44 protein-coding genes (1 of these 44 running past the window's edge) are annotated in these 57,671 nt (G+C 38.9%); 22 read left to right on the forward strand and 22 right to left on the reverse strand.

The genetic code is table 11. The features are described from left to right. Positions 1-130 precede the first annotated feature (130 nt). Positions 131-1,477, reverse strand: a complete 1,347-nt coding sequence (locus tag CLW00_RS19110; protein ID WP_106135318.1) for a M28 family metallopeptidase — start codon at positions 1,475-1,477, stop codon at positions 131-133. Positions 1,478-1,546: 69 nt separating this feature from the next. Between CLW00_RS19110 and CLW00_RS19115 the strand changes: the two genes are divergently transcribed. From CLW00_RS19115 to CLW00_RS19135, 5 genes are all read left to right on the forward strand, one after another. Next, positions 1,547-2,065 (forward strand): DinB family protein, encoded by a 519-nt coding sequence (locus CLW00_RS19115; protein ID WP_106135319.1) that lies wholly within the window; start codon positions 1,547-1,549, stop codon positions 2,063-2,065. Between the two features lie 100 nt (positions 2,066-2,165). After that, the gene (locus CLW00_RS19120) at positions 2,166-3,836 is read left to right on the forward strand and encodes a DUF6909 family protein (RefSeq protein ID WP_106135320.1); all 1,671 of its coding nucleotides are present in this window, start codon (positions 2,166-2,168) and stop codon (positions 3,834-3,836) included. 186 nt (positions 3,837-4,022) lie between these two features. Then, a complete protein-coding gene (locus CLW00_RS19125; protein WP_245917400.1) occupies positions 4,023-4,598 on the forward strand; it encodes a YceI family protein in 576 nt (191 codons plus the stop codon). Between the two features lie 18 nt (positions 4,599-4,616). Then, complete coding sequence (locus CLW00_RS19130) at positions 4,617-5,912, forward strand: hypothetical protein (RefSeq protein WP_106135321.1); 1,296 nt, start codon at positions 4,617-4,619, stop codon at positions 5,910-5,912. A gap of 19 nt (positions 5,913-5,931) precedes the next feature. Then, complete coding sequence (locus CLW00_RS19135) at positions 5,932-6,453, forward strand: hypothetical protein (RefSeq protein ID WP_106135322.1); 522 nt, start codon at positions 5,932-5,934, stop codon at positions 6,451-6,453. A 55-nt stretch (positions 6,454-6,508) separates the two neighbouring features. On the opposite strand, the gene argH is transcribed toward CLW00_RS19135, so the two are convergent. The 9 genes from argH to CLW00_RS19180 all read right to left on the reverse strand — a co-directional run bounded on the left by argH (position 6,509) and on the right by CLW00_RS19180 (position 16,489). Then, a complete protein-coding gene (gene argH, locus CLW00_RS19140) occupies positions 6,509-7,846 on the reverse strand; it encodes an argininosuccinate lyase (protein ID WP_106135323.1) in 1,338 nt (445 codons plus the stop codon). A gap of 30 nt (positions 7,847-7,876) precedes the next feature. Next, complete coding sequence (locus tag CLW00_RS19145; protein WP_106135324.1) at positions 7,877-8,956, reverse strand: M20 family metallo-hydrolase; 1,080 nt, start codon at positions 8,954-8,956, stop codon at positions 7,877-7,879. Between the two features lie 25 nt (positions 8,957-8,981). Continuing rightward, the gene (gene argB / locus CLW00_RS19150) at positions 8,982-9,782 is read right to left on the reverse strand and encodes an acetylglutamate kinase (protein ID WP_106135373.1); all 801 of its coding nucleotides are present in this window, start codon (positions 9,780-9,782) and stop codon (positions 8,982-8,984) included. Positions 9,783-9,826: 44 nt separating this feature from the next. Continuing rightward, positions 9,827-10,771 carry a Rossmann-fold NAD(P)-binding domain-containing protein gene (locus CLW00_RS19155; RefSeq protein WP_106135325.1) on the reverse strand — a complete coding sequence of 315 codons (945 nt, stop codon included), beginning with the start codon at positions 10,769-10,771 and terminating at the stop codon, positions 9,827-9,829. A gap of 34 nt (positions 10,772-10,805) precedes the next feature. Next, positions 10,806-11,936, reverse strand: coding sequence for an aspartate aminotransferase family protein (locus CLW00_RS19160; RefSeq protein ID WP_106135326.1), 1,131 nt, complete (start codon positions 11,934-11,936; stop codon positions 10,806-10,808). An 11-nt stretch (positions 11,937-11,947) separates the two neighbouring features. Continuing rightward, on the reverse strand, positions 11,948-12,916 hold the full coding sequence (argC, locus tag CLW00_RS19165) for an N-acetyl-gamma-glutamyl-phosphate reductase (protein ID WP_106135327.1): 969 nt from the start codon (positions 12,914-12,916) through the stop codon (positions 11,948-11,950). After that, positions 12,903-14,099, reverse strand: coding sequence for an argininosuccinate synthase (gene argG / locus CLW00_RS19170; RefSeq protein WP_106135374.1), 1,197 nt, complete (start codon positions 14,097-14,099; stop codon positions 12,903-12,905). The genes argC and argG overlap by 14 nt, the downstream gene beginning before the upstream one ends. Positions 14,100-14,133: 34 nt before the next feature. Next, positions 14,134-14,811: a GNAT family N-acetyltransferase gene (locus CLW00_RS19175; RefSeq protein WP_106135328.1), complete on the reverse strand. Its 678-nt coding sequence runs from the start codon at positions 14,809-14,811 to the stop codon at positions 14,134-14,136. A 418-nt stretch (positions 14,812-15,229) separates the two neighbouring features. Continuing rightward, complete coding sequence (locus CLW00_RS19180) at positions 15,230-16,489, reverse strand: aminotransferase class V-fold PLP-dependent enzyme (protein ID WP_106135329.1); 1,260 nt, start codon at positions 16,487-16,489, stop codon at positions 15,230-15,232. A gap of 97 nt (positions 16,490-16,586) precedes the next feature. Here CLW00_RS19180 and CLW00_RS19185 point away from each other — a divergent pair, with 97 nt between their 5' ends. Both CLW00_RS19185 and CLW00_RS19190 read left to right on the forward strand, forming a co-directional pair. Continuing rightward, complete coding sequence (locus tag CLW00_RS19185; RefSeq protein WP_106135330.1) at positions 16,587-17,657, forward strand: Fic family protein; 1,071 nt, start codon at positions 16,587-16,589, stop codon at positions 17,655-17,657. A gap of 260 nt (positions 17,658-17,917) precedes the next feature. Beyond that, positions 17,918-18,631: a DsbA family oxidoreductase gene (locus CLW00_RS19190; RefSeq protein ID WP_106135331.1), complete on the forward strand. Its 714-nt coding sequence runs from the start codon at positions 17,918-17,920 to the stop codon at positions 18,629-18,631. Between the two features lie 230 nt (positions 18,632-18,861). Here the strand turns inward: CLW00_RS19190 and CLW00_RS19195 are convergent, their stop codons facing one another. After that, a complete protein-coding gene (locus CLW00_RS19195) occupies positions 18,862-19,773 on the reverse strand; it encodes an SMP-30/gluconolactonase/LRE family protein (RefSeq protein ID WP_106135332.1) in 912 nt (303 codons plus the stop codon). 14 nt (positions 19,774-19,787) lie between these two features. Then, the gene (locus tag CLW00_RS19200) at positions 19,788-20,744 is read right to left on the reverse strand and encodes an endonuclease/exonuclease/phosphatase family protein (RefSeq protein ID WP_106135333.1); all 957 of its coding nucleotides are present in this window, start codon (positions 20,742-20,744) and stop codon (positions 19,788-19,790) included. An 81-nt stretch (positions 20,745-20,825) separates the two neighbouring features. On the opposite strand from CLW00_RS19200, the gene CLW00_RS19205 reads away from it, so the two are divergent. Then, positions 20,826-22,382, forward strand: a complete 1,557-nt coding sequence (locus CLW00_RS19205) for an AbgT family transporter (RefSeq protein WP_106135334.1) — start codon at positions 20,826-20,828, stop codon at positions 22,380-22,382. A gap of 332 nt (positions 22,383-22,714) precedes the next feature. On the opposite strand, the gene CLW00_RS19210 is transcribed toward CLW00_RS19205, so the two are convergent. Continuing rightward, positions 22,715-23,608 (reverse strand): hypothetical protein, encoded by an 894-nt coding sequence (locus CLW00_RS19210; protein ID WP_106135335.1) that lies wholly within the window; start codon positions 23,606-23,608, stop codon positions 22,715-22,717. A 51-nt stretch (positions 23,609-23,659) separates the two neighbouring features. Here CLW00_RS19210 and CLW00_RS19215 point away from each other — a divergent pair, with 51 nt between their 5' ends. From CLW00_RS19215 to CLW00_RS19230, 4 genes are all read left to right on the forward strand, one after another. Further along, positions 23,660-24,745 (forward strand): oxygenase MpaB family protein, encoded by a 1,086-nt coding sequence (locus CLW00_RS19215; protein WP_106135336.1) that lies wholly within the window; start codon positions 23,660-23,662, stop codon positions 24,743-24,745. Between the two features lie 109 nt (positions 24,746-24,854). Continuing rightward, positions 24,855-25,160, forward strand: coding sequence for a DUF2752 domain-containing protein (locus tag CLW00_RS19220; RefSeq protein ID WP_106135375.1), 306 nt, complete (start codon positions 24,855-24,857; stop codon positions 25,158-25,160). Then, a complete protein-coding gene (locus tag CLW00_RS19225; protein ID WP_106135337.1) occupies positions 25,153-25,539 on the forward strand; it encodes a TM2 domain-containing protein in 387 nt (128 codons plus the stop codon). Before CLW00_RS19220 ends, CLW00_RS19225 begins: the two co-directional genes overlap by 8 nt. Further along, entirely contained in the window at positions 25,532-26,479 is a 948-nt protein-coding gene (locus CLW00_RS19230) for a DUF4097 family beta strand repeat-containing protein (protein WP_106135338.1), read from the forward strand. Before CLW00_RS19225 ends, CLW00_RS19230 begins: the two co-directional genes overlap by 8 nt. Before the next feature lie 369 nt (positions 26,480-26,848). Here the strand turns inward: CLW00_RS19230 and CLW00_RS19235 are convergent, their stop codons facing one another. After that, the gene (locus CLW00_RS19235) at positions 26,849-27,049 is read right to left on the reverse strand and encodes a hypothetical protein (RefSeq protein ID WP_106135339.1); all 201 of its coding nucleotides are present in this window, start codon (positions 27,047-27,049) and stop codon (positions 26,849-26,851) included. A gap of 299 nt (positions 27,050-27,348) precedes the next feature. Here CLW00_RS19235 and CLW00_RS19245 point away from each other — a divergent pair, with 299 nt between their 5' ends. After that, on the forward strand, positions 27,349-28,128 hold the full coding sequence (locus CLW00_RS19245; protein WP_146131461.1) for a hypothetical protein: 780 nt from the start codon (positions 27,349-27,351) through the stop codon (positions 28,126-28,128). A gap of 49 nt (positions 28,129-28,177) precedes the next feature. On the opposite strand, the gene CLW00_RS19250 is transcribed toward CLW00_RS19245, so the two are convergent. Beyond that, positions 28,178-28,459, reverse strand: a complete 282-nt coding sequence (locus CLW00_RS19250; RefSeq protein WP_106135342.1) for a hypothetical protein — start codon at positions 28,457-28,459, stop codon at positions 28,178-28,180. A gap of 908 nt (positions 28,460-29,367) precedes the next feature. Between CLW00_RS19250 and CLW00_RS21730 the strand changes: the two genes are divergently transcribed. Further along, a complete protein-coding gene (locus CLW00_RS21730) occupies positions 29,368-30,984 on the forward strand; it encodes an McrB family protein (protein ID WP_245917401.1) in 1,617 nt (538 codons plus the stop codon). Between the two features lies 1 nt (position 30,985). Next, positions 30,986-32,254, forward strand: a complete 1,269-nt coding sequence (locus CLW00_RS19260) for an McrC family protein (RefSeq protein ID WP_106135343.1) — start codon at positions 30,986-30,988, stop codon at positions 32,252-32,254. Between the two features lie 77 nt (positions 32,255-32,331). Here CLW00_RS19260 and CLW00_RS19265 read toward each other — a convergent pair whose 3' ends face one another. The 3 genes from CLW00_RS19265 to CLW00_RS19275 form a co-directional block, all read right to left on the reverse strand. Further along, positions 32,332-34,953, reverse strand: coding sequence for a hypothetical protein (locus CLW00_RS19265; RefSeq protein ID WP_106135344.1), 2,622 nt, complete (start codon positions 34,951-34,953; stop codon positions 32,332-32,334). A 201-nt stretch (positions 34,954-35,154) separates the two neighbouring features. Next, positions 35,155-35,997: an aldo-keto reductase family protein gene (locus tag CLW00_RS19270; RefSeq protein WP_106135345.1), complete on the reverse strand. Its 843-nt coding sequence runs from the start codon at positions 35,995-35,997 to the stop codon at positions 35,155-35,157. Between the two features lie 102 nt (positions 35,998-36,099). Next, positions 36,100-36,555, reverse strand: a complete 456-nt coding sequence (locus CLW00_RS19275; RefSeq protein WP_106135346.1) for a response regulator transcription factor — start codon at positions 36,553-36,555, stop codon at positions 36,100-36,102. Between the two features lie 398 nt (positions 36,556-36,953). Here CLW00_RS19275 and CLW00_RS19285 point away from each other — a divergent pair, with 398 nt between their 5' ends. Next, positions 36,954-37,457 carry a CHY zinc finger protein gene (locus CLW00_RS19285; protein WP_106135348.1) on the forward strand — a complete coding sequence of 168 codons (504 nt, stop codon included), beginning with the start codon at positions 36,954-36,956 and terminating at the stop codon, positions 37,455-37,457. Positions 37,458-37,776: 319 nt separating this feature from the next. On the opposite strand, the gene CLW00_RS19290 is transcribed toward CLW00_RS19285, so the two are convergent. After that, the gene (locus CLW00_RS19290) at positions 37,777-40,707 is read right to left on the reverse strand and encodes a M16 family metallopeptidase (RefSeq protein ID WP_106135349.1); all 2,931 of its coding nucleotides are present in this window, start codon (positions 40,705-40,707) and stop codon (positions 37,777-37,779) included. 258 nt (positions 40,708-40,965) lie between these two features. Here CLW00_RS19290 and CLW00_RS19295 point away from each other — a divergent pair, with 258 nt between their 5' ends. Then, the gene (locus tag CLW00_RS19295; RefSeq protein WP_106135350.1) at positions 40,966-44,373 is read left to right on the forward strand and encodes a HEAT repeat domain-containing protein; all 3,408 of its coding nucleotides are present in this window, start codon (positions 40,966-40,968) and stop codon (positions 44,371-44,373) included. Between the two features lie 328 nt (positions 44,374-44,701). On the opposite strand, the gene CLW00_RS19300 is transcribed toward CLW00_RS19295, so the two are convergent. The 3 genes from CLW00_RS19300 to gldC form a co-directional block, all read right to left on the reverse strand. Further along, positions 44,702-46,165, reverse strand: a complete 1,464-nt coding sequence (locus tag CLW00_RS19300; RefSeq protein ID WP_106135351.1) for a hypothetical protein — start codon at positions 46,163-46,165, stop codon at positions 44,702-44,704. Positions 46,166-46,179: 14 nt separating this feature from the next. Next, complete coding sequence (locus CLW00_RS19305; RefSeq protein WP_106135352.1) at positions 46,180-49,053, reverse strand: TonB-dependent receptor; 2,874 nt, start codon at positions 49,051-49,053, stop codon at positions 46,180-46,182. A gap of 370 nt (positions 49,054-49,423) precedes the next feature. Next, entirely contained in the window at positions 49,424-49,765 is a 342-nt protein-coding gene (gldC, locus tag CLW00_RS19310; protein ID WP_106135376.1) for a gliding motility protein GldC, read from the reverse strand. 93 nt (positions 49,766-49,858) lie between these two features. Between gldC and CLW00_RS19315 the strand changes: the two genes are divergently transcribed. The 5 genes from CLW00_RS19315 to hisD all read left to right on the forward strand — a co-directional run. Beyond that, positions 49,859-50,845 (forward strand): GSCFA domain-containing protein, encoded by a 987-nt coding sequence (locus tag CLW00_RS19315; protein WP_106135353.1) that lies wholly within the window; start codon positions 49,859-49,861, stop codon positions 50,843-50,845. 92 nt (positions 50,846-50,937) lie between these two features. Continuing rightward, on the forward strand, positions 50,938-52,962 hold the full coding sequence (locus tag CLW00_RS19320; RefSeq protein ID WP_106135354.1) for a thioredoxin domain-containing protein: 2,025 nt from the start codon (positions 50,938-50,940) through the stop codon (positions 52,960-52,962). A gap of 7 nt (positions 52,963-52,969) precedes the next feature. After that, positions 52,970-55,489, forward strand: coding sequence for a replication restart helicase PriA (priA, locus tag CLW00_RS19325; protein ID WP_106135355.1), 2,520 nt, complete (start codon positions 52,970-52,972; stop codon positions 55,487-55,489). Between the two features lie 308 nt (positions 55,490-55,797). Next, complete coding sequence (hisG, locus tag CLW00_RS19330; protein ID WP_106135356.1) at positions 55,798-56,658, forward strand: ATP phosphoribosyltransferase; 861 nt, start codon at positions 55,798-55,800, stop codon at positions 56,656-56,658. An 82-nt stretch (positions 56,659-56,740) separates the two neighbouring features. Continuing rightward, positions 56,741-57,671, forward strand: the 5' portion of a protein-coding gene (hisD, locus tag CLW00_RS19335; protein WP_106135357.1) for a histidinol dehydrogenase. 359 nt of this gene lie beyond the right edge of the window; only the first 931 of its 1,290 coding nucleotides appear in the window; it begins with the start codon at positions 56,741-56,743; its stop codon lies off the right edge, out of view.

Here is a 57,671-nt window from a genome sequence, read left to right on the forward strand (position 1 = left end):
CAGCCGATAATTTCCAGACTGTTTCAATTTGTGAATTCAGAATGGGTTGAGGAAAAGTATTTACAAAATAGACAAATAAAAAAAGCAGGTTTTTTAAGCCTGCTTTTATTTTGCAATCGAGGTGGTAATATTATCGTGTAATAGGTTGTGGAAATACAGCCATACTTTCATGACCTCCTTCGCCTACTGCCTGCACTGCAAAGAAGTAATTGTCTTTTGAGTAAGGTATTGTCAATTCCATTTCTTCAGTGTAGAATTTTTTCTGCCACATGGAGGCATCAGTTTCCCTCATTAAGACATAGTAGCCTTTTGCCTTGCCAGTCTTTGGTGCATCCCATCTCAATGTACTCGTGTTGCTTAGTCTTCTTACGTCAATGCCTACCATTTGAGGTTCTGATGGTGCTGAAGCCAAAGAGGCCAAAGAGGCTAAGTTTAAGGCTGTATTTTTTCTGATATATTCAAAATCGACAAATTCAGGGAGATCTCCATATTGTTGGCCATCTTCAATCCTGACGTTTTCATGTTGGTAAAAATAGTTTTCATTCATTTCCGTGACACGGATAGCTGTAAAACCCTCTCTAGCAAATGGTGTATGATCACCACCACGTAGGTACCTGTCATTTCTGTAAATAAGTTTTACCTCTAACTGGTCCACATATCTTTCTCCCAACTCTTTCATATACCGGGCAAGTTGTCTTGATTTCGAATCATTTTCAGCATTGGTATACCTTCTTATGGCTGCCATTTGTTCTGTTTCAGCCATTGGTATGCCTTCAGAAAAAATACGGACTCTGGTATTGTCATTGATATTGGTTTGGGATGAATTGCTATTGCCAAGCATATCATTGTTCAACATGGCTACCAGGTTCCATTCTTCTTTTTTTGCTTTTTCAGCCAAATAAGCTGCACCTTTAAGTCCCTGCTCTTCACCTGATACAATTACAAAAATGATAGTTGCAGGAAAGGACCGCTTTGACATTATCCTCGCCAACTCGATGACTGCAGCAACTCCTGACCCATCATCATTGGCACCTGGGGCATCTATTTCAGTATTCATCACATCCAATGGGCGGCTATCAATATGCGCAGAAACAAGAAAAATCCTATCGTCATTCGGATCAGTACCTTTCAGAGTTGCCATGATATTTCCTAATTCAGAATCGCTCGGTATTCTGCGTCCATCTGCCTCAATTGTAAATCGGTCTATTTCTGAACTTAGTCGCCCTCCAGCTTCTGCCTCATATGACTTAAAAAGGCTCAGAACATATTTTTGCGAAGCCAAGATTCCTTTATCCTCAGCGTCTGCCGACAAGGTGTGGCGCGTTTGGAATGCAGCTAACTGTCTCACATATTGCTCCAAGTTGTCCGCGGAGACTTCTGAGACCATTTCTTCAATTAAAGCATCCCGGTGGATCAGGGTTTGAGCGTCCAGGTATTGAAAGCTCAATAGGGTAATTAAGAGTAAAATTCTTTTCATTTTTAACTTTATACTATGGTGAATCTTTTAAATTTACCTGTAGATATATCGGTTTAAAACTATTATTACATGAGCGAAAAAATGATTCCTCAAGAAGGAGAATTTGCACCTTATTACAAGAAGTATATTGATCAAGTCAAAAGTGAGGATATTTTCAAAGTACTCATGGATCAAATCGAAAGTGTAAGGTTTTTCTATGAAAAGATGGGAGAGGAGAAAAGTAACCAAGCCTATGCAGCCGGGAAGTGGTCTGCCAAGGAAGTCTTAGGACACATTTCAGATACTGACAGAGTGATGGCATATAGGGCGATGTGTATTGCTCGGGGAGAAGCTCAGTCCTTGCCCGGTTTTGATCAGGATGAATACGTAGCCAAAGGAAAGTTCAATGATATTTCTATGACTAGGTTGTTGGAAGAGTTTGAGATGACCCGGTATGCTATTGTTGCTATGTGTAAAAATTTCCCTGATTCCGCTTATCAATCTATAGGCAATGCCAATGAAACAGCAGTTTCTGTACGTGGTTTGATCTATATTATTGCGGGCCATACACTGCACCACCTGAGTATTTTACAAGAAAGGTATATTTAATATTTGCCGGGGAAGATAAATTCAAATTGAAATCCAAATATTATTTGGTATTTATTTAGTATATTTGCTGAATTTATCTAATACAAAAATTTTAAAAATTATGAACAGAACTAGAGCACAGGAGTCCAGAGCTGCGATCGAGAAACTTTACATAACAATGAGGCATCTCTTTATGAGAGGTTCTTATAAGCCTATGGGAGTTTCGGGAGAGTCGCTGGTGGAGTCACTTTTGGTGTTAAGTCCAGAGATCTACGGATTATTGGCACAGGATGAAAAAATAGAACTTGAAGGCTTGCTTTATGTAATGGAGCGACTGCCCAGGGGTATAGAAGAGTGTCGATATATCCGCTTGATAAGTAGGGAAGGCTATGAAAATTCCACTTTTCAACCCATCATTCCTGCAAAAAGAAGAAGAAGCTGCTATAGAGTAGACCAAGATCAGATGTATGTAGAAATGACTCGTGGCAGATCAGATATTTATGATATTTTGACTCACCTGACATTTTTATATGTGGAATCTGAGAAAATCAAAAAGAATGGTGCTGATGCAAAAGGGAGAATAGGTCTCAACTGGGAAATGTTGGGAAAAATAGTGGAGAAAGAAGAAAATGGGGAAGAGTTTGATAGAGAGGTGGCATGTTCTTACTTAAGTCATGTCATCGGAAGGACTTTTGATGAAACACATGATGCAGTAATGAAATTTGAAGCATCTCCGCATGCAAATAGCCTGTTCAGGATCGTATATCACCTGGGAAATCTTGCCATGAATGAAGGGACAGAAGGAAAAGACAGAGAGATTTCTTTTTCGGCTACTTTAAGGATGAGAGTAGGACACCATGTATATGGAGAGATGTGGGCCAATAAAATCAAAGCCGTTCTTTTCCAGCACAAACTTATAGGTAGGCCAATTCATATTGTATCAGCCAATCTTCACAGTTTTGTCAATACAATTTATGGCCATCAGGCATTAGGCCTAAAAAATTTCGAAGAAATTGAGAAAGTGGCAATGGACATCAGCATCAATGCCAAAAACAATAAGGCCAAAGAAATACTGGCCTATGCGAAGGCCAATGGGTTTATTGAAGTCAATGATGAATCAGGTACTAATATTCATGTTCAGTTGATAGATACAGCTGGTATGTCGGAGGAAACGATTCTGGAAGGAGTCAGTATTCCAAAGGACGAGAAAAAGAAGCCTGTGATACTTGTGATGGACTACGCATTTGGAGAACAAGCTTATGAGTGTTTTGATGAATTATTGAAACCATATGAAGGAGCGGATGGGAAAATATATCCTCTTGATGTTGTCTCTTGTTCCATTATGGGTAAAGCAGGAATCCTTACCGGGAAGAAAGGTGATATCATGATTCCTGACAGCCATGTTTTTGAAGGTACTGCGGATAATTACCCCTTCAAGAATGAATTGACCAAGAAAGATTTTGAAGGGTTTGATTTAGGAGTATGTCAGGGAACCATGTTTACTGTCCTAGGCACAAGCCTCCAAAATAAAGATGTGTTGAAGTACTTGATGGAATCCTCTTGGCAGGCAATCGGATTGGAGATGGAAGGTGCACATTACCAAAAGGCAATTCAATCAGAAAGTCTTATTCGTCAGAGTATTCGGAAGAATGTGAAAGTCCTTTATGCTTACTATGCCTCAGATAATCCACTTGAAACTGGAAGTACTTTGGCATCTGGAGCACTTGGGATGGATGGTGTGAAACCAACATATTTGATAACTTATAAAATACTTGAAAAGATATTTAAATAGAATATTTTGAAATATCACTAATTGACCAAATCCTCAACTGATGTTGAGGATTTTTTTATTTTGTTATTTTGGGTTTTAACGTAAAATTTGGTTTGTGTTTAGAGTCATGGTTATATATGATTTTGATCATGTTTTGGGGAGGGATATAGTTGCAATTTTGAATCATCAAATCAAACATAAATCACCATGAAGCAATTTAACATCACCCAAATTTCGATAATGGCAGCTTTCGTTTTTATGCTGCTGATTCACCCGGTAATTGCCCAAAGCAAATATATATTGACATCTTCTCCTACCTTGACTATACAAGGCGGATCCACCTTGCATGACTGGGATATGACATCCAATGAAGCAAAGGGGGAGGGGATGTTTGTGGTTGAAGGCAATCAGCTCAAAAGTATTCAAAACCTTACAGTCAGCATGAAAGCTGAAACCCTAAAGAGCGGTACAAGAGGTTTGGATAACAATGCATATAAAGCATTGGACACCAAAAAGCATCCAGAAATCAAATTCAGCTTGAAGGAGCTTACAGGTAGCGGAACCAATTACACTGCGAAAGGAGACTTCACCATAGCTGGAGTCACAAAATCTGCATCATTTCCTGTCAAAGTTAGCCAATCAGGCAATTCTTTCACTTTTGAAGGAAAGCATGAAACAAAATTGACTGCCTTTTCAATTGACCCACCAACAGCTTTGCTGGGCACGGTCAAAACTGCCGATGATATTACTATTTCATTCAAATCAACATTTCAAAAACAATAACATCAATCTATAGAAATCATGAGAAAGTTCACATTTGCCCTTATCGCCCTGGTAGGATTTGCAATATCCGCCATCGGGCAAGGTATCCAAAGAGACATGCAATTTTGGAGACCATATGACCAAAGAGGTCTGAATATTTTCGAGACCGGAAAAGAAGATACAACTGCCTTTGATGGCATGAGAGTGAGAGTAGGGGGACATTTTGCACAACAATTCCAAAATCTCCGTCACTCAAATACAGCATCTGCTAACATAAACGACAATAATGTTAACCTCAATCAATTGGTTGATATTGGTTTCGGTAGCAATCTTGCAACTGCCAACTTGAACATTGATGTAGCTTTGGCTGACGGTGTGAGGTTGAACTTGGTAACTTATCTTTCTTCAAGACACCATCCTGAATCTTGGGTAAAAGGCGGATTTATTCAAGTGGATAAATTGAATTTCCTTGGTCTTGGCGACATTGATTGGTTCAACAAATACTTGACATTGAGAGTAGGGCACATGGAAATCAACTATGGTGATGCTCACTACAGAAGATCAGATAATGGTAATGCAATGTACAATCCATTCATAGGCAACTATATCATGGATGCTTTTACAACTGAAGTAGGTGGTGAGTTATTCTTCCAAAACAATGGATGGTTGGCAATGGCTGCTATCACAGGAGGAGAAATCCAAGGTGGTGTCACTAACCCAGATAACAGAAAAGCAAGTTTCATAGGAAAGTTTGGTTATGACAAATACCTAAACGACGATTTGAGAGTAAGATTAACCGGTAGTGTGTATACTACTTCAGGTTCTCAGAGAAATACACTTTGGGGTGGTGATAGAGCAGGATCTAGGTATTACTTAGTAATGGAAAATACACTCGCAACTACAGCTGGTAACTTTACCTCAGGTAGATTCAACCCAAATCAAACAGACAATATCACTGCGTTTGTATTCAACCCATTCATCAAATACAAAGGATTGGAATTCTTCGGTAACTTTGAGCAATCTAAAGGTGCTGCAAGAAATGAAGCTACAGAAAGAACATGGACTCAAATCGGTACAGACTTGGTCTACAGGTTCGGAACTTATGAGAAATTCTATGTTGCCGGTAGATATAACAAAGTTAGCGGTACCCTATTTGGTTCAGGTCTTGAAGTAGATATGGATAGAGTTCAAGTTGGCGGTGGCTGGTTTGTAACCAAAAACATCCTGGCTAAATTGGAGTATGTAAACCAAAACTACAATGGCTTTGCAGCGTCTGACATCAGAAATGGCGGTAGATTCAACGGCCTGATGATAGAAGGTGTGATAGGCTTCTAATCTAAAAACTGAAACAATCATGCGTGTCCTTTTGGTCCTGATATTGTTAATGCTAAATCCCCTCTTTGAAGAAAGGGAGGTTGTTATCACCAAGAAAATGATCACGGTAACGGGTCAAACTTCTTTAGGAGGATTTAGCTGTGACTATAGCAGAAATGGCCTAAGGGACACGCTTTTTTTTGACTACAATACAAAAGTTAAAGAGCTGGTTTTTACAGTTCCTGTTAATGATTTTTCTTGTGGCAATTTTCTGCTGAACAAAGATTTTAAAAAAACCATCAAATCAGAGGAGTTCCCCACAGCTTTGGTTAAGGTCAAAAATCTCAAATCTAAGCATGGATATTATACCTGCGATATGAATGTGGAGATAGTAGGTAAAAAACTTCACTATAAGGATTTAAAACTTCAAAGCATACCAAATGGCTTGTCCGCTGATATGGTTTTGAGCTTTGAAGAATTAAACCTCAGTGCCCCCAAAAAATTCGGGGGATTGATTTCAGTAAATGAAGAACTCCATTTAGAATTCCAATTGGGATATTAATGCCTACTTTAAACTTTTGCAGCGTTTCAAACTTTGGAAAAGTCATGAACAAAGTCTAACCCTGAATCAGCTTAATCAGCTTTGCGGTAGTGTTGTCAAAATCAAAGTCTTGAACAGCTTTTTCCATTTTTGCTTTTATTTCATTAGTACAGAGATTACCGATACTTCCTTCATGGGTATGCTTGACTGTAGACTGGTCAGGAGTGAAGTTGTCTTTTTCAATATCTAAGCCGACTTTCTTATACGCATCTCTAAAAGGAATCCCTTGCAAGACCAAGTCATTGACTACTTCAACAGAGAATAAGTGTTTATAGAATGGATCTTGGAGAATGTTTTCTTTTACCCTCACTTCTTTGAGCATAAAAACACTCATATCCAAGCAATCCAGCAATGATGCTATTCCTGGGAAAATGGACTCCTTGAGCAATTGTAAATCCCTGTGATAACCAGTAGTAAGATTGGTCAATAGTAGGGTGATTTCTTGTGGAACTCCCTGTAATTGATTGGTTTTGGCCCTGATCAATTCAAATACGTCTGGGTTTTTTTTGTGGGGCATGATACTGCTACCTGTGGTCAATTCATCAGGAAATGAAATAAAGCCAAAATGCTGGTTCATAAAGACACAAGTGTCAGCAGACAATTTATTCAAAGTGCCAGCAAGTCCTGAAATGGCAAATGCTAAGAACTTTTCAGTTTTACCCCTACTGTTCTGAGCATTAATGACATTGTGGTGCAAGTCTTCAAATCCCAATAATTCTGTAGTCAGCGTCCTGTTTAAAGGGAAGGAGGACCCGTAACCTGCGGCTGAACCAAGGGGGTTTTTATTGGTCAGTTTATAAGCAGCCTTCAACAACTCCATGTCTTCAGCCAAACTTTCTGCAAATGATCCAAACCAAAGTCCAAAAGAGGAAGGCATCGCCAGTTGGGTATGTGTATAGCCTGGCATTAGGTCATGTTTGTGTTTTTCGGATAGTTCGATAAGTAAGTCAAAAAGCTCCTGAGAAGCCTCTACGAGATCTCTTATAGCCGATCTGTAATACAACTTTAGATCCACCAATACTTGATCATTTCTTGAACGGCCGCTGTGAAGTTTTTTACCGACCTCTCCATACCTTTCTGTCAACAAGAACTCCACCTGGGAATGCACATCTTCCACACCTTCAGCTATTGTGAATTCTCCTTTCTCGATTTCATAGTAGATTTCGCGAAGTCCTTTGAGAAGAAGTTGAAGCTCGTCTTCTGTCAATAAACCGATTTCCTTGAGCATTGTGGCATGTGCCATGGAGCCCAAAACGTCGAAGGGGGCCAGAATAATGTCAAACTCAGGATCTCTTCCAATTGTAAATCTTTCTACCTCTTTAAGTGATCCTTTATCTTTTTGCCAAAGTTTCATGTATTTCTATGCTTAGGGGAAATGGTAAATTTAAAGTTGTGCGTATGTGTTGATCAATTGGATGTAGCCAAGAATACCTTCTTTGATTTCTTTCAAATAGATAAACTCATCAGCTGTATGGGACCTTGCTGAATCACCCGGCCCAATTTTAACAGAAGGGTATGGGATCAATGCCTGATCGGAAAGGGTGGGGCTTCCATATTGACTGATTTGGAGTTTTTCCGCCACCTTCAGGATTTTGTGGCCTTCAGGAACTTTTGAAGAGTTGAGTCGAAGTGATCTCGGTGTCAGTTCTGCCTGTAATGTTTCACTCAGTTCGTGCAGTGCTTCTTCCAATGTATAACTATCGGTAACTCTTACATCTAGAGTGAAATGACAAAGATCAGGCACTACATTGTGCTGAGTTCCAGATTGAATAACAGTGGCCGATACTTTGCTTTTTCCTAGAAAAGGAGATACTTTTTTAAATTGGAACTCTCTGATTTTCAGTAAGTCATCTAGCGCCAGGTAAAGTGCGTTTTCACCTTCTTCTCTGGCAGCATGTCCCGCTTTTCCCCTGACTTTTGCATCTATGACCATCAGCCCTTTTTCGGCAACGGCCATTTGCATCAAAGTAGGTTCGCCTACTATGGCCAGCTCAAATTCAGGGAGTTCTTCCAAAATACTTTCAATGCCATTTTTCCCTGAAATCTCTTCTTCTGCGGAAGCTGCCAAGATCAAATTGAAGGGTAGGGCTTTGCTATAAAAATGAATGAAAGTAGCTATAAGACTTACAAGACAGCCACCAGCATCATTGGAACCAAGACCGTAAAGTTTACCATCTTCAATGATAGGCGTAAAAGGATCTTTGGTGTAACCCTCATTCGGTTTTACGGTATCATGGTGTGAATTAAGCAATATTGAGGGTTTGTCAGGATTAAATTCCTTCGGATAGGCCCATACATTATTCCCATTTCTACTGAACTCAATTCCCTTGGAGGAGAGAAAATCTTCTATCAAATCAGCTGTTTCTTCCTCTCCCTTGCTAAAAGAGGGGGTTGAAATCAGTCTACTTAGTAAATCCTGGGATTGATTAAAGAGGTGTTGTAATTCCTCACTGTGGTTTTCCATTACTGGCCTTAGATCTTTTTGTTACTCAATAAAGGTCGTACTTGTGTGTCTCGATGTTTGTGCCAGATACCTTACCTTTTGCAGCAAAAAGGAGATTCTCTGCTTTACCTATCCATACATGGTTGACTCCTTTGTTTAGCGCTGCAAAAGCATTGTCTAATTTGGGGATCATGCCAGAATGAATTACGTTTTCCTTTTTTAGCTCGGCGTAAATATCCTCATTGATCAGTGGAATGATAGAAGAGTCGTTTTTTTCGTCAATCAATACACCTGCTTTATTGAAACAAAAATAGAGGTTTACTGTCATTTTCTTGGATAAAGAAGTCGCTATTTCAGAAGCAATGCTGTCAGCGTTGGTATTGAGTAATTGGCCCTTTTTATCATGCGTAATTGCACATACTACTGGGACAATATCTTCATCAAGTAGGTTTTGCAAAAAATCGATATTGACATTTTCTATATCTCCCACATAGCCATAGTCAATTGATTTGACAGGTCTTTTTCTAGATTGAATCAAATTCGCATCTGCACCGGTCATACCAAGGGCATTTTGATCAAGTCCCTGTAATTTGGCGACGATTTGTTTGTTGATCAATCCAGCATATACCATTGTGACTATCTCCAAGGTATCTTTGTCTGTTATCCTTCGTCCATCAATCATCTGTGGCATCACACCCATACTCTCACCAAATTTGGAAGCCATTACTCCACCTCCATGTACGAGTATTTTTTTGCCGGGAAATTGGGCAAACAGTTCTAAAAATTCATCGAGTTTTTCTGGGAAATCAATGACATTACCTCCTATTTTTATAATACTTACATTCATGGTAGGTTGGTTTTCTGATTTGAGATTCAGGAGTTTTATGTTTTTCAACTCAAAATGTGTGATATTACAGATTGAGCAGCATATATTCTGTTTTTTGCCTGTTCTTGGACCAAGCTTCTTTTGCTATCTAGGATTTCATCTGACAGTTCAACGTTTCTTCTTACCGGGAGGCAGTGCATTACTTTTGCATCATTTGCATTGATAAAGTGCTTTTCAGTCAACATCCAAGAATCGTCTGTTGATACGATCTTCCCATAGTCATTAAATGCAGACCAGTTTTTGACATATACAAAGTCTGCATTTTCTAATGCTTTCTTTTGGTCAAGTTCTATTGTCGCCCCTTTGGTAAAGCTTTGATCCAATTCGTAGCCTGCAGGGTGAGTGATGGTCAAATCATGGCCACAGCCAATAGTCCATTCTGTAAAAGAATTGGCTACTGCATGAGGAATTGCTTTGATATGAGGTGCCCAAGTGAGTACAACTTTTGGTTTTTCTTTTTTGGACCAATTTTCTTGGATTGTCATCATGTCGGCTAAACTCTGAAGAGGGTGACGTATTGCACTCTCTAAACTGATAACCGGCACTCCTGAAAATTTCACGAATTGATTGAAAGTGAAATCAGCCAAATCTTCATTCTTATTGGTAAGGCTTGGGAAAGCCCTTATGGCTAAGATGTCAAAATAAGAACCTAGTACAGCTGCGGCATCTTTTACATGTTCTACAGTTCCTTTGTTCATGATGGCCCCTTCATTCATTTCTAAAGCCCAGCCTTCCTTGTCCATATTCATGACAATGGGCTCCATACCAAGGTTAATTGCAGCAATCTGCGTGCTCGCCCTTGTTCTCAATGATGGATTGAGAAAAATACAGCCTATTCTCTTGCCTTCGCCAAGTGCTTTATCTACCCTCGGGTTGGCTTTATAGAATAATGCTTTTTCTATTAATGTATCTGCTAAAGATTTGGATTCAAATTTTGTAAAATGCTTCATTAAGAATTGGTGGGTTTTGTTATTGAATAATTGCTCAATTCAATATTTTCTCTAAACTATCCAAAAACGAAGATAGTTCATTCATTTTAATATTTAAAGGAGGGAGCAAACGAATGGTGTGCTTTCCAGCTGAACTGCCTGTGAAAATTCTGTATTTGCTTACTAATTCAGAACGCACTGGTCCGGCTTCTCTGTCAAGATCAATTCCTATCATGAGGCCTTTACCTCTGATTTCTTCAATACCTTTGATTTTGGAAAGGGCTTCCATTAAGTAGTTACCCATTTTGTCTGCATGCTGCATTAGTTTTTCTTCTTCCAGCACTTCGAGGACCGCTAATCCAGCTGCACATGCCAAATGATTTCCTCCAAATGTGGTGCCCAATAGTCCATAAGATGCTTTGATATCAGGATGGATAAGTACACCTCCAATGGGGAAACCATTCCCCATTCCTTTGGCAGTAGTGATCATATCAGGCACCAAGCCGTCTACCCATTGGTGTGCAAAAAACCTGCCTGTACGGCCATATCCGGACTGAACTTCATCCAGAATCAGTTTAGCACCATAGGTTTTGCAAAGTTTAGAAAGTTCAAGAAGAAACTCAGGGCTTGGTACGTGTATACCACCCACACCTTGGATTCCTTCTACAATAATTCCTGCAATGTTGCCTTCTTTTAATTTCTCCTCTACTGCACCTATATCTCCAAAAGGCAAAATATAGGCATCATCCCTTTGGTTGCACGGAGCAATTATTTTGGGGTTATCAGTCAAGACAACTGCACCGGAAGTCCGACCATGAAAAGCACCGGAAAAACTTATAAATCCTGATTTTCCAGTAGCGAAAGAAGCAAGCTTAAGTGCATTTTCGTTTGCTTCTGCACCAGAATTGCATAGAAAAAGCTGGTAGTCATGTAGACAGGATAAATCTCCTAACTTAGATGCTAACTGTTTCTGTATCGGGATGTGTACCGAGTTGGAGTAAAAGGCCAGGTTGTCAAGTTGGTCTTTGATTCTTTTATTGAAATGTGGGTGACTATGTCCTATAGAAATCACAGCATGTCCCCCATAGAGGTCAAGGTACTGATTCCCCTTTTCATCCCACAGATTTGCTCCAAGTGCTTTTTTAGGACTGACGTCAATCAGTGGATATACATCAAATATGTTCATGTCGCGGTGGATTAAAAGGCTATACTTTTGAGATTCAAACCGGTCTTTTCATCCAATCCGAAAGCAAGGTTGAAATTCTGCACTGCCTGTCCTGAAGCACCTTTTAAAAGATTGTCAATGGCAGAGTAAATAACCAATTGACCGTTTTCCTTTTGAATGTGCAAAAAGCATTTGTTGGTATTGACTACTTGCTTGAGGTCAATGTCATTTTCTGATACATGTGTGAAGGGATCATTTTTGTAAAATTCACTGTAAATTTCTAGCGCCTCTTCCAACTCCCCTTCAAAAGGGAAATATGCGGTAATCCAGATCCCTCTGGCAAAATTCCCTCTGTAAGGAACGAATAGCAAATCACTGTTAAAATCCTTATTTAGCTGTGAAAATGTTTGTTTGATCTCTTTAAGGTGTTGGTGGGTAAAGAGCTTGTAAACGGACATATTGGAAAGCCTGTAGCTAAAGTGGCTGGTTTCTGAAAGACTTTTTCCAGCTCCTGTACTTCCGGTAATCCCAGAGACATGTACGTTATCATTTACCAAACCTTTTGCTATTGCCGGAGCAAGTGCAAGCTGAATACCTGTGGCAAAACATCCAGGATTAGCAATTTTTTTAGCGTTTTTTATTTTCGCCTTATTGATTTCAGGTAAGCCATAGGTAAAACCATTGCTTTCGTCTCTGAAATCAGTACTTAAATCAATGATAACAGTGTCAGAACCGAAACTGTGATTTTCAAGAAAACCTTTCGTCTGACCATGAGGAAGTCCCAAAAAGACCGCTTCTATTCCCTCAGTGCTTACCTCATCTGTAAATACAAGTTCGGTATCTCCCAAAAGATCAGGGTGACTGTTTGTAACTTTTTTTCCTTTTTGACTATTGCTATGGGCGTACATCAAATCAACGTTAGGGTGATGCACCAGTAACCTGAGCAACTCACCCCCCGTGTATCCTGCAGCACCAATTACTGCTGTTTTAATCCTCTTCATGATGGTTGACTTGATGGAATATTGCTGTCTGATTTCCTAAGATTCTTGTAAAGCCTTTAACATCTTCTGCCGTATAACCTTTGTTCATTTCACCATAGCTGCCAAATTTAGAAGCCATCAGGTCATGGGGAGATGTGATACCTACCAATTGGAATCTGTAAGGCTGTAGAATAACTTTTACTGTCCCGGTGACAAACTCTTGGGTACTTTCTAAAAAAGCTTCAAGATTCCTCATCACTGGGTCAAGGTAATGGCCTTCATGTAAGTGGTTTCCGTAAAATTCAGACATTTGGTTTTTCCAGAAAGTCTGCCACTTGGTCAAAGTGTGTTTTTCCAACAATTGATGGGCCTTAATGATGATAAGAGGGGATGCTGCCTCGAATCCGACCCGTCCTTTGATGCCGATAATGGTGTCTCCGACGTGAATGTCTCTGCCTATGCCAAATGGAGCAGCCAATTCTTGAATTTTTAGAATGGCATCTACTGCATTTTTGTAATTTTCACCATTCACACTTTTAACTTCTCCAGCCTCGAACCCTATAGTGATTTCTTCGATTTCGCTCTTACTGACCTGAGTAGGCCAAGCTTCTTCAGGAAGTGTCAGATCAGAAGTAAGTGTCTCTTTTCCTCCCACAGAAGTACCCCAGATACCTTTATTGATAGAATACTTGGCTTTTTCGAAGTTCATTGAAACTCCATGTTTTTTCAGGTATTCTATTTCTTCCTCGCGGCTGAGTTTAAGGTCTCTGATTGGTGTGATAATTTCGATATCAGGAACTATTGTCTGAAAAATCATGTCAAATCGAACTTGATCGTTTCCCGCACCCGTGCTTCCATGTGCGACAGATTTTGCTCCGATTTTCTTGGCGTATTCAGCCAGAGTTTTGGCTTGTAAAATACGTTCTGCACTTACAGAAAGAGGGTATGTTTGATTTTTCAACACATTGCCATAAACCAAGTATTTTATTACCTCATCATAATAAGTATTGGTGACATCCAAAATTGTAAATGAGGCAATTCCCAGAGCGGTAGCTCTATTTTCCACTTCTGACAATTCTTCACTGGAAAAACCTCCTGTATTGATCAGTACGGCATGAACTTCATAGCCAAGGTCTTTTGATAAATGGAGGGCACAAAAAGTGGTGTCCAATCCCCCGCTATATGCTAATACTACTTTTTTCATTTTTTTGGTTTTATGTGCAGGATCTAAATCCAAACTAGAATAGGTTTAAGGTTTTATTCTTTGTCTTTTTGAGGTTCAATAGAATATATCTCTTAAGGTTGGTCCACCTTTCGAAAAGTTTGATATTCTTCCTGAAATCCTTTCGAAGAGCCATGTCGTCTTTTTTTACTTTTTTTTGAGGATCATAAAGCATGGCTGTGCAAAGGCAATTTTGCCTTACTTTGCTTTTCAATATTTCAACATTGATGCAACTGTTGCAGCCCTTCCAGAATTCTTCATCATCTGTAAGGTCTGAATAAGATACAGGGATGTAACCCAATTCGGAATTGATTTTCATTACAGCCGGACCGGTGGTCAATCCAAATATTTTGGAATCAGGAAATTTGGTTCTGCTGAGCTTGAAGATTTCATTTTTGATTTGCGTAGCCAAACCGAATTTTCTGAATTTGGGAGCTACGATTAGACCTGAGTTTGCGACAAATTTACCATGTCCCCATGCTTCAATATAACAGAAACCAGCCCATTCGCCATCTTTAGTGAGGGCTATCACGGCTTTGCCTTCCTGCATTTTGGCTTTGATGTATTCAGGAGACCTTTTTGCAATACCAGTACCACGAGCTTTGGCAGATTCTGCCATTTCATCAGTAATGGTTTCAGCATACATAAGATGCTTTTCAGTTGCTGGTTTTATGATGAAGGAATAATTTTCCATTTTTTCCAATCAGAATAATTGATTCAAGGCAGTGAGCCTTAGTTGAGGTTGTGAAGAAATGTATGTGAAAATGAGCTATTGTAGATTTCCCGCATAGGGTATCTTGAAATATATAGGGACTATGCCCTGAAGCTGTTCCTAAACCTCCTAAGTGGAGACAAAAAAGACATAGCAAAAGCAGGAGCTGCTTTCATCGTAAATGGTGCTATGTTGAATACCTTGTTCATCTATTTGTTACTAAACGAATACAATATTTGTAAGGATTGTAATAAAATGCAAACATTCATTGCGTTTATTCTAAAGAAATTCGTTGAGTGGTAAAGAAATGACAGGATTTTATCCAAATTTAACGGTTTTCAGCAATTTGCTCGATGTTTTCTGTCAAATACCAAAATCAAAAGAATGTAATCCCCTTAAATCAAGCAAGTGTCTTCAGTGCTTGTACAAACTTATCTAACTCTCGAGGTGTAGTATAAATATTTGGAGTGATTCTACACCCATGAACCCCATTTTCGTCAATCCCCACAGTGTAGATTCCAAATCGATCTATAAGCGCTTTGGCCATATCAATCGGCTTTAAACTGTCTAAGCCGACATTGGCGATACCGCATGAACGTGCAGGGTCTTTTGGAGTATTGACATTGATTCCAGCAATATCTCTTACTTGATCTGTCCAATAATTCTGTAAGTACCTCAAGCGTTCTTCTTTCCTTTTTGCACCCACCATATCGTAATAATCCAAGGCGTCATTGATCGCTAGGGTAGTGGCCACAGGTTCAGTTCCTATATGGCTGATGTTTTTGACCGTGATTTGATCCAATTGATATGGTGCCAGTAAGGGCCATATTTTGGAAATTTTATCTTTTTTGACATACAGCAATCCAGCTCCCAAAGGCACACTCAACCACTTATGCAGGCTGCAAGCATAATAATCGCAACCTGTTTCTTCGATTTTAAACTCAAAATGTGCAACGCAATGAGCCCCATCCAGCATCACCTCTACACCATGAGAATGGGCCATATCAATAATTTTCTTGACAGGTAAGATCTGACCTGTCACGTTGATCATATGAGAAACCATGATCAATTTGGTGTTAGGGGTGATTGCATCTTCATAGATTTTTACAATCTCTTCATCTGATTCAGGGTGATTTGGAATATTTACCACTTTGTTTGTGGTGCCATGACGTCTCGATACCAGTTCAAACATGTTTTTAATACTTCCATAGTCTTGTGCCGCGTAAATGGCCTCGTCTCCCTTTTCCCATGGAAAACCTGAAATGATGATGTCCAATGATTCTGTGGCGTTTCTGGTAATAGCGACCTCCTCAGTGGAGCCGCCAAAATGTTGGGCTAATTTTGCTACCACTTTGTCTTTGTTTTCCCACTGAACTGTTCTGAAATACCAAGATCCTTGGTAATTGATTTCTCTGATATGGGTGATGTAATTTTCTAAAGTCTGTTGGGGGACAAAACAATAATAACCATTCTCAAGATTGATGTAGTCAGGTTTCAATCTATAATCTTCCCTGATTTTCATCCAAAAATCTTCATTTGAAGCCAAAGATTCAGGAGAAATATGACTGTAAGCACTTACTGTTTTAGACAAAGCTTTGAATGAAACAGAGGACGCAATGCCGCTGAGGGCAAGATTTTTTAAAAAGGTACGCTTGTTCATGATGAAGAAGTTTTCTTAAAGTTGTCGAAAAAAAATTAAAAATGAAAAAAAACCAAAAATGTTGATTAAATTTGTCAACAAATAAAAAGTCAACAAAATGAACACCTTAGCTCAAGTTCTTCAAAAAGCAAGAAATGCCCAAGAAATGGTAGTCAGAGAACTCGCCCAAAAATGTGGTATAGATGCAGCTATGATTTCAAGATTTGAAAAAGGACAAAGAATTCCAACCGAAGACAATTTGAAGGCATTGTCAGAAGTATTACACCTTTCATTTGATCATCTTCGTAAAGTTTGGCTTGCCGAAAAAGTTTACAGGATTCTCGAAAATGAGGATGAAGCAATCGAAGTGCTAAGCCTAGCCGAATCCAGGGTAGCATATCTGAGTAGCAAGCAGGCTTTGGTGATGCAGGGTTTGAGTGAAGAGATCAAAATCAAGCTACAAGAAATTGACCGCCTAAAGGCAGAGTGGCAATCTCAAAAGCCACTAAATACCCTACAGCTTCAAAAGATGAAGGAGTATTTTCATGTGGCATACACCTTTGAAAGCAATAGGATTGAGGGCAATACCCTTACCCTTCAGGAGACTCATTTGGTAGTAAATGAAGGGATCACAATTGGTGGTAAGTCCATGAGTGAGCACCTAGAGGCAGTCAACCACGCTGAGGCTATTTCTTATATGGAAGCTCTAGTGAAAGATGAGTTGGATTACAGCCCCAGGGTGTTGTCTGAGTTGAACTATCTTATCCTCAAAGGTTTAGATAGAGAAAATGCCGGCAAATACAGGTCAGTACCGGTGAGGATTTCTGGGAGTGCGCATGTGCCACCACAGCCCTACCTATTGGATAAATTGATGGAAGACTATTTTCACCATTATGACACCCAAAAAAGAATCCTTCATCCTGTTATTCTAGCGGCTGAAATGCACGAAAGATTGGTTAGTATCCACCCCTTTATTGATGGAAATGGTAGAAGTAGCCGTCTTGTGATGAACCTGATCCTTTTGAAGCATGGCTACACTATTGCCAATCTCAAAGGAGATTTAGATTCCAGGTTGGCTTATTACAAAGCTTTGGAAGCAGTGCAAGTGGACAACAATCCAGATGTATTTTATCACTTGGTAGCTGACACTGTCAAAGAATCACTACTTAGCCACTTGGAATTGACCTAATACTTGACTAGACAGTTTTTGCCTTGATGAGCAAAGACTGTCTTTTTTTATAAAATGAAAATAAGTAAAAATAATAGAGCCATAAATATGGCCATCCATTGGTAAATTGGGTTTCGTTTAGGGAACTCATACTTGCAAATCGGACATTCTTCCGCTTTTTTATTGATTTCCATCGCACAGGATGGACATTCTTTTAGCTTCATATTTTGAACCAAGTCGTGTGATTTTTCATTGATACATCTAAAGTAAACAATAAGATTATGAAAATAGAAATATGGTCTGATATCATGTGTCCTTTTTGTTATATAGGCAAAAGGAGGTTAGAGTCTGCTTTGGCTGATTTTGAATATGCAGACAAGATTGAGATTGAATGGAAGAGTTTTTTACTGAATCCGGATATGGTCACAGACCCCAGTAAAAGTACCCTTGAGTACCTTTCTGAAACAAAGGGTTGGTCAATCGAACAGACCAAAGAAATTACCAAACAGGTAGTCGACATGGCTGAGGAAGAAGGATTGGAATACAAAATGGATCAGACAGTTGTAGCCAATGCCAAGAATGCCCACAGACTTTTACAGTTAGCTAAAAGTTTGGGTAAAGGCGGAGAACTGAAAGAAAGGCTTTTAAAAGCGTATTTCACTGAAGGAGCAAATATTGATGACGAAAGGACTTTGGTAGGCTTTGCAGCAGAAGTAGGTATAGCAGAACAAAGGGCTTTGGCTTGTCTTAATTCCAATGAATTTGAAGATAAAGTGGATGAAGATATTTATGAGTCACGTCAATTGGGTGTAAGAGGTGTTCCATTCTTTGTCTTGGATCGGAAGTTTGGCATATCTGGGGCTCAACCCAAAGAAGCTTTTGTGGAGACCATTAAAAAGGCTTGGGAGGATTTTGTACAGCGCAATCCCATCTTACAATTTTCGGAATCATCTCAAGATGGTAATTCTTGTGATGTGGATGGAAACTGTGACTGAAAAATCTGATATATAAATTGCCACTAAGGCTCGAAGGCACTAAGGAAATGTGTAGAAAAAATTGATAAAAATCTTAGTGTATTTTTGTCTATAAGGCAATTTAAAATAGAAAAGGAGCAGCATATATTGCAGCTCCTTTTGGATTATTTACAGTGCTATTTATTGAGATACTACTTTTAAGGTTTGTGTTTTTTTACATAAAAATTAGTAGATGTTAAAGCTGACAAGAATTACCAAACACCCCTAACTTTCATCTGAAGGGTATACACAGAACCCATTGCAGTAATGAAAAGCGTTTTTCTATCTGTACCTCCAAATACTACATTGGCTGTCCAATTTTCCTCTATTGGAATATGTCCAATCTGATTGCCGCGTGAGTTGAATACAGTAACTCCTTTTCCAGTCAAATAAACATTCCCTCTATTGTCAATTGTCATACCATCGGAGCCCATTTCTGCAAAAAGCTTTCTATTGGTCAGGTAGCCATCTTCGGTAATTTCATACACATAAGTTTTGTTGTCTCCAATATCCGCTACATAAAGCTTTTTGCCATCAGGTGTTCCTACGACACCGTTTGGCTTGACAAGACTTTCATCCACACGGATAAACTGCATCTTATCAGGGCTGAGAAAATAGAGATGCTCTCCGTCTTGTTGCATTTCGGGATCACGTTCCCAATATTCCCTTTTGTACAAGGGATCAGTGATGTACATGCCTCCATAAGGCGATATCCAAAGGTCATTTGGGCCATTTAGCAGGTTTCCCCTATGATTTTCTATCAAGACTTTTACTTCTTTCTTGTCGTTGATTGACCAAAGTTGGTTGTTTTCATCCGCACAGGTGATCAAGTTGCTGTCCCGATCGAAGTACATGCCATTCGAACGTCCTGCATCTTCCATATAGACACTGAGTTCATTTCTGGTAGCAGACCAGCGGATTATCCTGTTATTGGGTTGATCCGTAAAATAAACATCTCCATTACGGTGGACTGCAGGTCCTTCCGTAAATGAATATTCATCACTCAACTTAACCAATTCAGCATTCTTGGCGGTAAGTTTACTGATGTTGTTTTTTTGTGCAAAACTTTGGCCTGCGGTCAGGAATGATGCAAAAGCCAGTAAGAATAAGGATTTTTTCAACATATAAGGTTACTAGGTTAAACTGTTAGGAACTCAGCCCAAAGTGGAAAGTGATCTGATATCCTAAAAGAAAGTTGGCTTAAGGTATAAGGACGTTTTACCAAAACCAAATTTCTGAAATCAAACACACCTCCTTGGGCGTAATTCAGACAAATATTATCATCAAACCAAGCTATTTGATCATAAAAGGAGTATGTTTTTTTGAAAACAGTCCTATCTATGTCTTGAAGGTCCTCAGGTACATGAAGACCTGTTGACACAAAGGCATCATAAGTAGGATCACCTTTTCTCACTATATTGAAATCTCCCAAAGTGATCAAACTATGGTTCCAAGAATTTAGCTCGGTAGACCAATTTTTGATCCAATTGGCGATTTCTTTTATTTCCGCCACACGATCCGCTGGTTTTGACCCAAATAAAACATGTAGTGTCAACAAAACAAAGGTATTTTTGGAGACTTGAAAACTTACTCCATAAGGGGTACGGGCAAATTGCCTTTGGAGGGCATCAGGATTTATAGCCCTGTTTTTTTCCAGAACATCGTCAGGAATGACAATTTCACAAGCCAAACCAGACAACTTTACTTTTCTATTGTCAAAAATAAAGCCCAGTCTCTCATTATTTCCTTGAGATCCAGCTGTGACATCAGTCATCAAAAAGCTCCAGTCAGGTCCTAACAATCTCATTGTTTCCCTTAATGCTTTGAAATTACCTCGGATTTCCTGCACAGCGATGATGTCAAACCTTCTGATGATTTCGACAATACAGAGCAGAGAGTGTCCATCACGTTTTGGCGATTGATTGTCGGCAGCTTCCCAATCCATAGTGAGGTTTCCGAAAACCCGGATATTCCAAGTGCAGATCAAGACATTTCTATCTAATTTCTTTGGAGGGATCTCTTGATCTAAAGCATCCTGGAGCAGTTTCAGCTCATCGAGGATTTCCTTTGGCGGTTCTTGTAAGTTAAAGCTCATATAAAAATAAGTTTAGCATGAAGGAATAGTATGATATTTGGAAAGCATGGTTATTTTTGAGGAAACTGAATATGACCCATAATGAGCAAATCCACCTCCTCGCAGAAGACGTTTTTAGACAGGTTTTTAGATTTCATAGAGAAAGCAGGCAATAAGCTTCCTGATCCGGCAATGTTGTTTTTAATGTTGATGTTGATCACTTGGGTCATGTCAGCCTTATTATCTCCAATAGATTTTGGAGCTATTGACCCTAGGACAGGTGCAGATCTGAGGGTGCAGAATCTACTTACTGGTACCCAATTTGCCAATTTTTTGGGAAATATGACAGGGGTATTTATTAATTTCCCTCCCTTGGGTGTAGTATTATTGGCCATGCTTGGTGTGGGAGTGGCAGAACATTCCGGATTTATCAATGCAGGGTTAAAGTTTTTACTTGGAATTACACCAAAAATGCTTTTGACCCCCATCTTGACTTTGGTCGCAATAGTCAGCCACACGGCCGCAGATGCCGGGTATGTATTGGTTATTCCTTTGGGTGGGGTGATTTTCTATGCTGCCGGAAGACATCCCTTGGCGGGGATAGCGGCAGCTTTTGCTGGTGTTTCCGGAGGGTTTAGCGCCAATTTTATACCGTCAAGTATAGATCCTTTGATCCAAAGCTTTACCCAGTCAGCAGCACAGATCATCGATGCTGACATTACCCTAAATCCACTGAATAATATCTATTTTACCGGACTTTCCAGTATTGTGGTAGTTGCGGCTGTTTGGTATCTAACAGATAGGGTGATAGAGCCAAGGTTGAATAAAAATGTGGCCATTGATGGCAATATAGAAGATATTCCAAAAATGGAAACGCTCAATATGCGTGAAAAAAGAGCCTTTTGGATTGCTTTCGCAACAATGGTTGTCTGCGTAATTTTATTGGTGCTTTGGGCTATCCCAAATGATTCGGCATTAAGAGATCCGGAAGGCGAAATCACTTCTTTTGGTGCCCCCTTGATGAAGTCCATTGTGCCATTGATTTTTATTTTGTTTTGGATACCTGGAGTTGTCTATGGTTTTCTGAGTGGTACTTACAAAAGTGCCCAAGATATGGTACAGTCCATGAGCAAAGCCATGGGCAGTATGGCTTACTATATCGTAATGGCCTTTTTCTGTGCCTTGTTTATCGATGCTTTTGGAAAGTCAAATATAGGAGCTCTTACGGCTTTGAAAGGTGCTGATGTCTTGCAGGCCATGCAATTGCCCGCGCAGGTTACTATTGTTGGAATTGTGATTTTGACGGCTTTTGTAAACCTATTGGTAGGTTCAGCTTCTGCAAAATGGGCGCTGATCAGCCCTATCTTTGTGCCTATGTTGATGCAATTGGGTATATCTCCTGATTTGACACAGGCAGCATATAGGGTGGGAGATTCTGTTTCCAACATCATTACACCACTACTTCCATATTTCCCATTGATTGTGGTTTTCTGTCAGCGCTATGTCAAGTCGACCGGCATAGGGACTTTGGTGTCTATCATGTTGCCTTATTCATTGGTTTTGTTGGTGGTTTGGTCACTGTTTTTGTTGTTGTATTGGACTTTGGGTATTCCGCTGGGATTGCAGGCGACTTATGAATATGTGATGGTGAAACCTTAGGAGAGGCGAGAAGCGAGAGAGAAAGGATGAAGGAGAGGAAGCGAGAGACGAGAATCGAGAGTTTAGAAAAATCAAGACAGGACCAAATGCCATAGGCATGACAGATATAATAGCCCGGTAATTTATTGCCGGGTTTAAATATTAAGTGTGAGTATTCAAAGTACCGTAGGTACGGACGATATTCAAAACAAATATAAAAGTGTCAAGTAATTTTAGGACGTGACAAATCTTCGGCTGACGTATCGTCATGAAAAACGATTAAATCATAAATGAGTTTGTTTCTGTTCGTGGGGATATGAACCGAGGCCGGCAGACTGGCAAGAGCGTCAAGTCTATTTCCTCTCCATCACGACCACAAGCTTTTTAAGTTTGGGAGAATAGGCCATTCGGCTTATGTTTTCGTATCCATCCTGCTTGATAGTGCCGACTGAAATCCATTCCTTTTTATTGGCTTTTCGGATAAATAATTCATCTCCCTTTGCCATCAATAATAAGTTTTTGTTTAGCCAAATAAAATCTTCTGATGCAGGAAGGGCATACCCAAATGTGTGAGATTCCTTTTTCTCCAAATCAAAACCTTTGATTGCAAAAACTTTTTCGCCATCTATTTCTTGACTGTCATTCTTATCGATGTAAGTGATTACAGAGGTTTTAGGACGTTTTTTGATGGAACGGCCTACTTGTTGACTGATAGTCAAAATATCCTCTTTGGCATATGGATAAACCAATGTATTGGGTTGTCCAAGGACAAACATTGCGGCTTTGTTGTCATACCAATCATAATACCCTATTGGCTCAATGTCATCATAGAGCAATTCCGGTTCGCCGAAATTGGTAGGGTAAAGCCAAAGCCTTTGTTTACCGTCCTCCTCTACTGTGACAGCTGAAACGTACAACCCACAATCGGTGATGGCTGGAGAAAACTCATTCAGGTCCGGCGTTTTGGTCAAATTGACGAACTTATTGGAAGTAAATGTGTAAATAATGATGTCATGGTTGCCTTTGTCGTCAGCCGCAGAAAAAGCCAATTGCTCCTCATTGATAAAATTTGGCTGATTGTCATAAAGGTTTCTGTCCGTGATTTTTTTTTCAGTTCCGCTTTCTAGTTTAAGTTTGCTTCCTGTCGCCTTGGCATCTATTACTATTAAATCAGTTGCTGTTTGGGCTTGAGTTGCTGAAAATGTATTGAATAGAATGAAAATGCAGAGGGTGAGTGTTTTGTACATATAACTGTATATATTTCTAAAACCTATTTGCTTGAATAAGGTTAGCTAGCTGTGGATAAATTGAAATTATACCAATCTGAAAACCTGGACGCCCTTCGTAATGAGGGTGACCCCTTGGCTGATGCGGCAGTCTTGGATCTATATAGCAACCCTGCCTTCGCAGAGCGGATCAATACTTTTACCAAGATGCCTACAAGAGATGAATTGGTAGAATTTCCTGCTTCAGTGCAAAAATACTTCCAAAGCTTTACGGTACAAGTCGATTTTTTGGAATTGGGAAAAATAAAGCTTGCGCAGGAATATTTCGACCAAAATGGGCAGTATTACTTATCCATGTTGGGTTTTTATTCACTACCTTATTGTTATGCTTTTGCAGATGGGGCTCAAGTGCTAGTGAGATCCAAGCGGATTACAGATGAAATCGGAAAGAGACTATCTGAAACAGCGCTTTTCTTGTTGGATTGTTTTCGTCCAGGAAGTTTTATTTCTGACGAAAGGGCCTTGTTGAGCATTGCAAAAGTGCGCTTGATCCATGCTTTTAGCCGCTTTTTTATCCAAAAATATACCCAAGACTGGACAAAAGAGTGGGGGATACCCATCAATCAGGAGGATATGCTTGGTACCAATCTGGCATTTTCACTTTTGGTAATGCGTGGAATGGAGAAGCTTCGCAAATTTCCAGGAAAGGAAGTTTTAGAGGCAGTTTTACACTATTGGAAAGTGATTGGTTACCATATGGGGATAGATGTTGAATTTTGGCCGGAAAATGCCAAGGAAGCATTTGAACTTGAAAAACTGATCAGAAGAAGGCACCTTAAAGAATCAGATGCAGGTAAATTGCTGACCCGTTCCTTACTCCGTTTTTATCAATCAGAAATACCGGATACCAATTTGGCTGATTTGGCAGAAACCATGGTAGCATTTTTTGTAGGGAAGGAAGCAGCTGAAGCTTTGGATCTAAAGGAAAAAGTGACCTTGCCAAAAGATGCCTTTAGGTTCCTATTGAAGTTCAATTTTTGGAAAGAAGGCAATGCAAAAGTGAACTATGGGAAAATTCGCCGTGAGTTTTTGAGTCAGCAAAGGGTCAAATTTGGCCATGAGATAGCACTGTCCGTACCTACCTTGAAACGTTCATAATCGTACACTTTTTGTCCGTTATTAATATTTTTTGATGTGAATAATGGTTAAAATAGGTCAAAAAGAGCCTTTTTGGCATATGGCACCCTTTTCGTACTTTGATGGGCAAATGAAAAGAATCACAGACATATTGAAGACAATTCCTTTGGAGTTGGTCTTTTGGATCGGAGCCTTGATTGGTATCTTTTTCATAGACCCTTATGGACCGCAGCATTTTACCCTTTGCCCTTTGGATAACCTAGGATTTCATTGGTGCCCTGGGTGTGGGTTGGGGAGATCCATGAGCCTACTCACCAAAGGAGACCTTCAAGCTTCTTGGTCCATGCACCCTTTGGCCATGTTTGCTTTTGCTGTGATCATTTATCGCATAATTGAATTAATCAGAAACATTAAAACAACTAATCACTATGGCTAATGTATTAAGACACCTTCCTGAATTGGAAGGAATGGAATTGGGATATATCCAAGGTATCCTAAAGAATATGGATGACGAGCAAGCAAGCCTTTTTGCCCAGGTTTACAGAGCAAGAAGAAAAGACAATCAGATGATTTTGATTCTTTGTCTTTTGGGATTCTTCGGATTCGCAGGATTGCATCGCTTTATCCTTGGACAGATAGGGCTGGGAATTCTTTACCTATTGACCGTCGGTTTATGCTTTATTGGTACTATTGTCGATTTGGTCAACTACAAAAGTCTGGCCTATGAATACAATATCAAAGTAGCTCATGAGACCTTGTCTATGATGTCTAATGGAGGTCCTTTGTCAACACCAAATACCCAAGGAAATGACTAAAAATTTATGGATACAGGCAGTGGTATTGACTTGTAGTCTCTTGGCTACTGCCTGCTATTTTCCAGAAAATACAGAAACCAAGGAATACGAAGAGACCTTTTCCGGTGTCAAGGAAATAGAAGTTGAGGGTAGATTTTTGGAAGTCTCCTATGAGGGTAGGGCCGGGGAACAAAATGTGTTTCTAAGTGCCTTGTTGGAAGTACCTGAAGACAAGGGTTTTGAAGTGAAGTACCGTCAATCAGGTTCGAAATTGAAAATAGAACTTGTGGGTGATACAGAGATTGTGGGTTGGAACTTTGGTTCCAAAATGGACGGATTTATTACGCTGATAGGCCCTGAAGAAATGAAGTTGGACTTGAAATGTAGTTCGGGATCAGTGGATGTGATGAATGTGAGCCACGAACAAGTCAACCTCAAGGCCAGTTCAGGAAGTATCAAAGTGATGGGCATAGAGGTAGACCGTGGAAACATTGCCGCATCCTCAGGTAGTATCAGGGGAGAAGGGCTTGCAGGTAATTTTGATTGTCAGGTAAGTTCTGGGAGTATCAGACTGAAAGATATGCTTGGGGATTTGACGGCCAAGGCAAGCTCGGGAAGTATCAAACTTGAAGATATCCAAGGAAAAGTGGATGCCAAAGTTAGTTCTGGCAGCATCCGAATGAACAATGTGTCAGAGATGGGCGATATAAGCGCAAGCAGTGGGAGTATCCGGGCAGAGCAATCAGGTTTCGGCCCAGGCAGTTCATTTCAAGCCAATTCCGGAAATATCAAGATACAGACATCAAGTCAATTGGATGACTATAATTTTGAAATGAAATCAGGAAGTGGCAGCATTAAAGTTGGGAACCAATCAGGTTCCAAAAGTTTAAAAATCAATAACAATTCTGATCATACTGTAAAAGGAAAAGTAAGCAGTGGGTCTATCAGGATTACAGACTAAATTTTACTAAACCAACTATATAAAGAAGCCCCGATTTTGGGGCTTTTTTTATGCCTATGAATTTAACTACAGATAACGCGGGTGATCACAGATAAATGGGATTAGTATTAGCAGATGAAAACAAAAAACCAACCTCTAGAAGGAAGTTGGTTTTCCTATATTTTTTTCATGATTATCCGCAATCACGCCACTAGTCAATTAAACGAGGGTTTTTTGGCGAAGGGATACTAATAGATATTTGATACTTGTTGATATTGGTTCTAAATCACAGGTTAATTCTATTATTTAGATTCTACTGGTATGAAAACGGATATACATAATTTTTTTTAACAGGCGCTAATCAGGCAAATTTTTGCCATAAATGGGAATTTAAGATTCCTTTTTTTCTTGCTTATCATCCTTTTTCTTTTTTTCCTTGATGTCTTCATAGTCCTCTTTTTCCGGAGGTCTAGCACCTTCAGAATTTCCTGGAGTGCTTCTATTTGTTCCCTTATCCACATCTTCATCCTTCTTTTTCCCAAAAGCGACGATTTGTAGGGTTCCCTTTGCGATATTCTTTGTACTGACCATAATGAAACAATTTAAATTTGAATTGATTTTCGGTTATAGTAGGTCAAGAATCATTCCTCATGGCTTGATGTACTAATTTGGGAAAATATGGGGGAGGTGATGTGCGGGCTTTGGTGCTGTTTTGGGTTTGGGATTTGTATTCCCAAAAGAATATAAAAAGGAATTCAAACCGTTTTCTTAAGGCTTCGGAATTAGCAATTTCGAAGAAGTTAAGTTTATTCTTACAAGGAAAACTTAATTTTTCTTTTTCGTAAGAGTATATAAGATCTTTTGAGTATTCAATTAAAAGCCAATCCTCTATGAAGAAAATCCCGCTTTTTTTTTCGCTTTTAATGATGGGATGTACCACCTCTTATGTAGCCCAATTTCAGCATAATGAAGAATATCCAACTGAACAACATGAATTCCAAGATGCCGCTCCCAATCGATTGGAAGTATCCCATGCCTTCAATAATTCAAATGGCAGTGTCAGCATCATTATGGAAAACAAAACCGATCAGCCAATTCTTATAGATATGACCAAATCCGCTTATACTGTCAACAGGGAAGCATTTCCATTTGTTGATGGCAGAGCTTTTATTTTTGGAAGTATCAGGATGTTTGCACAAGGTACTGGAATTAATGCTGTTTTTGAGGGAGTAATAGAGCAAACCCCGACGAACTTATTTCTTCCTCCCCAATCATTTATTGTGGGTTCCTATTTAAACATAAGACGGCAAATAATTGAAACTGCTGAAGATAAGTTGAGTAGTTCATGGGCAGTGTATCCAGTCTTTGATCAAAACATTGAGTCAAAGAATGCATTTTTTCAAGCAGCCAATTCGCCTTTACAAATCATTAGCCGTATCAGTTATTCCGAACTTGATCAAAGCAACCAAGCCACTGACACGGTAGTCCTTAGTCAACAATTATATTTATCTTCCTTTTCCCAGATCAGGGAAATCAATAGAAGAGAGTTGGAACAAAAAGTCTCCAACCGGGAGGATATGGCAAGTTACCGAAGATCAAAAGGCATGATTTGGTACTTGATTGTTCCGGCTGCTATGATACTAGGATTGGCAGCTGTGGTGGCGGAGTGATTGGTCAGGTTTCCAGTCTTCTAGGGGTGGAGGTGGAAAAGTTTAATTTCTAAATATCGACCTCTTCCATTCCAATTCCATTGAGATTCATCAAGCTATTGATCGTTTCATCCATATGCTTACACATGCTGATCATCTTTTGAATATTGGTGTCTTCAATGCCTTCGAAATGGGCATATTGGAATTCGATAATTTCCCCAATTTCAATTGTTTCATTTAAATCTTTGTAGTCATTGGACATGGCCAAAGTCACAATACAACCAAAAACTTTAATCCTAGCTGACCATAACTCATTGATCGTTTCAATAATCTGTTCTCTATATGTGTTCATAACTATGATTGATTATAATAAAATCCCAGTTCCAAAGCCCTCAAAGGGGTAATTTTATAGCCCACTTTTTTGCGTATTATCGCATGAAATTGGTTAAAATTGGATGAAGTTCAAAATACTTAATGTGGGGTTAAATGTCAGCTGATCTATGCTGTTTGAAATTGAATTCTTTTTTTTTAGGTTTCGAAATTGCAAATTTCGAAGAGATGGATAGATACACTTTCTTTTAATTTAAAGCGCGTATTCTTCGCCTTTCACCATATTGTACCTTGCAAATCCCCTAATCCCTTAATATATTCCAAACCCAATCTTTTATCCGGCTTTTTAATTACTTGTAAATTCTTTGAGAGCTAAGCTGAAAAAAATGTACAATTATGGATTACTTCGACTTAACCAATATTAATGACTTTAAATTTAATATTAATCAACCATATAGCTCAGAAAATAAAGGAACTATTTGGTTTAATGATACAAAAAGAAAAATCAACTATTTGATTGATCAATTTTCAGATAAGCTGAATATGGATCTCATAAAAAACTACAATGAAGTTCCCAATAAAAGAAATGGACCAAAAAAAGGACTTACACTGAAACCATACGTTCTTGTTGGCTTTATTCCTGAAAAGCATAAAAACGTTGGAAAAGATATTTTTTTAAAAATTTCAATGTCAAATTTCGATAATGGTTTTCCAAATCTGAATATTGAGTGTGATTTAAATTTTTCAGACCCAAATAATAAATACAAAGCTTATCGTCAAAAAATCCTAGATGATACCCACTGGCGTATAAAAATAGATCAGAACTTCCCAAGAACTTGGGAAAATCTTATTGAAAAAATGGAACCAATTATAGAAAATAGATTAAGCTACTTAAATGACTTTTTGACTAAAAACAAACCCCAACCTAAAATGAGCAAAGAACAGACCCCTCAAAATTTTTCACTCAACCAAATACTCTATGGTCCTCCGGGAACAGGTAAGACCTACCACACCATCAATAAAGCCATCCAAATTGTTAATCCTGATTTTGATCTGAAAAAAGACAGAGCTAAAATCAAAGAAGAATACGAACGCTTGGTAAAAAATGGACAGGTAGTCTTTACGACTTTTCACCAAAGTATCAGTTATGAGGATTTTATTGAAGGGATAAAGCCTACTACAATAAAAGAAAAAGAGGAAGACGAGGTATCCGAAAAGACTATTGATGAGCAGAAACCTATACAATATGAAATCCAAGATGGTATTTTCAAAAGACTTTGTCAAAAGGCTAAAGGAGGAGCACTGATTGATTTGGACTTCGAGATACTCTGGAAAAAGTTTTATGATCATTTAATGTCCAAATCGGATGAGGTGGTATTCAAGTCTGTGTCAAGTGAAATAAAGTTTGAAAAGGAAGATAGTACAGAGGAAGTATTGAATGTTAGGTTTAAACGAACCACTGATGACCCTGACAAGGAGGGTAGAAGGTTATTTCATGCCCGAAAAAATGGAATCAAAAAAATATTTGACGAACGACTGGATGTTTCTGATCCAAATATCAATACCCGACAAGAAATTGAAAAAATTCTTTCTTCGGGTAGATCGACAATATACAATGCGGTTTATAAGTCCTTTTTTGATTTCAGCAAATTAGCGGAGAAATTCAAATCAAAGAAAACGACGGGCAACTTCGTTTTGATCATTGACGAAATAAACAGAGGTAATGTATCTCAGATTTTCGGAGAACTGATAACCTTAATTGAAGAAGATAAGCGAATAGGTAAAGAAGAAGCATTGGAAGTGATCCTTCCTTACAGTAAAAAGCCATTTGGGGTGCCTGCAAACCTTTATATCATAGGCACCATGAACACGGCTGATAGGAGTGTAGAAGCACTGGATGCTGCGTTAAGAAGGAGATTTACTTTTGAAGAGATGGCACCAAAGCCTGAGTTATTAACTCCATTTGAAGTCCTTAGTAGGTTCTGGCTTATGAATGATGGTCTATATGGTCCTTCAAAAGCCTCTTACGATTCTTCTGAAAAGGATTTACGTCAACTGTTAGGTTTAGAAATAATAGCTGATAAAAAGTATCGTGATTATGGGGAACGTAAATTATCAGATGATTCAACTTTCCTACCAAAAAAAATGGAAAAGGTTCTTAGCAAAACTGTTTCATTTTCAGGGATTGACCTTTCGCAGCTTCTCAGTATAATCAATCAAAGAATTGAGAAACTTCTAGACAAAGATCATCAAATTGGACACAGCTATTTAATCAACGTTTACAGTCTAGATCAATTGAAGTCAGCGTTTCAAAATAAGATTATCCCCCTTCTTCAAGAATATTTCTTTGGGGATTATGGAAAGATAGGATTGATTTTAGGTGAGGAGTTTTTTGAGAAAATTGAAGAAAATGATGCTGTAAAATTCAAGAAATTCAATGACTATGAAGCCAATGACTTCTCTGATAGAAAAATCTACCGATTGAAGAATCTTTCTGATATGGAAGATGATGCTTTTAAAGCTGCCATTATTGAAATAGTGAACTGATTTGAACAGTCTGAGAAATCATATCACCGTTTTTGAACACCAGTCAATAAAGCTTGATCAAGAATTTCCCAATAATGGAAAATTCGATACAGATGTGCTTAAGTCTTGTCAGCGGTTTTATGGGGAAAAGGGTATTCCTTACTTTGACCTGATTCATAATGGAATTCGATTCAAGGAATTTGTAGGAGTTATTCAAGTAGGAAACACTTTGATTGAAGTTCTGCCGAAAGCTGACAAGAAAAAGCCCTCTTTGGGAGACGAATTCAAATGGCAGAGAATCCTTTTAGGCATGCTCAAAGCTGTTCATGGCTTTGATGTTCAAACACCAAGTTCAAGTAGCCTCAATCTAAAATCCAATACCATTCTTGACCTGTATTTTGAGCTTTTTATCATTGAAGTTGAATATTTGCTTCATTCAGGTTTGATAAAGAAATACAGAAAAGTAAATGGAAATGTAAACGCTTTAAAAGGCAGTTTGCAGTTTGGGAAGCATATCCAATATAACCTGGTCCATCAGGAACGTTTCTTTGTCAAGCATACCGTTTATGATGTGTCGCATACTCTGCATTACATACTGTATAAAACACTCCATCTGCTCAAGCTGCTCAATACCAATTCAAGGCTGCATAGTAGAATAGGAGCGTTGTTACTCCATTTTCCAGAAATGCCAGATATAAAGATTTCAGAAGCTACTTTTGAAAAAATTATTCTGGACAGGAAAACACAGCGCTACCAAAAGGCAATGCAGATTTCCAGACTTCTACTTTTACATTACCATCCTGACCTCAGTAAAGGAAGAAATCATGTTCTCGCATTGATGTTTGATATGAATGAACTTTGGGAACAGTTCGTTGCAGTTAGTCTGAGAAAGCAAAAAGGCTTTAAAGTACATACCCAAAGAAGAAAATATTTCTGGAGTCCATCAAAAGGCCCGAGAAGAACTATCAGACCGGATATCTTAATTGAAGCTAATGACGGCAATTACGTTTTAGACACCAAATGGAAGCTACTTACAGACAATCGACCTTCCGTAGAAGATATCCGACAGATGTATGCATATCATCATTATTTTGAAGCTGAGAAAGTAGCCTTGGTTTATCCGGGAGAACTGGAAGATATCTCAGGGAAATATGTAGAAATTAATCAATCTAAGGATTCTTCAATAGAATGTTCTTTGATTTTTTTGCCTGTTGGTGAGGATGTGAAGAAGTGGCAGGAGGGGATTATTGATAGGATAGGGGAGTGGGTAGGAACTCCCCAATTATCCTAAAATTTAGGACGATTTTAAGTGCATCTTTTCAAAAATAATTCCAAATTTAAATTCTTGCATCAGACTTTAGAATATTATTACCTGGTTAAATAGAAGCTATATCCTAATTGGTATTGTGTAAAATTATTTGACCAATTTTTCCATTGATGAAAAGATCTAAATCTGAAAAACAATCTCCCTGTAGTACTTGGTGTAATATTAAAATAAGCCAAAAGGGTTAATCTATGTAGTTTATTTTGTTGTTGATGATTGAAAGTTTCATTTGTCTCAAAAATCCCGAATGTATCTGAGGTTTGTATAAAACCTCTTGAATCAGAAATCAACCAATTTGGAGAATAACTAAAATCCAAGCCATACCTTTCATCCCCGTTGATTTTGTAACCAAACTCTGGCATAAATTGAAAGGTATTCGTAAATCCTTTCATTCCAAATTCATTTTTAGAAACACTATCGTTTAAAGTTAGAAGTGTTCTACCAAACCTGAAACCAGCATTTAAATAAAAACTTGATTTCGCATAAGGTAAATCTAAAAACCAAATATTGAAATCTGCTCCGACACTTAGCATTTCAAATTGCCTGATATCTAAGGTTGATGCTAAAAGTGCTCTATTTTGAAATAAAATAGTATCTATCAAGATTTCATTGTTACTATTTATTAAGGTGTCCCTTTTATTTATTTGGAAAATTGTACCAGGTTCTGCTACTGTTAAATCTAAACTCCTTAGGTTTTGCTCAATTTTTGACCAAGTAAATTCAGGTTTAATATAGTTGAAAAAACCATAATTATTGTTTTTGTTTATCATCCACCTGAAAGGCCAATAAGTATCAGACTTTGTTCGTCTTTTGGTAAGAAGCGGAATAACTTTATCTACCTCTAATTGAATTAAGCCATTCGGCTTAGATGCATTAATCCCTGATAAATCAGAGAAAATCTTCGCTTCAAGAATCTGGGTATTATTATCTTTATGAAAATCCCTTTCTTTAGTAGTCTCTGGGTTAATATCTTTTACAGCTTTATTTTTTGGGCTATAATCTTTTCTATTTAGTTCCAGTATTTCCTCAATATTTATCACCACATCTTTGAAGTCCAAAACATATTCTACTTTTTTATCTTGAATAGCAAATAACTCAACCTTTTTTAAATTTTCAAGATCAGTTTTGGAAGAAAAACCAAGAGGATAATTATTAGTGAATTTGACATGTTTCTGACTTGGCCTAATTAAACTATCATCAATAGTAAAATCAAATTTTGGCTCAGTCATTATGACCATATTTTCTAAAAATCCATTATTAAACTCAAATTGAATATTGTTAATTTTGACATTAATTAGTCCAGCTTTAAAAAGTTCTTGTGCATAAATATTTTCAATTTTTCGAATAAATAATTTATTAGTTTTCAAACTATCTTCGTATTTCTTCACATAGTCCTCTTTTTCTCTTATTGATTTTGAAACATCAAATATTTTAGAATTAATTTGTGAAAATTCATTTTCAAATCGAATTTTAATATTATTAGCATCTATCAGATTTGCAGATAGATTTGTTATAGATTGCCTTTTATTATTAATTGTCTCATTTATTATTTGAATTTCATTTTCGTATATGTTCTCGGCATTGCCATTGATGGCATTAAGTTTATTAATTTCATCTTCTAAGGTTTTATTTTCGGCAACTAAGCTTGACTGTATACTTATGATATTTAGATTAACTCTATTTAATTCTTCTGTTAAAGTTGTTACTCTATCAGTGAAACCTGTTTCCTGAATTTTATAAGTCGTAATTTCCTTGTTTGTCTCAGCAATTATATTTTCAAAATTTGAATCAGAGTTGTTTCTTATTTTTATTGCATCAGAAAACTTATCAAGTAAAAATCTTTTAGACTCTCTAAGGTAATTCTGAAATTCAGAGAGAGTATTTTTATTGAAATTAGGTTCAGTAATTGCCTTTTTTTGAAGAATATTTAATTCTTTAAATAAATCCTCCCCAAGTTTATTATAAAAAATTTGGTATTTATCCTTATCGCCTCTATTTAACTTAAGAATATCATTGATTTCTGAAATGGTTAAATAATTTAACAAATTTTGTTTTTCATACTTTTCAATAGTATCGAAATTAAAAATATTTATAAAATTTTTGATTTCTTTTTTAAAAATAAAATACCTTTTATTATTCAATTTTTCGCTCGAAGCAGAATCTAAAAGTCCATTGTTTTCTAAAAAATTGATTAAATCCCTTCTTCTAACAAACTCACTTGAACCATTAACCGATTTTCTTATTTCAGCTGTTTGTCCAAACTTCATTGTCATTGCAATTGGACCCTTTGCTGCTTCATTTACAGCCGGACGCATAACTTGAAAAGCATAAAAATATTTCTGGCTTTCTTCACTAACTAATTTTTTAAAATGACTTTTATCATTAAATATGTCAATATCATTTAATGCTGCAAGTAGGTTTTGCTGGAAAACTATTTGATCATTGAAAATTAACTTAAAACTCTTTAAAGTTGATCCAGTATTTCTGTTATCTATTATTTCGTATAGATGCTGTTCATCCAAAATTGAATATTGAAGAGTATAATTAGCGTCTCCTGCTAAATTTATCCGTCCTATCAATTTTTTGTTTTCTGAATCTTGGCTTTGAGAAATTGATTGTGTGATTGCAAAAATCATTATCGAAATAAGCAAAGTAATTCTTTTCATAATTAATAAAAATTAATCTAGTTCATAGGATACGATTAAATTTGCGGAAAATTCTTTTTAAAAATCTTAAAACCAAAGTCCCAAAAAAGGTTGATTTTACTTATAACCCCTTCTATTCACTCAAAAAGCGCATATTTTATAACCCACTTGAATTTCATTTTTGTCCTGCGGCGCTTGATAGTAGTTCAATACCTTTGCCTATCAAAATGGAATCAATTGAATAATATCATATTCTAACTTTATATCGGTATCCAAGTCTTGCTTTAAATCCAGTTGATCGAAGAAGTTTTCATCCCTTGTTGGGATAATAAGCTGCTGGCTTTCTAAAGAAGGTTCTTTCGATTTTTTTCTTTGGACATTGTCCGCACTTACACTTTTTAAAAAGGCCGTAAATTTTTCCCTTGTGTTGAAATCTACCTTTAAGGTTTGCGTGATTTCAAGGATTCTCTCTGAAGTCATCGGAAACTTAAATGCCATGGCTTTCATATCCCTTTGCTTGACATCTAATGGTAAATTCGGGTTTTTCAGGTGCTCCAAAAAGACATCAATCTCCGTATTGATATTCCTCAACAAAAGTTCGAACCTGTGCAATACATCATAGTTCTTGGTGGAGGTGGTGAATTGGTTAATTCTTAGGTCTTCGGGTAGTGATTTGAATTTCAGGATATGTTCTTCTGATGGATAGCTGTTGTAACTATTGTTCTCTAGTTTGATTTTCATGGCATGCAATACAATGAAATTCCTATAATAATGCCGGAGCAGGTCTTTGAAAATACTTTCTTGAAAGGAAGTATTGATCTGGTTTTGTCTATAATCTTTGTAAATATAATATGCTGTTAAGAAGGTACCGATTGCTGCTATTGAAGCCAAAAAAAGTCCAGTCCACTCATCAAAATCTGTTTGTGTCAGCTCTGTCGGAATTGTATTTGCCTTAACTTCGTTTATTAAACTGAATAATTTGGCATATATCTCCTCTTGATCGCTTGGTATTGCGGGAATGGTATCCTGTACAACTGAGTTTAATGAATCATTAAATTCTTCCATTTTTCCTGTCCTTAAATTTTTGTGGAAGGTTGGAAGGAAATGAAAAATAAGCCTAATCTCTTAGTCCCTAAAAAGGTTGATTTTCCTTGTACGCCCTCTCATTCACCCAAAAAGCGCCATTATTTCCTGTCTTCTTTTGACTTCCATTTTATGGTAAATATGGTTGATGTGGGATTTGAGGGTGCTCAGGGAAATAAAAAGTTCATCGCAGATTTGTTGGTTGCTTTTTCCTTGGAGGATAAGGTGAAGCACTTCCCGCTCTTTTCGGGATAGTGTTTTGAGCTTGCCTTGGATGGCGGCTTCTGCTGATTTAGATTCCGATAATACGGCTTTTACTTTTTTGTACTCCTTGTTGATCGCACCAGTATAGATCCATGATATACCGAAACCCAAGATCAACAAAGCATAAAACCAACTGAAAGATATGTTCCATTCAAGTTTGGGGCCGATCTCAGCAAATACGATGTAATTGGAGGCTATGAAAATGATCATTATGCTTGATAACATGATACCATGCAAAGGCAGCTGGTTTTCTTTGATTTTAGAGAAAAGCTTCATTCAAAAAGATTTAAATTAAAATGCCATACCAAACTTCAATCACTTTTTAAAAACACGCATTAAAAGTCTATTGCAATATAAAATATTGTCGTTTAATATTTAGTTGCACCCATAAAAAAATTTTTACTTTTACTTAGAAAAAGGTTGTTAATGACTAGGGGCTGGATCCAACGAAGGTTGGAGGATCTTGCAAGTTTAGGAGACTCTTCCTTCGTCAGAGTGACGTCTCTTTTGAGTCTGTCATCGATAACTTTTACAACTGAAATTTCAAACCCTTTTTGTCTGGCTTCGAAATTGCAAATTTCGAAGAGCCATTCAAGATAAATTTTCTTATTTTTGAATTCCCGCACTCATAAGATAAACCCATTTCAATTACCTGTCAGAAACAACACCCTAGAATGAAAATAACCCCTTTAATTACTTTAGTTCTGATAATGCTTTTTTCCAGTTCCGCTTTTGCCCAAGAAAAGACTGAGGGGCCATTCAATTTTATTCAAATCGGTGAAGTGAATGTCTTTGGGAAATCCATCGATAAACAAACCCGCTGTGTGCACTGGCATTCGGCCTTGGACATCATTGCGATCAAATTCAAGTGTTGTGACAAGTATTACCCTTGTTTTTCTTGTCATGAAGAAGAAGCAGACCACGATCATGAAGTATGGCCGATTTCAGAATTTGACCAAAAGGCCATCCTTTGCGGCGTTTGTGCTGAAGAACTGAGCATTGAGGACTATATGGCTTCTGACAATACCTGCCCAAACTGCGAATCCAGCTTCAACCCAGGTTGCAGCAATCATTATCACTTGTATTTTGAAACCCCTTCAACTCCTGAGGTTGCTCATCTTCAAAATAAAACCAGAGATCCCTTTCGTCTCCGTCAACTGAGCAAAACCACTCATTGATAATTTTCTATATGTGCTCTATTTCCCTCCCCGATGATTTCATTGACTGCCGCAGTAATTTGTTTCTTACAGGCAACCATAGCGCACTCCAAAATAAAAACCGCAGCAAATCCCAATTATTAAATTGAGCCTTGCTGCGGTTTTTTAAATTAATTTATATGTATATCCGCTTTCATGCCAGTAGAATCTAAATAATAGAATTAACCTGCGATTTCGAACCAATATCTATAAATATCCAATATCTATTAGTATCCGTTTGCCAATAAACACTCGTTTAATTGATTAGTGGCATGATTGCGGATAATCATATTAATTTATTTTAATACCCAAAAATATCCTTCGTTTTAAGCTCTTTCACTTCACCGATTTTCTCCAAATCTTCCCAGTTGAGCTTCTCCTTTGCACCTACCATTCGGATATTCCATGACCTATCCTTCATTTTCTCAGCATGAAACTTTTTGATATCCTGCAATACGACACTGTCTATATTTTTGTAAATGTCCTTTCGGATATCATAATCAAGGCCTCTTTTGAGAGCTGCCTGATAATTGAAAAGGATAGCAGTCTTGGTGATTCTTTCAGCTTCAATGGCTTTTTTGATAGCACCCTTGGACACATTCCAACTTTGTTCGGATTCCTTGAAATTATTGATCAGGTCTAGCATCGCATCAAATGCTATAGCCATTTTGTCGGATTGGGTGCCTACATAAAAACCTGCCTTATAAGGGTCTTCCTTTTTACTTGGTGTGGAGAAGAACCCATAAGTGGAATAGGCCAAACCTCTAGCTTCACGGATTTCCTGAAAGACAACAGAGGACATATTGCCTCCATAATATTCATTAAAGGCACGGATGATGGTTGCATCAGCTGGATCATAAGGTTCTTCGTCCCATCTTTGTAAGCCAATCTCCACTTGCGCCATATCGTAATCGACAAAATACACCTGATTTTTATCTGCCTTCAGCCTTTTGAATTCCCTTTTGGCAGGGTAATCTTTCAAACTTGCCTTTAAAGGATGACTTTCCTTTAATTCATTTTCCAGTTGGTCTTTATCGGTCACTCCATAATAGTATATCCTGTGTTTGTAATCAAACAAGGATTGGATCAATTCGGTCAATTCCTCCGCTTTAAGCTGTCTCAATTCCTCATTGCTAAGTGCTGTATTGTATGGGTTTACCTCACCATAATCTACAAAATTGTTCAGCGCCGAAAAGAAGATTTCATCTTTGTTAATGGTCTTGTCATTTCGCTCTTTGATTTTGGCTTCTACCATTTTTTCCAGAGCCTCCTGATTTGGTTTTGGATTGCGGATCAGGTCTTGAATGATCTTCATTGCTTCCTGCCTGTTTTCCTCCAAACCTGTGAACCATACATACACCAATTCATCTGAGGTGGAAATATTGAAGTTGATCGCCAGGTTATACAATTCCTTATTCAGTTGCTCATTGCTTTTACTTTCGCTCCCGATCAATTTGAGGTACTCCACTGCAAAAGGCAATTTTTGGATATGCAAGTTGCCCATGTCAAAAACAAAGTATTGCGAAAAGAGGCTGTTCAGTGTGTTGTTCACCACCCAAAGCGGAACATCGTCATGTATTTTTCCAAAATCTATATCTTCTTGAAAATCCAAATATACTGGCTGAAGTGATTCCGAAGGTTGCTCCTCTAGCTTTTTGAAAAATTCAGACTGATCATCTCTATTGATGGTAATGGCTGTAATTTCAGGTTTCTCGATTTTGATTGCCAAAGAATCTTTGCCTGTGAGTTTGTACACTGAAACATGGTTATCAGCAAAATAGCGATTGGCAAAGTTTACAATATCCGATTTGCCTATTTTTCCCATTTCATCCAGTTCGGCAAGGTAGTCTTCCCATGATTTTTCAGTGGTAAAAAGCTCATTGAATATCAAAGCCATACCAATAGGGCTTTCCTGCCTTCTAAGCCGGTTCACTTTGAAATTATTGATCGTACCCTCGATCAGATCTTCATCAAAATCACCGGATTTCAGCAAGTCAATCTGATCTAAGATCAGAGTTCTGACTTCTTTGAGGTCCTGACCTTCCAATGGCCTTCCGGTCAAAAACATCAGTCCATAGTCGGACAAAAGGTAATCAAAGGCTTCAGCTTCCAATACTTTTTGCTCTTTGACTAGGTTTCTATCAATTAAACCACTTTTCCCATTGGAGAGAATATAGCTGACCAAAGCCGCTTTTAATGCATCCTGATCCTTTATCGCAGGCATCCTAAAACCAATGGCAACACTCTCTTCATCAGGCGTGGTGATGTAATATTCTTCTGGTTGAGAGATAGGATCCTCTGCTTCAAAGGCAAAATTAGGCACATCTCCTTTTTCCCAATCACCAAAATACTTGTCTACCAATCGGATACTTTCTTCAAAATCCAAATCTCCCGCCAAAATCACGACCATGTTATTGGGTACATAATATTTGTTGTAAAAATTATAAATAGCAGGAATCGAAGGGTTTTTGAGGTGCTCTGCTGTACCTAATGTTGTCTGGGTGCCATAAGGGTGTTTTTTGAATAATCCAGCAAACATCTGGTCGAAGATCCTGAAAAATCCCTCATCTTGGTACATGTTGTACTCTTCATATACAGTTTCCAGTTCTGTATGGAATAGGCGAAAAACAGGATTTTCGAATCTTTCCTGTTGTACAGCCAATAGTTTTTCCAAGTTGTTGGATGGGACAAACTCCATGTAGGATGTGTTCTCAAAAGAAGTGAAGGCATTGGTAAAGTCAGATCCTAAGGTTGACATGATTTTGTCATACTCGTTGGCGATCGCTAGTTGGGAAGCAATATTTGAAACTGAATCTATGCCTTTGTAGATTTCTTTGCGCTCCCCTTCGTCGCTGGTGGAATTGTACTTCTCATAGAGGTTTTCTATTTCTTTGAGGTATACCTTTTCTTTTTCATAATCCAAAGTGCCGATGCTTTGGGTTCCTTTGAAAAGCAAATGTTCAAGGTAATGTGCCAATCCTGTTTTGTCTGAAGGATCATTTTTGCTGCCAGCCCTAGTGGTGAAAAGGCTGAAAATTTTTGGCTCCGTTCTGTTTTCGTGCAAGATTACTTGCAAGCCGTTATCCAAAGTGTAGAATCGGGTATTAGTAGGATCCCCCTCGACAATACTATAGGTGTATGGCCCATCCTTCATTTCCACTGCTTGATAGGAGTTTTGGCCAAAAGTAGTACCTACTGCCAATACACATAAAATCAATAATAAATTTTTCATAAACCTGATTTTTAGATTTTTACCTGACTTAAATTCAGCACTTACAATTTAGGTAAAAACGTCGAATTGTGATTTCAACAGAGAAATTAAATTTTAGGTGACCTGAATTTTTTCTATTAATTTCCCCTAACAATTCATTTAGGAAACCTATATTTTCACCTATCAACCCACTCTTTTTCCATTTCCTTATTTTGCAGATTGGATTTTTTAGTTTTTTGGTATATTGAAATTTAATTCAATCGATTGAACAATAAACCTATGAAACCTAATCACCTACTTGGTAAGCTCAGCTTTCCGATTCTTTTCATGGCTGTTTTTGGCTGTCAGGAAAAGACCAAATCCCCCGAAGATCTCCGAATCACCCAAATGGACCACGATGAGGTCCGTCGCATGGCCGATGAAATTGAAGCCAGCATGAACCCTACATTAGCGGAAGGATTGACCATGTCTCTCTGGGCAGTGGATTCTCTTATTGTGGACCCGATCTCCATCAATATGGGTGAAGATGGGACGCTTTATTATACCAGTTCTGGCAGGCTTGGCAAAGTGGAATTTGATATCCGTGGCCATCAAGATTGGGAGATAGAATCCATTTCTCTTCAGGATATAGAGGAAAAAAGGGCATTTCTCCGTAGAGAGCTTGCTCCTGAAAATTCAGACAAAAACCAATGGTTGAAGGACTATAACCAGGATGGTTCTCATGATTGGAGAGACATGCTGGAGATCAAAGAGAGCATATATCAAGTAAAAGATAGCAATGGTGATGGCTTAGCAGATTGGACTCAAAAAATGGTGGAAGATTTTCACGAAGAGGTGACAGATATCGCTGCAGCTGTTTTGATGCATGAGGGCGATCTCTTTGTGGGAGTAGGGCCCGATATGTGGCGACTTAAAGACAAAAACGGGGATGGGATCATGGACGAAAAAACTTCCATTTCTCATGGTTATGGAATTCATATCGGTTTCGGTGCGCACGGCATGTCAGGTGCCACGGTAGGGCCTGATGGAAGGATCTACTGGGCCATAGGTGATATTGGTTTCAATGGAGTGGACCAAGATGGTCAACGTTGGAAATATCCCAACAGGGGAGTAGTAGTTCGGTCTAACCCAGATGGTTCAGACTTTGAAGTTTTCGCCATGGGCGTAAGAAATACACACGAGTTTGTTTTTGATGAATACAACAACCTGATATCTGTAGACAATGACGGAGACCATCGTGGCGAGAGTGAGCGCTTGGTTTACCTGGTCAATGGTTCTGATACAGGATGGAGGATCAACTGGCAGTTTGGCAAGTACAGAGATCCTGACAACAACACTTACAAGGTCTGGATGGATGAAAATATGTACATTCCTAGACATGAAGGTCAGGCTGCATATATCACACCTCCAATTATCAACTATGTGAATGGACCTACCGGCATGATTTACAATCCAGGGACGGCATTGGCACCAAGATGGAAAAACACTTTTTTTGTGGTGGAGTTTGTGGGCAATCCAGCAAGGTCCGGAATACATGCTTTCAAGCTAAAGCCGCAGGGAGCGACATTTGAATTGGCTGAAACAGAAATGATTCAAAGCCAGATGTTGCCTACAGGAATTGACTTTGGGCCTGATGGTGCAATTTATGCAGCGGATTGGATCAACGGCTGGGGAAATAAAAACTATGGCCGAATTTGGAAAATTGAGGATGAGGAAGGTAAAAACTGGGAGGCTAGAAAAGAGACCCAAAGAAGGATCACCCTCGATTATAGTAAGATGAATGAAGATGAATTGCTGGATCATTTGTTATTTGAGGATTTACGAATTAGAAGAAAAGCCCAATTTGAATTGGCCAAAAGAGGTTCAAAAGGTGCGGAGGTTTTCCAAAAAGCCCTAGATCAGAAAGAAAATCAATTAGGTAGAATCAATGCTATAGTTGGTATCAGTCAGCTTGCCCGAATGGATAATCCTGACCATGCCAAAAAGTTAATTCCACTTCTTAAAGACGCTGATCCTGAAATCCGTTCACAGGCTGCCAAGTGGTTGGGTGACATCAAGTACAAACCAGCGGCTGAGTACATGTTGGCTTTGCTTACGAATGAAGATCCAAGAAATAGGTTTTTTGCAGCTGAAGCCATTGGAAGAATGGAATATGCTCCTGCCTTCAAGCCTTTGGTATTGCTTCTGGAACGGAATGACAATGAAGACGCTTACATCAGACATGCAGCTTCTTTGGCCTTGGCTAGGATCAATGAGCCCGAGCAAGTTGGGGCGCTTTGGGACCATCCCAGTAAAGCGGTTCGCCTTGGAGCTGTATTGGCTTTGAGGAGGCTGGAGCATCCTGATATAGCCAAGTTTATCCAAGACAATGACGAATACATTTTGACTGAATTGGCCCGCGCTATCAATGATGATTTCTCTATAGAAGAAGCTTTACCGGCTTTAGGTGATCTTTTGGTACGTACGCCTTATCAAAACGAGCCATTGATTCGCAGGGCTATCAGTGCTAATCTCAGGGTGGGTACTGACAAGGCGATGGAGAACCTGATTGCTTATATTCAGAAAAAAGATGCACCATTGGCCATGAGGCAAGAAGCAATTGAAGCTTTGGGCACGTGGACCAAGCCATCGGTGCTGGATAGGGTTGATGGAAGGTATAGAGGAGAGGTCAATCGTGATGGGATTTTGGTTAGAGAAAAAGCCAGTGGAGCCCTTATGGCAATGCTTAATGAGAGAAGTCCTGAATTGAGACTTAGTGCAGTGAATGCTTTGGGAAGACTTGATATTGAAGAAGCTTCAAGCCCGCTTTTGGCATTGGTCCAATCAGATCCCTCTTCAGATGTGAAAATTGCTGCTTTGAAAGCTATCTCTAGAATGGAAGCGCAAGAAACACCAATTGCTATAGAGAAGGCCTTGGCAGATAGCGACAAAACCGTACGTGTTGCAGGTCTGACTCTTTTGGAACAATTGGAATTGGATAGGGAATTGAAAGTTAATCTTCTATCGGAGGTAATCGAAAAAAGAACTACTGAAGAAAAACAAGCGGCCTTGATTTCTCTGGGCAAAGTTCCTGTGGAATATACAAAAGGCACATTTGAAGGATTGCTTAACCAAATGGCCTCCAATAAGCTGCCTACCGATATATTGTTGGAGCTTTCTGAAGCGGTAGAAAATGCAGATGATCAAGAGCTCACGGACAAATATGCAGCGGCCGCAGCTAAGCTATGGGATGGGGATATGATCGCTTCTTACCAAAGTAGCCTCAATGGAGGTGATGTGGTGAGAGGAAGGACACTTTTCTTTCAATCCCAAACGGGCCAATGTATGCGTTGTCATGCATATGATGATATGGGGGGAAATGTTGGGCCTCCGATGAACGGTATCGCTTCCACCTTGAATAGGCAGGAAATATTAGAGTCCTTGGTAGACCCAAGTAAAAGGATTGCTCCCGGTTATGGTATTGTGACCTTGAATTTGGAAGACGGTAAGAGGGTAACAGGAGTCTTGTCTGAAGAAAACAATGCTTCTATTCTTGTCAAGCAAGGCAATAGTCCGGATACTTTGGTGCAAAAAAAGGATATTGCTGAAAGAAGGGACGCACCATCCAGTATGCCAGATATGAAAGCGGTATTGAGCAGAAGAGAAATCAGGGATTTGGTGGCTTACTTGTCTACTTTAAAGGATTGAAATATTGGAAAATTGTAAGATTTAAAAATTAGAAGAACTATATATTTCCGGCTCGGGTTTGATCCTGAGCCGGTTTTTTTTTGATAAATCCATTCATTTTAAATTACCGTAGCACCTGGAAGTAATTCTCTCGCAGTGCACCCTTATTTTTGTAGTAGAACTCCTTTTCATTTGTGTTTATCCTTGATATCTGTGTTCATTTTTGCGGTTCTCACAATTTGAAAATGTGTGCATAGGTGAAATGAGCTTTGTAAAGGCAAAATCCTTTAAATAAAAAAAAGACCACCTGATTGGGGTGGTCTTTTTTAATTATGATAGTATTATTTAATTACCTAGGAAGATCATTTCCGATATATGCATTTGGATTGGCATGAGGAATGTTTGCTCCCCATTTTTCATTGATCCTGTCAATAAAGAGGTTTGCTACAAAAGCATGGGCACGGGCATTTGGATGCACTCCATCTAAAGAGAAACCGCCATTTGGAGGAATGATGGATGCAGTAAGTGTTACACCTCCTGAAGCTACCTGACCAGATAATACTCTATTTAGTAAGTTGTTGACATCAACCAATACCAATCTGTCATTATTTGACTGTACAGCAGCGTTAATAAAGCCATTGAAGGCAGTGATTTTTGTGCTGATCTCTTCTTGTTCTTCAGGAGTCAACACGAAATTGTCTTCAACTGGGAAACTGATGCCTCTGATCAGCGCAGGATTTCCTCCAATCACTTGACCCAAAGCCGAGGATAGCGGTAAAGTCGCCCGGTCTGCAGGTTTACTTTGTCTGATAGAAGGCAAACCTAATGCTGAAAGATCAGTCAGGTTTTCATCATCCATCACAAAGCCGTTTTGTCCAGCACTGAACTCAATTCTTCTGTAAGCTTCTTCTTCTGCAGAAATTAGGCCTAAACCACGTACTTGCGCAAGACCGGCATTGTATGGCACGTAACCCGCATTGGCTTGATCTGCTTGTGCCTGTGCCAGAGGAAGGGCATTCCATGGCACCAATGTAAAGTAAGGCAATACCGCCAAACTTGGAATATTTGCCACAGCACCTTTTGCATCAGGATTTGCTTGTAGCATTGCGCCTAATGCAGCGCCTAATCTTTGCTGAAAATCAGCATCAGATGTAAGAATTGCTGGGTTGGATGCTCCTCCAGTAGCATAACCTAGGACATCGTTATTTCCTAACCAAAAGGTGAAGAATGTACCCCCTGTTGCCAAAGCAGCTGCTGCATCGCCAATTACAGTAGATGTTCCAGGAGCTGAAGCAAACCTTTCGTACATTCTATTGTAGGCTGGATTTTCAGGTACAGCCGGACCACCGGTTTGAGGAATCAATCCTGTTAATAATGTGATCCCAGGTACGCCGAAATTATTCAACTCAGCTTTGTTTCCAGCAAAGTTCCCAGGCACTTCTCCTGCTCCGATTGGAGCTGGTGCTGTTGCTCCCGTATTGGGATTGACAGTCAAAACGAGCCTTCCCAATGGACCTTGAGGTCCCATTTGAAAAAATCCGTTTTCTGAATTGATTTCAGGGACATTAAAATCTCCACCACCAACAGCCTTGGCCTGTTCTGCCAAGATCACCGCAAATGAGTTTTGCTGACCTCTATTGTATAGGGCACCGTCCATAAAGCCAGCTGTTAGGGAATTTCCCACTGAAATTATTCTGGTAAGGTCTGCAGAGCCAGAGGTTGGTTGTGCTACATCCGGTTCTGGAAAATCGTAGGTACAGGAAGCTACTACGGCCGCAAGTACTATATATTTGAAATTTTTGAATATGCTCATAGTATTTGGGAATATTAGTTTAACAATTCATCAAATGTGATAGAGATGTAATATATCGCACCGATGGTAGGGCCACCGAAGTTTTGGATATACCTCTGATTGAAGAGGTTGGATCCGCCCAATTTTACAATTGACTTCAATTCTTTCAATCTGTAGCTTATTTGAGCATCAAAGTTGTGTATTTCAGGTACATCTCCTTGAGCGAAAGTTGATTCCCATCTGAATGCAGTTTGGTACCTATACGTTATACCGAAGCCTAATTTGTCAGTCAATCTTCTGTTGGCAAAGGTAATATTAGTCTTGTGCTCAGGTGTGTTGAAATCATTCAAGAAATCATCTCCGATTGTAGAGATCAACCTGTTGAAATTGTAGTTACCTCCAATGGTGTAATTGCTAGGAAGACTATATGTCAAACCTATTGCAGCGCCATGGGCCCTCACTTCTTCGTCTACGATGTTGGTGTAGGTCTGGAAGGTGTTCTCCATTCCTGGAGTAGTAATTGGGGTCAATAGAGTAGGAGCGTTGATTGCGTTTAATGCTCCTTGGTCTGTATTTGGCATGGCACCAGGGAAAATTGGACCTGGAGCTTTTCTCACTGCCGTTTGAGTGATAAAGTCATTGTAGATGTTATAGTAATAAGCTGCATCTATCAATAGCCTGTTATCAGCAATCAAACTTTTGTAACCAATTTCGAAAGACTGTACCCTTTCTGGTCTCAATTCAGGTAATGATTCTACTCTTTCAAGTAAGGAGGTTGCTCTTGGGTCTACTGGAGACAATCCTGAACCTACAGCCGCTACATAATTGTTGACAGAAGCCAAGGAATAAGCGTTGTCAAAAATATTGTATTTGTCTCTGTAGAACGGTAAGCCACCAATCAGCCTGGCAGAAACCACATTCAAATCAATATGCTGTCCTTGGGTAGTTGGATTTCTGAAACCAGTTTGATAGGACAACCTGATGTTGTTGTTACCTTGGGTATATACACCTGAAATTCTAGGGTTAAATTGCCCCTTGAAGTTCTCATTTTTATCATACCTGATCGAACCGGTGATTTTCAACTTGTCATCAAGGAATCTTTTTGCGCCTTGCGCAAAACCACCAATTTCTTGTATGGTAATGTCATTGCCTTCTGTATCAGCAAAGATGGTTCCGTTGGATCTTAAGTCATACACCCTGTAAGAACCACCCACTTGAAGGTCCATAAAATCGATTTCATTTTTGAAATCATACTGCCCTTCCAGCATGTTCATTCTTGACCTGTCATCAAAAAGGGATCCTTGAGGAATCACTTCACTTCTTACTGCGCTGGCAGCAGCATCAAATTCAGGAGTTCCAGGCATAATTCTTCCTGTATCCGCAACACCTCTGGCAAATCTATGCGCTGCTGCTTGTTGTTCAGGGGATCCCATTTGACCTGGAGCTACTCCTTGGCCTTGTATTAAATTGGTCAAGTAAGCACCGGCATATTGGCCAAACCAATCAGTGTTTGATTTCCACCTGTCATTGATGGCTACACCTGTCAAATCAGCAATGAAAGAGTCACCTGAGTTTTCTATAGTGGTATAGCCCCTTAGGAAGTAATTGTCTCCCTTAAGCTCCAATTTGTGCTGAATGATGGAAAAGTTGGCCAAAGAGTATCTTTGAGCACCAGTGTACACAGAAGTACCCGCACCATAGTTCATAGTATAGGACAATTCTGATTTATCAGTAATCCTGTAATGAAGGGCACCGTTCAACTTTAGGTTTTTAGCATTATAATCTACCAATTCCCTTTCGTCATATCCAGTTCTGGATACAATTTGATCTGGTAAGCTATTTACTGCCGGGCCAAATGCTTGTTGTAATCCAGCTACATTTCTCAATAAGCCGATGTTGTTGGAAACTTCGTCACCAAACACATGAACTCTGTTTGCACCTGGATTGAAGTCTAGATTGCCTTGGTTTTCTCTTGAAAGATCTGTCTGATCTGTACCATGCCAATCTGTTGCCTGCATGTAAGAAGCGTTTAATTTGAAGGCAAATTTGTTGTTGAAAGCTTTGGCATACCTGATGGAGCCTTCATACATAGGTTGTGCGCTTTGTGGCTCTCCTGGTCTTCCATTGATATGGTTGACACCTTGTTTGACAAATGCACTCAAACCTTGATATTCAAATGGGCTTTTACTATTTACCAAAAGGATACCGTTGAAGGCATTTGGTCCGTATAGTGCAGAAGATGCTCCTGGAATAAATTCCACAGATTCCACATCAAGCTCAGATGGACCATTTAGGTTGCCGATAGGAAAGTTCAAGGCTGGAGCCTGAGTATCCATACCATCAGTCAACTGGACAAACCTTGTATTACCGGTTGAATTGAACCCTCTGGCATTGATGATTTGAAAATTGATGGAAGATGTGGTCACGTCCACGCCTTTTAGGTTGGCAATACCTTTATAGTAATTGTCAGCTGGTGTGTCTCGAATGGCTAGAATATCCATTTTTTCAATTGACACAGGGGATTGGAGAATGCTCTCTTCCACACGGGAAGCCGATACTACCACTTCCTGGCCAAGCATGGACTGTTCGGCAAGACTCACCCGAAGGTTACTTACGTTGGCATCTGTGATTTCCACTTCTTTCGAAGCAAATCCAATCATGGAAAAAACCAGTGTAAGGGGAGGAGCTTGGTTCACTCTTAGGCTGAAGTTTCCCCTCAGATCCGTAACGGTCCCAATTACCCTTCCTTTCACCAAAATGTTCACACCAATGAGCGTTTCATTGGTACCCTCTTCAGTCACTGTCCCTGAAATGTTAGTGGTTTGGGCAAAAACCTGTCCCGCACCTAAGGAAACCATAGCGATCAACAGCAGTACTGTACGCCATGTACTTTTTGTAAATTTTTGCATAAGCTATAATGGGTTATTTGTTAAAAGTCGCCTAACAGCAACAATAACTTGTTAATTAGTGTGAAATTTAGATGAATTTCCTAATTTTCAATAGTTATGCAGTGAATTAATTTCGTCTTTTTTTTTAGACCTGAAATATTTATTTGGAAACTCATTCATTTTCAAGGAAAAACATTTAAATATTATTAAAAAAAGTATCAAATATTTAAAGTAAAATCCTCCTGAGTGCAATTAATTCAATTTTATCAAAAATTAAGCAGCATATTATTTTTAAGATAATTTTCAGATAGGATTTACAAAAAAAAGAACCTACCCCTGATATTTGGAGTAGGTTCAATTAATTCAAAAGGCATTTTTTAAGATACCTCAATTAACTTTTCTTTTGATTTTCTTCGTTTACATGTCTTACCAATCTATCACAGAGTTCTTTGATCTCCTCTGACATGTATTCATCACCGGTACTGTTAAGAATTGTCTGTGCCATACCTCCAAGCACATCTATGTAAAAACGTTTCATCTCTACTACAGACATCTCCTCCGTCCAAAGGTCAATGCGTAAGGTGCTGTGATTCAAACTGTCCCATACATTAAGACTGATGCTTTTTGTGTCTTCCATACCTTCAGACTCCTTATCGGAAGCATCCCACTTGATTGTCTTTGGTAAGTTTTTTTCATCCAATTGGATGTTGAATTTTATTTCAGAATTTTTCATCGTAGCTTTTTTAAATCTGCCCGCAAAACTATGAAAAAAAAATTTGTCGCGTTTTATTCGGGACTTCAATTCCTTTATTTCTATTTTTAAGCCATGCAATGGACTACATCGTTTGATATCCCCGAGGGAAATACCAAAATTAATCACCAATCTTCTGTCTTTTCCATAGGATCCTGTTTTTCAACCATGATCTCGGAAAAACTTTCAGAACGAAAGTTTCGGGTGCTCAACAACCCTTTTGGAACCATCTTCAATCCGATTTCACTAGCGCAGTTGATGGAGGATTCCATCCTTGAAATGCCCGTCAATCAAAAAGCATTGTTGATCAGGGAAGGTTTGCACCTTCATTATGGAATGCATTCGGATGTTGTTGCTTACAGCCAAGATTCTTTAGAGCGCTTGATTCAAAAGAAGCAGCAACAAAGTAAGCTTGTATTGGAATCAGCTTCTCACATCATCCTTACTTTTGGTACGGCTTGGGTATATGAGCATCTGGGTACTGGTCAAGTGGTAGCGAACTGCCATAAGCAGCCTTCCAGGAATTTCGAAAAAAGACTCCTTCATCCTGATGAAATCCAAAAAGCATTCAGTGGATTGTTCAATATCCTCAGACAAGTCAATCCTGATGTACAGGTACTTTTGACTGTAAGTCCCGTAAGGCATACTAAGGATGGAATTCCCGAAAACCAGCTCAGTAAATCAGTTTTGAGATTGGCAGCTAATGACTTGACAGAGACCTATGATTTTATTGAGTATTTCCCAAGTTATGAAATCATGGTAGATGAGCTAAGGGACTACAGATTCTACAAAGAAGATTTGATCCATCCCAATGTCCAAGCAGAGGATTTTATATGGGAAAAGTTCAAGAAATCATGGATTGATACCTCAGCCTATGCACTGATCCAAGAGTTTGAAAGTATCAAAAGGGATTTGGCGCACAAAGCATTTAATCATGATAGTCCAGCTCATATGAAGTTTTTAGATAATCTTCAGAAAAAATTGGAACGATACAGCCGGGATTATGATTTTTCTAAAGAGTTGGATGCCCTGAGAAAACAATTACAGTATAGAGGCAAGTAGTTTCAATGCTGTTGCTCCGTTTTTTGCATTAATAAACTGAACTAAGAGCTGAGCTCTTGGGCAATCCGACAAAACTCTTTTATATATTAGGTATGAACAGACTCAAAGACGCCCAATCTCCTTATTTATTGCAACACGCTCAAAACCCTGTCAACTGGTTTCCTTGGGGTAAAGAAGCGTTGGATAAATCCAAAACTGAAAATAAGCCCATTATTGTCAGCATTGGCTATTCAGCCTGTCATTGGTGCCATGTAATGGAAAAGGAGTCATTTGAAGATGAGGCAACTGCAGCATTGATGAACGAGTATTTTGTCTGCATTAAAATAGACAGAGAAGAAAGACCTGATTTGGATAATATCTACATGGATGCTGTTCAAGCAATGGGATTGCAGGGAGGATGGCCTTTGAATGTTTTTCTAATGCCAGATCAGAAGCCTTTTTATGGAGGCACTTATTTTCCAAACAAACAATGGAAAGGGTTGCTTCAAAGTATCGGAGAGGCCTATGAACAACATTTTGACCAACTTGCAGAAAGCGCTCAGGAGTTTGGTAATAACCTTCAAGCTTCAGAGTTTGATAAATACGGCTTGTCACATGAAGTCCTTCAGTTGAGTAAAAATGAGTTGGCTGATATTGTCCACAAATTAGCATCACAATTTGATTTGGAATGGGGTGGAATGAACCGTAAACCCAAGTTTCCCATGCCTTCAATTTGGTCTTTTGTGTTGGACTACGCCTTAAAAAGTAAAGATTCACCCCTTTTGGAGAAGGTTTTATTTACCCTCAGAAAAATAGGTATGGGTGGCATTTATGACCATCTTCGTGGAGGCTTTGCGCGATATTCAGTTGATGGGGAATGGTTTGCACCTCATTTTGAAAAAATGCTTTATGATAATGGGCAGCTTATCGACCTATATGCAAAAGCTTTTTCCATTACTGGAGATGAATTTTTTAAAGAAAAGGTAGTCGAAACGGTAGCTTGGTTGCAGCATGAAATGCTTCAGGAAGAAGGTGGGTTTTATGCCGCCCAGGATGCAGATTCGGAAGGTGTAGAAGGTAAATTTTATACTTGGACATACGAAGAACTTGAAAATATTGCTGGGGAGGACTTGAGCTGGTTATCCAAAATTTACAACCTTAAATACCAAGGAAACTGGGAAGAAGGTGTCAATATACTCTTTCAGACAAAATCATATGAGGAACTTGCTGCTACTGAAGGCTTATCAAAAGAAGCTTATATTGAGAGGTTAAACAGGTTGAAATCAAATCTTCTTGAAGTCAGGAATAAACGGATTTACCCAGGCTTGGATGACAAAATACTTAGTGGTTGGAATGGCTTGATGATTTCAGGCTTGGTAAGTGCTTACCTGAGTGAATCAAGTGCTGAAGCATTGCCACTTGCATTGAGAAATGGATCATTTATTTTCGATAACATGTTTCTTGAGGGTCAATTGTATCGCTCTTATAAAAATGGGCAGGCATACACTCCAGCGTTTTTAGAGGATTATGCCGCATTGATCAGAGCCTGCATTGACCTGTATCAGGCCACATTTGATAAACTGTGGCTGGATAGGGCCAAAACTTTGGCAGATACAGTGATAGATCAGTTTTATGATGAGAAAGATGGTTTCTTTTTTTTCAATAATCCCCAAGCAGAAAAACTAATCGCTAATAAGAAGGAACTCTTTGACAATGTAATTCCAGCCTCCAATTCGATTATGGCGAGAAACCTACAGGACTTGTCTCTCTTTTTTTATGAGGACAGTTTTGCAGAGATTTCCAACAAGATGTTGGGAGCTATCCGTAAACTTATCGTTCGTGATCCAGGGTTCCTTTGCAATTGGGCTTCTTTATATTTGACCTCATTGGTGCCAAAGGCTGAAATTGCTATTGTTGGAAAGGGAGCTTACGAAAAAGCTAAAATCCTCCAAAAACTGTTACCCACAGGAGTAGTTGTAGCTGCGTCAGAAGATGTCACAGAAAATCCACCTCTCTTAAGTCAAAAACATGGAGACAAAGACGGAAATGCATTAATTTACGTTTGCTTCAACAAGGCTTGCCAAAGGCCTGTGACTGATGTAGCTGAAGCTATCAAACAAATACCTGATTTAAGATAAGCTGATTTTGGAAAATCTTTTTGGAGAAATTATTGATCAAGAAACCGAATCGACAGGATTTTTTGCGGATGTCATTATCCCTGTTCCGATTCCCAAGCTATTTACCTACAAAATCCCAAGAAATCTTAAGGATGAAATAGGGATTGGTTTTAGGGTGATTGTTCAATTTGGCCAAAAGAAAATCCTGACAGGAATCATTGGCAAAGTGCATCAAAAGCCACCTGTAGCCTATGATGCAAAGCCAATCCTTGACCTACTTGACAATCATGCTACTGTAAATCCACTTCAGATAAGATTTTGGGCCTGGATGGCGGAGTATTATTGTTGCAATATAGGAGAAGTCATGAATGCAGCTTTGCCATCTGGCTTGAAGCTGAGCAGTGAGAGTAAAATTCAACTTAACCCAACATACGACTCAGATACCTCACCATATCCCTTGGATGACAGGGAAGACATATTGCTTCAGGCCTTGGCCAATAAAAGTGAGATGACTTATGATGATTGTGTATCGGTATTGGGAATCAAGTCTATTCATGGGATCATCAAGAGTTTGGTGATCAAGGAAGCCATCTTGGTTTTTGAGCAAGTAAAAGAGAAGTATAGTCCAAAAGTAGAAACGCGTATCAGGCTATCTAAGGAGTATGCCTCAGATAAAAAAGCTTTGGAAGGAGTTTTTCAGGAACTATCCAACAAGGCCAAACAAGAAGAGATTCTTCTCAAATACCTTCAGGAAGTACCTGTGTATAAAAACCCAGACCTAAATACGAAAGGGATAGAAAAATCAGTCTTTACCGACGCCAATCTTTCCGCCTCATCCCTTAAAACCCTGATCAAAAATGGCATTCTTGAAGAGTATAAGCTTATTATCAGTAGGTTTGAAAAAGAGGAACCGTCTGAAGAAGAAATAATACTTTCAGAGCTGCAACTGGATGCAGTTGCTCAGATAAAAACTCAATTAGAGGATAAAAATACCCTTCTCCTTCATGGGATAACTGGAAGCGGAAAGACTGAAATTTACATTACCTTGATTAAAGAGGCTTTGGCCGGAGGTTCTCAGGTTTTATTGCTTTTGCCTGAAATCGCCCTTACTACTCATATGGTAGGGAGGTTAAGACAGGTATTCGGCAGTGACATGGGAGTGTTTCATTCAAAGTATTCTGATAATGAAAGGGTAGAGGTCTGGAATGGTGTATTGAGCGGTAAATTATCTTTTGTGGTAGGAGTAAGGTCTTCATTGTTCTTGCCCTTTGACAGTTTGGGATTGGTAATAGTGGACGAAGAGCATGAGTCTTCTTTCAAGCAATATGAACCAGCACCAAGGTTTCAAGCCAGAGATTCCGCCATCATGTTGGCTTGGCTGCATCAGGCCAAGACAATACTAGGTTCAGCAACACCTTCATTTGAGTCATTTTACAATGCCCGTACCGGGAAATACGGCTATGTTTCTTTGGGGAAAAGATATGGAGAAGCCCAATTGCCGGAGTACCATTTGGCAGATATATTGGTTGACAAAAAGAAGAACCTTCTCAAATTAGACTTTACCCGATTGTTGAGGGAAAGTATTCAAGAAGCATTGAAAAACCAGGAACAGGTATTGATTTTTCAAAACAGGAGGGGATACGCTCCTTATATTTCCTGTGAGGATTGCGGGTGGATTCCAGAATGTGAGCATTGTGATGTCAGCCTGACATATCACCAGTTTAATGAAGAAATGCGTTGTCATTATTGCGGGTTTAAGGAAAAGGTCCCATCCACCTGTCCTGCTTGTGGGAGTAATAAACTAAGTGCTGTGGGTTTGGGAACAGAGCGCATAGAGGAAAGTATTTCTTTGCTTTTTCCAGAAGCGAGGGTAGCGAGGATGGATTTGGATACCACCCGAAGCAAATATGGATACCAGAGGCTTTTAGAGGAATTTGGAAGTGGCAATGTGGATATTTTGGTGGGTACACAAATGATCACCAAAGGTCTGGATTTTGGCAAAGTGACTGTTGTAGGGGTAATGGACGCTGATAGGATTTTATTTTTTCCTGACTTCAGGGCAGGAGAGAGGGCGTTCCAACAGATTACCCAAGTGGCTGGCAGGGCTGGAAGAAGGGATAAAAAAGGCAAGGTAATTATTCAGACGAGGAAACCAGATCAACAGATTTTTCATCAGATCATACAGGGAGATTATAAGAACTTCTACATACAGGAAATGGGCGACCGTCAACGGTTCTTTTATCCTCCTTTTGTCAAAATCATCAAAGTCACGACCAGACATAAGGATTACAAAGTCGCAGAACGCGCTGCGAGAAGCCTACACAATCTGATGGGTGATATACCTGTCAAAAAGATAATGTTAGGTCCTGAAAAAGGCTTAATAGGAAAGATCAAAAACCAGTTTATTTTTGAAAGCATAATAAAAATAGACAAAGCAGGAAACGCGCAGGCACAATTCAAGCAAGACTTGCAAAGCCTGATCAATGAAATGGTTGCGCACAAGGATTTTCGGTCAGTCCGCTTTGTGGTGGATGTTGATCCCTATTGATTGTATTAGACCTTAATGCTCGCCATTTAAGAATCTTTTATTCTCTGCCAAAATAACACCCAACAAAACAATCTAAGTTTTTGTATGTTATCATTTAGCTTATATCTTTGTCAGCAGATGAACACACCCTTCACATATCAGATACATTTTTATGCAATTGCTTCGGCTGCTGCTGTTCATCACATCCATCATTCCTCCTGAGGAGGAATATTGTTTACATATCGCCCGCGATAGGCTGTCGGCAATTGATACAGCCCTATCATCCAAAATCATTTACTTCATTTTGATACTAAACGTATATTGCATACATGAATTCAATCATTAGAATTGCTGTCCAAAAAAGTGGCAGGTTAAGTGACGACTCCTTAAGCCTCATCAAAGAATGTGGCATCAAGTTTTATAACGGTACAGGTAAACTCAAATCTACATCTACTAATTTTCCAATAGAGTTTCTATTCCTGAGAGATGATGACATCCCCGGCTATGTGGCTGATGGTGTGGCTGATTTGGGTATTGTTGGAGAGAATGAACTGGTAGAAAAAGACAAAGATGTCAACGTACTGAAAAGACTCGGTTTTTCAAAGTGTAGACTTTCTCTTGCCATTCCAAAAGGTGAAGAGTATACCAACATTCATTTCTTTCAAGGAAAAAGTATCGCCACTTCCTATCCTAAAATATTGAGCGATTACCTCGAAAATCAAAATGTACATGCAGAAATCCATGAAATCTCCGGGTCGGTAGAAATTGCTCCCAGCATAGGCTTGGCAGAAGGTATTTGCGATATAGTGAGTTCAGGGTCTACTTTGATGATGAATGGACTTAAGGAAGTAGAATCAATCTTCAAGTCTGAGGCGGTTTTGATCAGTAACAAGAAACTAGACGCCGAAAAACTCGAAATTGTAGACAAGCTCCTTTTTAGGATCAATGCAGTACAAAAAGGCAAAAGTAACAAATATGTACTTTTAAATGCGCCAAACCATTCTCTGGATAAAATCATCAGCTTGATACCAGGAATGAAAAGCCCAACTATTTTACCTTTGGCAAAAGAAGGTTGGTCTTCCGTACATTCCGTGATATCCGAAGATCAATTTTGGGAAAATATAGAGGAACTCCGTGAAGCTGGTGCCGAAGGTATTTTGGTAGTTCCAATTGAAAAAATGGTTATATAATTACAATCTTGATGTTTAGGTACATTACTGATGCTGCCTGTCAGGACATCTACCTTTTTCAAAACACTTTATTCATTGACACATGAAAACGATACTGAATCCTACCAAGTCTGAATGGAAAAAAGCTTTAAAAAGACCTGTTCAGAAAACCAAGGATATAGAAAAAATAGTAAAACCCATTATGCGCAAAGTAAAGCGCTTGGGTGATAAGGCACTTGTCAAATTTGCTCTGGAATATGACCATGTGCAGATAAGTAAATTGCTTGTGAGTGTAGAAGAGGTAAAGCTTGCCAAGGATAAAGTATCGCCTGAATTAAAGAAGGCGATTATTTTAGCGAAGAGCAATATTGAAAAATTCCATGAAGCGCAAGCGGGTAATGACCTGGAGATGGAAGTGATGCCAGGTGTCACATGCATGCGGAAGTCCGTCCCTATACAAAGGGTGGGACTCTATATTCCAGGAGGAACAGCACCTCTTTTTTCTACTGTATTGATGTTGGGAATACCTGCAAATATTGCTGGATGTGAAGAGATAGTCATTTGTACCCCTCCTGATAAGGAAGGGAATATTCACCCAGCCATACTTTATACAGCTGATTTGATTGGTATTGACAAAATCGTCAAGGCTGGAGGTGCACAGGCAATCGCTGCCATGACTTACGGTACTGAATCTGTCCCCAAAGTGGACAAGATTTTTGGCCCTGGCAATCAGTATGTCACAGCAGCAAAGCAACTGGCTGTTAAAAAAGGAGTCGCAATAGATATGCCTGCAGGACCTTCTGAGGTTTTGGTGTATGCTGATAGTTCTGCAGTTCCGGCTTTTGTTGCCGCTGATCTTTTGTCCCAGGCCGAACATGGTGTGGATTCTCAGGTTATTTTGGTCGCTAGTTCAGAAAAGGTAAAAGACAAGGTCATGAAAGAGCTTGATGCCCAACTTGAAGTTTTGCCTCGTAAAGAAATTGCCAAAAGAGCATTGGAAAACTCCGTTGCTGTCATCGTAGGCAATGAAGACA

This window comes from Mongoliibacter ruber (assembly GCF_003003005.1).
Lineage (GTDB): Bacteria > Bacteroidota > Bacteroidia > Cytophagales > Cyclobacteriaceae > Mongoliibacter > Mongoliibacter ruber.

Coding starts and splice junctions, on each gene's coding strand:
- CLW00_RS19210 (WP_106135335.1), bottom strand. CDS start 23,608: ATGTACAAAACACTCACCCTCTGCATTTTCATTCTATTCAATACATTT.
- CLW00_RS19250 (WP_106135342.1), bottom strand. CDS start 28,459: ATGAACACATATAGAGAACAGATTATTGAAACGATCAATGAGTTATGG.
- CLW00_RS19245 (WP_146131461.1), top strand. CDS start 27,349: ATGAAGAAAATCCCGCTTTTTTTTTCGCTTTTAATGATGGGATGTACC.
- CLW00_RS19305 (WP_106135352.1), bottom strand. CDS start 49,053: ATGCAAAAATTTACAAAAAGTACATGGCGTACAGTACTGCTGTTGATC.
- argG (WP_106135374.1), bottom strand. CDS start 14,099: ATGAAAAAAGTAGTATTAGCATATAGCGGGGGATTGGACACCACTTTT.
- CLW00_RS19115 (WP_106135319.1), top strand. CDS start 1,547: ATGAGCGAAAAAATGATTCCTCAAGAAGGAGAATTTGCACCTTATTAC.
- CLW00_RS19135 (WP_106135322.1), top strand. CDS start 5,932: ATGCGTGTCCTTTTGGTCCTGATATTGTTAATGCTAAATCCCCTCTTT.
- CLW00_RS19230 (WP_106135338.1), top strand. CDS start 25,532: ATGACTAAAAATTTATGGATACAGGCAGTGGTATTGACTTGTAGTCTC.
- CLW00_RS19300 (WP_106135351.1), bottom strand. CDS start 46,165: ATGAGCATATTCAAAAATTTCAAATATATAGTACTTGCGGCCGTAGTA.
- CLW00_RS19205 (WP_106135334.1), top strand. CDS start 20,826: ATGAGCAAATCCACCTCCTCGCAGAAGACGTTTTTAGACAGGTTTTTA.
- CLW00_RS19220 (WP_106135375.1), top strand. CDS start 24,855: ATGAAAAGAATCACAGACATATTGAAGACAATTCCTTTGGAGTTGGTC.
- CLW00_RS19315 (WP_106135353.1), top strand. CDS start 49,859: ATGCAATGGACTACATCGTTTGATATCCCCGAGGGAAATACCAAAATT.
- CLW00_RS19295 (WP_106135350.1), top strand. CDS start 40,966: ATGAAACCTAATCACCTACTTGGTAAGCTCAGCTTTCCGATTCTTTTC.
- CLW00_RS19190 (WP_106135331.1), top strand. CDS start 17,918: ATGAAAATAGAAATATGGTCTGATATCATGTGTCCTTTTTGTTATATA.
- argB (WP_106135373.1), bottom strand. CDS start 9,782: ATGAATGTAAGTATTATAAAAATAGGAGGTAATGTCATTGATTTCCCA.
- CLW00_RS19200 (WP_106135333.1), bottom strand. CDS start 20,744: ATGAGCTTTAACTTACAAGAACCGCCAAAGGAAATCCTCGATGAGCTG.
- CLW00_RS19125 (WP_245917400.1), top strand. CDS start 4,023: ATGAAGCAATTTAACATCACCCAAATTTCGATAATGGCAGCTTTCGTT.
- CLW00_RS19130 (WP_106135321.1), top strand. CDS start 4,617: ATGAGAAAGTTCACATTTGCCCTTATCGCCCTGGTAGGATTTGCAATA.
- CLW00_RS21730 (WP_245917401.1), top strand. CDS start 29,368: ATGAGCAAAGAACAGACCCCTCAAAATTTTTCACTCAACCAAATACTC.
- CLW00_RS19145 (WP_106135324.1), bottom strand. CDS start 8,956: ATGGAAAACCACAGTGAGGAATTACAACACCTCTTTAATCAATCCCAG.
- CLW00_RS19120 (WP_106135320.1), top strand. CDS start 2,166: ATGAACAGAACTAGAGCACAGGAGTCCAGAGCTGCGATCGAGAAACTT.
- CLW00_RS19195 (WP_106135332.1), bottom strand. CDS start 19,773: ATGTTGAAAAAATCCTTATTCTTACTGGCTTTTGCATCATTCCTGACC.
- CLW00_RS19110 (WP_106135318.1), bottom strand. CDS start 1,477: ATGAAAAGAATTTTACTCTTAATTACCCTATTGAGCTTTCAATACCTG.
- gldC (WP_106135376.1), bottom strand. CDS start 49,765: ATGAAAAATTCTGAAATAAAATTCAACATCCAATTGGATGAAAAAAAC.
- CLW00_RS19155 (WP_106135325.1), bottom strand. CDS start 10,771: ATGAAGCATTTTACAAAATTTGAATCCAAATCTTTAGCAGATACATTA.
- CLW00_RS19285 (WP_106135348.1), top strand. CDS start 36,954: ATGAAAATAACCCCTTTAATTACTTTAGTTCTGATAATGCTTTTTTCC.
- CLW00_RS19270 (WP_106135345.1), bottom strand. CDS start 35,997: ATGGAAGAATTTAATGATTCATTAAACTCAGTTGTACAGGATACCATT.
- CLW00_RS19175 (WP_106135328.1), bottom strand. CDS start 14,811: ATGGAAAATTATTCCTTCATCATAAAACCAGCAACTGAAAAGCATCTT.
- CLW00_RS19160 (WP_106135326.1), bottom strand. CDS start 11,936: ATGAACATATTTGATGTATATCCACTGATTGACGTCAGTCCTAAAAAA.
- argC (WP_106135327.1), bottom strand. CDS start 12,916: ATGAAGAGGATTAAAACAGCAGTAATTGGTGCTGCAGGATACACGGGG.
- hisG (WP_106135356.1), top strand. CDS start 55,798: ATGAATTCAATCATTAGAATTGCTGTCCAAAAAAGTGGCAGGTTAAGT.
- CLW00_RS19275 (WP_106135346.1), bottom strand. CDS start 36,555: ATGAAGCTTTTCTCTAAAATCAAAGAAAACCAGCTGCCTTTGCATGGT.
- CLW00_RS19225 (WP_106135337.1), top strand. CDS start 25,153: ATGGCTAATGTATTAAGACACCTTCCTGAATTGGAAGGAATGGAATTG.
- CLW00_RS19265 (WP_106135344.1), bottom strand. CDS start 34,953: ATGAAAAGAATTACTTTGCTTATTTCGATAATGATTTTTGCAATCACA.
- CLW00_RS19320 (WP_106135354.1), top strand. CDS start 50,938: ATGAACAGACTCAAAGACGCCCAATCTCCTTATTTATTGCAACACGCT.
- argH (WP_106135323.1), bottom strand. CDS start 7,846: ATGAAACTTTGGCAAAAAGATAAAGGATCACTTAAAGAGGTAGAAAGA.
- CLW00_RS19235 (WP_106135339.1), bottom strand. CDS start 27,049: ATGGTCAGTACAAAGAATATCGCAAAGGGAACCCTACAAATCGTCGCT.
- CLW00_RS19185 (WP_106135330.1), top strand. CDS start 16,587: ATGAACACCTTAGCTCAAGTTCTTCAAAAAGCAAGAAATGCCCAAGAA.
- CLW00_RS19180 (WP_106135329.1), bottom strand. CDS start 16,489: ATGAACAAGCGTACCTTTTTAAAAAATCTTGCCCTCAGCGGCATTGCG.
- CLW00_RS19290 (WP_106135349.1), bottom strand. CDS start 40,707: ATGAAAAATTTATTATTGATTTTATGTGTATTGGCAGTAGGTACTACT.